Source organism: Sphingomonas sp. P4_D12, assembly GCF_056401895.1.
In genome coordinates this window covers 1-55,576 of record NZ_JBFUIL010000002.1, presented here as the reverse complement: position 1 = coordinate 55,576, position 55,576 = coordinate 1, and the positions used below count along the sequence as shown (strand labels likewise).

Genomic DNA, 55,576 nt, shown 5'->3' with positions numbered 1-55,576 from the left:
CGAATATCATCTCGCCGGGTTCATCGCGGTCTTCGCCGGCGTGACGATCACCGCGATCGCGATCCATCCGCTGCGCGCCGCGACGTTGGTCTTTGCCGCCGCGCTCGCCGGCATGGTGCTGATCCATACCGGGCTCGGCCTGCCCACGGCGATCGCTTTCCTGGCGCTCGCCAGCCTGACGATCTCGACCGTGCGACTGGCCCGCAACGACGTCGAACGCAACCGGCTCGACGAGGCCGAGAGCAGTTCGGGCCGTCTCGCTGCGCAATTGGTGCGCGAGGTCGAAGATCATGGCGACGGCTGGTTCTGGCAGACCGACCGCCACGGCCTGATCACCTATCTGTCGGCCAAGGTCGGGCGCGAATTCGCCCGGCTCGGCGTCGAGCCGATCGCCGGCAGGCTCACCGACATCTTTCGCATGGATACCGAAGCAGGCGACACCGAGCGCACGTTGAGCTTTCACTTGTCCTCCCGCACCAGCTTTTCCGACTATTCGGTGTGCCCCGCCGTCGACGAGGATAGCGAGCGCTGGTGGTCGATTTCCGGCCGGCCGATGATCGACGAGCTCGGCCGGTTCCAGGGCTTTGTCGGATCGGGCCGCGACCTCACCGAAAAACGCCGGTCCGAAGCCGAGATTACGCGCCTCGCGCTGTTCGACGGCCTGACTGGGCTCGCCAATCGCCAGCGCATGCGTGCCTCGCTCGACAAGACGCTGGCGCCGCAATCGGGCCATGCCATCACCTCGCTGTTGCTGCTCGACCTCGATCGCTTCAAGGCAGTCAACGACACGCTTGGCCACCAGATGGGCGACTCCTTGCTGAAACAGGTGGCGCAACGGCTGCAACGGTCGGTCGGCGACGCCGGACTGGTCGGCCGGCTAGGCGGCGACGAATTCCAGGTCGTGGTGCCCGGCGAAGGCAATCGCGACCGCCTGGGGGATTTGGCGAAGGGCGTGATCGCGGCGCTCTCGCAGCCATATTTCATCGATGGATCGTCGATCACGATCGGCTGCTCGGTCGGTATCGCAATCTCACCCGAGGATGGCAGCGACTCCGAAACATTGATCCGCAATGCCGACCTCGCATTGTACGAGGCGAAGGGCGACGGCCGCGGCGTCCACCGCTTCTTCCGCAGCGAGTTGCTCGCGGGCGCCCAATCCAAGAAACAGCTCGAAGACGATCTGCGCCACGCCTTGGTCGGCAACCAATTCTACGTCGCCTATCAGCCGGTCGTATCGACCGAGGGCGAGCAGATCGTCGGCTACGAAGCGCTGATCCGTTGGGACCACCCGACGCGCGGCGCGATCAGCCCAGCCGAATTCATCCCGATCGCCGAGGAATGCGGGATGATCGAGACGATCGGCGAATGGGTGCTCAGGACCGCGTGCCGCGAGGCGGCGGGCTGGCCGAGCCATGTCCGCGTCGCGGTCAATGTCTCCCCGATCCAGTTCGCCAATCCGGCGCTGCCCGCTATCGTCACCTCCGCGCTGGCCAATTCCGGCCTGGCACCGCATCGGCTCGAGCTCGAGATCACCGAGGGCGTGTTCGTCAACGAAAACGCCAGTTCGGAAAAGATGTTCAAGTCGCTGAAAGGGATCGGCGTGCGCCTGGCGCTCGACGATTTCGGCACCGGCTATTCGTCGCTCGGCTATCTCAAGAAAGCGCCGTTCGACAAGATCAAGATCGATCAGAGCTTCGTGCGCGGCGCCGCCGTGCCGGGCAACCGCAATGCAGCGATCATCAAGGCGATCGTGACGCTGGCCAACACGCTCTATATGGAAACCACCGCCGAAGGGGTCGAGCATCAGGATGAGGTCGAGCTGATCCGCGAACTCGGCTGCAGCCACATCCAGGGCTATGTCTATGGCAAGCCCGCGCGCAGCGAGGAAGTCATCCGCCAGCTCCAGGCCGCCGGTGGCCACGCCACCCCGCTCGGCTACAAGGTCAGCCGCAGCCCGCGATCGACGATGCTGCGCTCGGCTATCCTCGACCTCGGCGTCACCAAGGGCGAGGTCCGCATCCGCAACATCTCGTCGACCGGCGCGCTGATCGACGGCATCGAGTTTCCCATCGATCCGTCGGGCGTCGACGTCCAAATCGAATTGCTCGAAGGCCAGATGTTCCCGGCGACCGTCCGCTGGGCCAAGGACGGCCGTGCGGGCCTGGAATTCGCGCAGAATTTCAACCTCGAGCGGCTCAACGCGCCGGTCCCGACGCGCAAGGTCCGCAAAGCGAGCTGAGGGACGCGCGCCGTCGGACCCAGGCGCTACAGCCAGGGCCGCTCGTCGGGCCAGTGCATCGGATAATGGTTCACATAGTGCGCCAGGCGCGGCTGGTCGCTGCGATTGGCGCTGGCGCCGTGGGGGATTTCGTGGCGCCAGATGACGAGATCGCCCGCCCCTGCCGGCACCGTGACCGCTTCGGACGACAGGTCAACGGTGCGGGGATCGGCACCGCTCAGGCTCGCGATCCAGCCATCGGCCAGTCGATGGTGGAAACCCGGCACGACCTGCAATGCGCCCTGATCGGCGGCAGTGTCGGTGAGATAGAGGATCGCCTGGGTTTCGAGCGCGATCGGCGGCGTCAGATTGCCGTCCCAGTGCAGATGCGGCCCGGGAAAGGTGTAGCCGGGCCTGATCGGCGGATTGAAGCTCAGCCGGTCGGTCGACACGATCAGGTCGGCATGGCCATAGAGTTCGGCGAACGCCTTCGCCATGCGCATCGAGCGGCGCGGCACGTCCATCGTCGGATGCTGGAAATGCTGGATCATGATGCCGTTGGTGCGCGGTCCGTACCAGGTCGCGGGATCGGCCGGATCGGCATCGAGGATCGACCAGAGATGATCGGCGATCGCAGCCGCCTGATCGCGGGTAATCGCCTGGCGCAGCACGACGACGCCGTCGCGATCCCATCGCGCCAGATCACCGGCGTCGAACACCGGCGCCATCGCCATCACCGCCGCCTGGCGGGCGCGTTCGTCGGCGGGCGGCTCGTCGCCGTCATACCAGGCGGTGAAGCGCGCCAGCCGCGCCGCGTCGGGCGCTCCCGCGGTCGCCTCTATCCAAGCGACGAATGCCGGCCAGTCGGGCTGGGACTGTCCCAACATCGACATCGTCTGTTCGAGCCCGAGACCGAGTATGTCGAGCAGCGTCCGGATCGGGACGGGACGTGGCTCGGCCGGCGAATCGTGGCGCGTCATCCGCGCCCATAAAGCCAGGAGTCCGCGAATCTGATCAAATGAAGCGATCGGATCAGTCATGACTCGACCCGACCACAACCGGTTGATACGGTCCAGCTATCGACCACAATATTTTTGCGTGTTCCGCGTTCGTTCCCTTGCCTTCGCGGAAGCCCGCGGAAACCCGCGCGTCGCGGCGAATGGACCGGATCGGACCTTCCGTGAGTCGAGTCAAAATAGCGACGAACGGAGTCATGAATTCGTCATTTACGGTATTGCGTCCGACGCCGGATAGGCACAATCTGTTGTAGTTCGGTTCGGGGGCGACCCAAGCACTGGTGGAAATCCAGTCGCGATCTTATATCGCGGCAGGGCCCTGCTCGTGCTTTTTAAACAGGCTGTGGACTATTTTTGTTCTCGCCTGTGGAGCCCGAATGGTAAGGTGGGGGTTCGTTCCCCCGAGTCGATTTGTGCGAGCGGAAAAGCAGGGGCGAGAGATGGATTTCAGAGACACCGAAGGAACGGGCGAAAATATGGCGACCGATGCGATCGAGGCGGCAGCGGCGACGGTGCAGGCGAATGCGGCACCCCGGACGAAGAAGCGCGATTCGAAGTCGATCGCCAAGCCATATCCAGTCGAGGTCGATCATTCGCGCGACGATCTCCTGACCGATTTCGGCAAGGACACGCTCAACGACCGCTATCTGCTGCCGGGTGAATCGTATCAGGACCTGTTCGTCCGCGTGGCGTCGGCTTATGCCGATGACGGCGCGCACGCCCAGCGCCTGTACGACTATATCTCGCGTCTGTGGTTCATGCCGGCGACGCCGGTGCTGTCGAACGGCGGCACCGGCCGCGGTCTTCCGATCTCGTGCTTCCTCAACTCGGTGCCCGACAGCCTCAACGGCATCGTCGACACCTGGAACGAGAATGTCTGGCTCGCCTCGCGCGGCGGCGGCATCGGCACCTATTGGGGCAATGTCCGCGGCATCGGCGAGCCGGTCGGCCTGAACGGCAAGACCAGCGGCATCATTCCGTTCGTCCGCGTGATGGACAGCCTGACGCTCGCGATCAGCCAGGGCTCGCTGCGCCGCGGTTCGGCCGCCTGCTATCTCGACATCTCGCACCCGGAGATCGAGGAGTTCCTCGAGATCCGCAAACCCTCGGGCGACTTCAACCGCAAGGCGCTCAACCTGCACCATGGCGTGCTGATCCCCGACGCTTTCATGGAAGCGGTGCGCGACGGCTCCGAATGGTCGCTCAAGTCGCCCAAGGACGGCTCGGAACGCGGCAAGGTCGATGCCCGCGCTTTGTTCCAGAAGCTGGTCGAGACCCGTCTGGCGACCGGCGAGCCGTACATCATCTTCGCCGATCATGTGAACTCGACGATGCCCAAGCATCATCGCGATCTCGGCCTCAAGGTTTCGACCTCGAACCTGTGCTCGGAAATCACCCTGCCGACCGGCAAGGATCACCTCGGCAAGGATCGCACCGCGGTGTGCTGCCTCAGCTCGCTCAACCTCGAGACCTGGGACCAGTGGAACAAGGACGAGCATTTCATCGAGGACATCATGCGGTTCCTCGACAACGTGCTGCAGGATTTCATCGACCGCGCCGAGCCCGGCATGGAGCGCGCCGCTTATTCGGCGATGCGCGAGCGGTCGGTCGGCCTGGGCGTGATGGGCTTCCACTCGTTCCTCCAGGCGCGCGGCCTGCCGTTCGAAGGCGCGATGGCGAAGTCGTGGAACATGAAGATGTTCAAGCAAATCCGCGCGCAGGTCGACGCCGCGTCGATGGCACTGGCGGTCGAGCGCGGGCCCTGCCCCGACGCCGCCGACATGGGCGTGATGGAGCGGTTCAGCTGCAAGATGGCGATCGCGCCGACCGCTTCCATCTCGATCATCTGCGGCGGCACCAGCGCGTGCATCGAGCCGATCCCGGCCAATATCTACACCCACAAGACCTTGTCGGGATCGTTCTCGGTCAAGAATCCGTATCTCGAGAAGATCTTCATCGAGAAATCGAAGAACAGCGACGCGGTGTGGAACTCGATCCTCGAGCGCGGCGGCTCGGTCCAGCATCTCGATTTCCTCAGCCAGGAGGAAAAGGACTGCTACAAGACCAGCTTCGAGATCGACCAGCGCTGGCTGATCGAGCTCCAGGCGGATCGCACGCCCTATATCGACCAGTCGACCAGCCTCAACCTGTTCATCCCGGCCGATGTCGAGAAGTGGGACTTGTTGATGCTCCACTTCCGCGCCTGGGAACTGGGCGTGAAGTCGCTTTACTACCTCCGCTCGAAATCGGTGCAGCGCGCCGGGTTCGCCGGGGGTGTCGAAGCCGACAACACGATCGAGGCGCCCAAGTTCGAACTGGGCGAGACGACGGACTATGATGAATGCCTGGCGTGCCAGTGAGGTGCGGGCGGCCCGGATTTGCCTGAGCAAATCCGGGACTCGCCGCGGCGGGCAGCGGACCGGCAACGCCGGTCCGTCTGACGGCGCGGCATCCGAGCCGGGGAGGGCCGGCTGAGGAGAAGATGCAAAACGCTAACAGCGCCTTGAACGAAGCCCCGGTCCGCATTGCTGCGGCCGGGGCTCATTCATCCGTCGCGGGCGCATCCGCCCGCGCGCGGCGCTACGTCATGCCCTCAAGCCTGCTCTTCCTCCTCAAACTGAACCGCGACGTCGGCATTGGCGCTCAGCCGCACCGTGTCGCCCTCGATGTCCGCGATCAGGCCCTTGGAGATGTAATGGTGGTGCCCGGCATGGCTGCCCTGCCCTTCTTCGACCTCGGCGCCCGAATCCTTCTTGGTCAGCTTGATGCGGTCGCCTTCGACATGGTCGACGGTGCCGACATGGACGCCGTCGGCGCCGATGACGTCCATATGTTCCTTGATCTGGCTGAGCTCGGTCACGGTCATTCTCCTGTGATGGTTTCGGCAGCAGAACGCACGACCGCGGAGTTGGTCGCATGAACCGCGCGCCGTTGATCATGTATGCGGTGGCCGGTGCCGCCGGCGCGGGCGGGATCGTCGTCCTGACTCGCCGCGCGGCGAGCGAAGGCGCGGTCTATGCCCAGCGTATCGGCGCGACGATGCTACTCGCGCTCGCCGCGATCCTGACCGTGTTCGCCACCGCGATGGCGAGTTGGGGGACGGGCCAATGAGCGGCGCCTATTTCCTCGGCATCGTGACGCTGATTCTCGTCGCCGACGTGCTCATCGCGCTGCGCTTCCTGCGCATGGCCGATCGCGCACAGAGTGAGGTGGGCGCCCCGCCCAAGGTCGGCAGCCTGGATCCCGCTGCCGCGCGCCGCTTCGCGCGCATCATGGTCATCGCCGCGCCACTCGCGTGGCTCTTCTTCGTCGCTTTCTCGTTCGGCCTGTTCGGGTCGACCGGCAACATCATTCCCATCACATTCTAGTCCGGAGTTCGCCCATGTCCCTTCTCAGTGCCCGCAAGACCTACAAGCCCTTCGAATATCCCTGGGCCTATGAATATTGGAAGCGCCAGCAGCAGCTCCACTGGCTGCCCGAAGAGGTGCCGCTGGGCGAGGATTGCCGCGACTGGGCGCAGAAGCTGTCGGACCATGAGCGCAACCTGCTGACCCAGATCTTCCGCTTCTTCACCCAGGCGGATGTCGAGGTGCAGGATTGCTATCACGAGAAATACGGCCGCGTGTTCAAGCCGACCGAGGTCAAGATGATGCTGACCGCGTTCAGCAACATGGAGACGGTGCACATCGCGGCGTACAGCCATTTGCTCGACACGATCGGCATGCCCGAGAGCGAGTACGGCATGTTCCTCGAATATGCCGAGATGAAGGACAAGCACGACTATCTGCAGCAGTTCGGCGTCGACAATGACGAGGATATCGCCCGCACCTTGGCGATGTTCGGCGGCTTTACCGAGGGCGTGCAGCTATTCGCCAGCTTCGCGATGCTGATGAACTTCCCGCGCTTCAACAAGATGAAGGGCATGGGCCAGATCGTATCCTGGTCGGTCCGCGACGAGAGTCTGCATTGCGAAGGCATCATCCGCCTGTTCCACGCTTTCGTGCAGGAGCGCGACTGCCTGACCAAGGCGGTGCGCGACGACATCGGCGATGTGTGCCAGACGACGATCCGGCTGGAGGATGCGTTCATCGACCTGGCGTTCGAGCAGGGCCCGGTCAACGGCATGTCGCCCAAGGAGATCAAGAAGTACATCCGCTACATCGCCGACTGGCGCCTGGGCCAGCTGGGCATGAAGCCGATCTACATGATCGACGAGCATCCCCTGCCCTGGCTGACCCCGATGCTCAACGGCGTCGAGCACGCCAACTTCTTCGAAACCCGCGCGACCGAATATTCGAAGGCGGCGACGCGTGGTCAGTGGAACGACGTGTGGGATTCGTTCGACAAGCGGCAGAAGGCGAAGGCCGGGCCGGCGGCGAACGAGGATGTCGGGAGCGGCGAAGGGGATATGTTCGATAAGGCGGGGATTGCGGCGGAGTGAGGCGCGACGGGCGTGGGAATAGCGCGAGCTAATCCCCGCCTCGAGGCGCGCACGGCCGGCGGCGCTCACGCGCCGACCGACGGCGCGGGCTTTGCCCGCGACGATATTAGACATGAAAACACTCGGTGCGATGCCAAGCCAGATAGCGTGCATGCGGGCGGCTTATCGGTGACTTGGGGAGCCGCGCCTTCCTATTCTCAAAGATGAGCTTCTCCACGCTTTCGAGATCATTGATCTTGCGTGAAAGTCTCCGTCATCGCTAAGCGAAAGGAGTCCGCGATCGAACATCCAGTGTACGGTGCCTGACAACGCTATACCGTTAGTAACTACGTCTGGCCCGCCGGCTTCTACGCTCATGATGTGCGCAGCTTGAGTTTCTGCCCTGCCACCGCCGTTGATCAGCTTCATTCCGGTGAACGCGCACCGAGCATCGTAGGCATTCAACACCCGCATTCGGAATTGCCGGTCTCTCACCGTGCGGCTCACCAATAGAATTACGGTGACAGTTTACTAAATCACCGAAACTCAGCCCGAACCCCCGACCCCGAAATCTAAGTCCCGGAGCCGGGGGCCGATGGGCCAGCCCTACGCTTTCACGCCGTAACCTCGGTCACCACGCCCGCGCCGACGGTCTTGCCGCCTTCTCGGATCGCGAAGCGCACGCCGGGTTCGATGCCGACCGGCATGGCCAGCTCGAACGCGACCTCCGCGCGATCGCCCGGAGAGACCGGGCCGCCATCCGTCGTCTCGACGACGCCGGTGACGTTCGTCACGCCGAAGAAGAATTGCGGGCGGTACCCGCTGGCGAACGGCGTGTGCCGGCCGCCTTCCTCCGCAGAGAGGACGAAGATCTGTGCCTTGCCATGGGTGTGCGCCTTGATCGAGCCCACCGCGCTCAGCACCTGGCCGCGCTCGACATCGTCGCGCTTCAGCCCGCGGAGCAGCAGCCCCACGTTCATGCCGGCACGCGCCTCCACCACATCCTTGTGGAAAGACTGCGTGCCGGTCACGACGACCTCTGCGCCGGCATTGTCGAGCCCGACGATCTCGACCGTGTCGCCCACTTTCACCACGCCGCGCTCGACCCGGCCGGAAACGACCGTGCCGCGGCCCGGAATAGTGTGGACGCCCTCGATCGGCATCAGGAACGGGCTCTCGAAATCCCGGACGGGGTCCGGGATATGCGCATCGAGCGCCGCGACCAGCTCGCCGATCGCCGCGACCGCGGGATCGTCGAGATCGCCACGCGCGACCGCCTCGAGCGCCTGAAGCGCGCTGCCGAACACGAACGGCGTGTCCTCGTAACCCTGACCGGCGAGCAATTCGCCGGTTTCGAGCTCGATCAACGCCTTCATGTCGTCGCGATCCTCGGGCGCGACCGCGTCCATCTTGTTCACGAACACGACCATGTGACGCACGTTCACCTGGCGAGCGAGCAGGATGTGCTCGATCGTCTGCTTGGCGGCGCCCTTGGTGGCGTCAACGAGCAGGATCGCCCCGTCCATCTGCGACGCACCGGTGATCATGTTCTTCACATAATCGGCGTGACCCGGACAATCGATGTGCGCGTAGTGCCGCGTGCCGGACTCATATTCGACATGCGTGGTGTTGATCGTAATGCCGCGAGCCTTCTCCTCGGGGGCCTTGTCGATCTGATCGAACGACAGCGCGACCCCGCCGAGCCGCGCCGCCTGGACCTGCGTGATTGCAGAGGTCAGCGTGGTCTTGCCGTGGTCGACATGTCCGATCGTTCCGACGTTAACGTGCAGTTTGATAGGCATTTTTTGTCTCCTGCCTATTAGTGGCGCCGCCTGAACCCGGATGGCCTGTCCGGACCCAGGCGGCCATTGGCATTGGCGCGCCAATTCTGGGATCGGGGCGGGCGCGAGCAATGCGCCGAACCCCGGAAATGCAACGAGCCCGCCGGGGAGGTCCCGGCGGGCTCGTCTGGGTCGAGCGTCCGGGTCCGTTCGGCGGCGCCCGGGCTGGTTCAAGCCTCGGGCTTCAGGTCGCGAATAGCCATGCGTCACCGCCGCGCAGCGCGGCGCGGTGAGCGGCAATGGCAATCGAGTTCATACGGGTCATCGCCCGGCTCCTTCGCGTGCGGGCTGGGGAAGCGCCCAATGAAAAACCCCGGAGGGAAGGCCTTCCGGGGTCTCGCGACGCGTGGGAGGCCGTTCGCCTCCCAATGAAGAGGCGTGTCAGATCGCGAATACGTACAGCGAAACGCCGCCGGCAAAAGCCGGCGCGATCATCGCTGCTGCATTCCGTTCGACACGCATGACAAATCCTCTTGGGCAGGCGGCGCCACTAGCAGGGGCGATAGATGGTTGCAAGTGTAACGACCGACAAGATGGGCAGGACCTTCCTTGCCGCCACGATCGCAACAGCGCAGACCAATCACAGGAGAGCGCCATGCCCGAAGCCCATATCGACCCCAGCCGCGAGCAGTTCGACGCCTTCAAGGCGCTCCCCCGCGAGGCTCCGATCGCGATGCTCAACCTGGTCCGCTATCGCGAGCGCGCCGCCTATCCCGATGGCCATGCGAGCATGCCGAAGCGCACGCCATCCGCCGCTCCCTCGAAAGAGGTCGTGCAAAACTGCTGCTCGACGGGGTTGGGATGGTTGCATGCCGAACAGAGGTCGTCCCCGGACAGGAAACTCAACGTCGACATCATCGCCAGAACGATCGTCTCCTTCTCCTCTCCCCATCAACCTTTAGGCGCCGGGCAACGCCATTTAGTGTCAAGCGCGGCGAATACGAACACCGGTGCGTCGACGTGGTGGTCCAGCTTGCTCTCTCGCAAATAGGCCTTCACCAGATCGACGACATCCTGAGGAAGGGTGCCGTCAGGGACGCAGATCCTATCATTGTCCTTGCTGGGGTCGACGGCCATCGCACCGGTATGAATGCCGTCCACGGCGCCGATGATGTACGCGGTACAGACCAGTTGGTCGTCGGCCTTTTTGCTCACGCACAGAGTATTGAGCTCGGTCGCCGTGACGAACGTCGCCGACACCATCATCGCCAGACCGATCATTTCTTCTTCCCCCGATGGTGGCGTCGCAACCGACGGCGCCGTGTTGATCATCGATGCTGGCATATCGATGCGCGAAACGTCCGCAAAGCATGCGCCTCCGAAATGGCGCTATCTCCCGGCGGATGGTTTTGAAGGAAGCGCGATGACGGCTCCCGCCTATCGGCTCGCGGTGGTCCGTCGCCAGGCGGCGGTCGCGACCAGCAGGCTGATCCGCTGCGATTCTCGCGAGGCGGTGCGGGCTTCACCTGACGGCGGCTCACGCCAGACCAGGTTCCTCGTCGAGCACCGCGCCCTTGGGATCCGGCGGCCGCGCCGACAGAATCTGAGTTGCGTTCACCAGGATGATGAACGGCCAGATGAAGACCCAAAAATCGCTGGCTTGCTGGGGACGCGGGACAGGCCACCACGGCTGCCCCCAAATGAACATCATCGCCATCGCGACCCTGCCGAGATGGCCAAATCCCGATGGCCCTGGCTTTGTTGCGGCCGTCTTTCCGCCAGTGGCGAGCAAAACAAACACGCCCAAAATCATGAGCAGGACCACGAAATCTTCCATCCGATTCCACGGCATGCCGAGGAACGGCATTGCGATGACGGCATAGGCGCACAGCAATGCGACGAGCGCCAGCCATTGTACTCCACGGAGGTTGCGGAGCCAATCGATCCATCCGGTCATGGCCAGCTCCCCTTTCAACGTCATCCTACCATATGGGCTAAGCCCCGAAAGCCCTTGTCGAATATCGTCTTGGTACATTCCAACCCCAAATCTTGACGAACCCGCCGCCCAACGGCACATCGGCGGCGTTCACCACCCCTGAGGGAAGTATGAAGGAAATTGTCGCCCGCTGACCTGACGGCCCCGGTTTTGCCGGAGGCGCCGTCGTCATGCGCTCGACCCGCCGGGACGTCCCGGTCGGGCGGCGCGGTCGTTTTCTCGACTGACGGGCACATTCCACGTGAACATTTCCAAATACGAACAGCGCGTGCTGCACGCGCTCGCGCAGGGCGGCGCGATTCATCACCGCCGCGACACGCAAGGGCGGATCGTCGAGGCGATCTGCTTCACCCGCGAAGGCCATGTGCTGACGGACGGCTCGCTACCGGTGTTCCGCAAGCTCAAGCGGCGCGGGCTGATCTTCAGCCAGAGCGGGCAGCCGTACCGGATCAGCCGGCTGGGGCTGGCGGCGGTGCGGAGCCAATTGGATAATCGCTGAGCGCCCGGAAATAGCCCCGCTATTTCCGGTACCGGCGGTCAGCGCGGCCGGCCTCGCGTCAGCGAGGTCCGACGGCGCGGCTTTGCCGCGCCGCTACGCTCGGGAGTGGGGACGTGTCCCCATTTCCGCCCGAGGCACGTCGGAGGTGGGACAACAACCGCCCTGCCCTCACCCTTCCGCCGCTCTGCGAGCGGCTCCCTCCCGCATGCGGGAGAGGGAATTTTGCGTGCCGAGTCTATCCTATCGCCGGTGTCGCAACGGCCCTATGTCCCGGCCAAATCGGGGAGGAGGCCCGCTTCATCCTGGGGCAAGCTTGCCTGAGCTAACCAGCCGCGAGCGCGTACCCCGTGCTCGCCTGCCAATTGAGGATTCGATGCGCTTCACTCCCCTGATCGTCCTGACCGCCGTCACCGCCATCGCGATCGCTACCCCGGCCGCCGCCAGGACCGAGAGCTTTCATGCGGCGCTGGACGGCACCGCGATCCCGACGACCACCGGGTCGCCCGCGCATGGACGCGTGACGGTCAAGGTCGATACCAAGTCGCAACGCGTCTCGGTCGAGCTCGACGTGCAGGGGATCACGCTCGACCAGCTCAACGACGCCCTGGTCGCCAAGCCGATCGGCCCGGTCCATTTCCACCAATATCGCACCGCGGACGATGTCGAGGCAGTGCTGCCCGTGCCCTATGGCGCCAATTACCGAGCGACCAAGACCGGGTTCCACGTATCGATGCGCAACTATGCCTATGCCGAGGGCGCGAAGCTGCTCAACGATCAGGATACGTTCGAGGAATTCGTCGACGCGCTGAACGCCGGCAAGATCGTGATCAACATCCACACCGACAAATTCCCGGACGGCGAGATCAGCGGCAAGGTGATGCCGAATTAGGTCGTGAGGTCAAAAACGGGGCCGCGGGGGAATGGCGGAAAGCGAACATCCGCTGGCAACGGCTCTCGGATTAGGAAGCCGGTAAATTATTCATCCCGTACATGGGAACTTCTGAGTTTAAATTTCATATACCGCGCTTCAAAATCGCGAAGTGCGGACGCGACGCGTTGTCGCTCGTTGCCCGCGCGCGCGTCCTCGATTGCCTTCAATTTGGCGGGGCGACAGTCAGACATTGCTCGTCTTACGCTTCGGGGAGGCACGCTATTGTCGCGATCCGTCACGCATTTGATATACGGCCACACAATCCGCCCTACCGGATTGCCGTAATTAAGGCGTAATGTTTCCCAGTCCGACATGGCCAAGCTACTGATCGCCAGAAGTATCAACATTCCCCGATGATAACATTTTGAAGAACGACCGCTACTGGGTCGCTTCCTGCCAAGCGGCTTTTTGAGCCTACCGCCTGCCGCCGCTCCGCACCCCCTATCCCTTGGGCTTGTCGGGCACGCGATACTTGTCGTGGCAGGCCGAGCAGGCGTTGCGGACCACGCCCCATTGCGTCGCGAAGCCGGGCTGATCGCCGGCCTTGGCGAGATCCGCGAGCTTGCCGGCCTCGGTCGCCAATGTGCCCGCCGCCTTTTCGAACCCGGCGCGGTCGCTCCACACGGTCGGCAGCGCCTTGGTCGTGCCGCCGTCGCTGCCCGCAGGAAACAGCCCGGGCAAGGCGCGCGCCCAGGCGGCGATCGCGCCGGCGGCGAAGGCCTGGGTCTTCACGTCGCCCTTGGCGTCGATCACGCCTTTCATCCCGCCAAAGGCCGCACCTTGAAGCTTGAACCCCGCCTGCCGCGCCGCGATCAGCTGGTCCGCATCGGCGCGCCGCGTCGCCGCCGCCGCGGTCAGCACGCTCGCCGCCATCACCAGTATCAATGCCGACATCGTTCTGGTCATCGCGCCTCTCCCTTGGTTGAAGTCGCGCGATGCTATGACCGTGCGAGCGATCGGGCAATCCCGCCGTTAACCGGCTTTGCGGAGCGCGCGTTAACTGTGCCGGGCTATCGTCCGGTGATGATCTCGACCAAAATCTTTCGCAGCCGATGGTCGGCGCTGTTCTGGGCGGCCGGGATCATCTGGACGGCGTACGACGTGGCGAGCGCCAATACGCCGGATCCGGTGACCAACAACAGCGTCGCAGCCGACACCGACGCGACCGGCGTCGACCCAATTGCCGATGGGTATTGTTGCGCAGTGGATGCCGGGACGAGCCCGGCATGACGGCGGTGTTGTGGGTACCGCCTACTTCCCCGCGAACAAGAACGCGACGGCACCGACCAGGCAGAGGAACGCCCCCAGATGCCGCCAGCCGAGCGGCTCACCCAACACGGTCACCATGAACACGCCGAACGCCGCGAGCGCGATCGCTTCCTGGGTCACTTTGAGCTGCCCGCCCGACCAGCCGGCGGCATAGCCGATGCGGTTGGCGGGCACCGCCAGGCAATATTCGAAAAAGGCGATGCCCCAACTGATCGCGATGACGATCCAGAGCGGCTTGGCCATGCCGCCCTTCAAATGCCAGTACCACGCGATCGTCATGAAACAATTGGACAGCGCGAGCAGGGCCACCGTCCACATGCCGGTCGATCTCTTTCGTTAGCGAATGACGGTGCACGCGATGGGCGGCTGACCCGGCGTCGTCAAGGTCGCGGCATCGCCTTTGCCGCGCAACTCGTACGGGCCTTGCTTGTACCAGATTCCGGAGGCCGGCTTCTGCCCGTCGAGCGTCGCCAGCGGCCGGCCGTTGCGCGTAATCGCAGCGGTGTCGCGCTGATTGTCGAACCGCACCGCGAATTTGCTCCCGTCCATGCAGCGATAACGCGCGCTGACCAGCGGGGGCGTGCCGCTCGTATCGGCGGCGCCTGTCCCGCCATCCGCTCCCGGTTTCGCGCCCCTGCCCGGCGCGGGCTTCAGGTCGATCGAATAGATGTGCCATTTGCGCTGCTCGGGCGTCGCTCCGTCGACCTCGGTGCGGCGCAGGACGATCGTGCCGGTCTGGTAATCGGGTCGGCCGTCCTTGAGCCGGGCATAGATTTGCACGGGCACCGAGACATAGCGGCTTCCCGCCGCGCCCTCGATCTCGCCCGGGCCGCCGATATTGGCGTGATATTCCTTGTATTTGGCAAAGCTCGCCGCGAACGCCGTCGGGCTCAATTTGCTGTCGGCACCGTCATTGCCCCACAAGGCGCGGGCCGCCGCATATTTGCCGCCCTCGATGCTGGCGAAATAGATCTGGACGACGTTCGCCGCGCCCTGCGCGCTGTCGGGGGCGAACTTCCCCTCGGAAACCGGCGTCCGGTCATCGGGCAGCCCGCCCGGCTGGCCGGGCTCGGCGGGCGTCAGCGGTGGCTCGTCGCCGGTAGATGGTGCCGTCGCACCGTTGGTCGCGACCTCCGACACGTTGTCCGTCGCATTATAGCTGTTGATGTCGCCGCGCGCGCGTTCGGCGGCATCGTTGATATCGACTTCGCTATTGCCGGTCGTAGTCGGCTGCGAACAAGCGGCAAGGCACAGGAACGGAACAAGCAAGACGGCGCGCAAGATGGAACCCCCGGACAATACGGTGATAGGGGGTGTGAACGTTCCGACGCCCGCGTCGTTCCCGCGTCAGAAGACGCCCTTGAACTGATCGTTGCCGACGAACCCCAGCCGCGTGACGCCCGCGCGCTTCACCGTCGCCAGCACGCGGTCGAACGTCTCGTAGCGCGCGGCGGCATCGGCCCGGATAGTCAGCGTGGCATCCTTGTCCGCCATCGTCGCGACCAGTTGATCGGGCAACGCGCTCTCCGTGGTGGCGGCGCCGTCGAGGCTGAGCGCGCCCGACGCGGCGATCTCGAGCCGATGCATCTTGTCGGGCGACACCGGATGGCCGGGACCGCTCGGCAAGTCGACCGCGACCTTGTGCGTGGCGATCGGCAAGGTGAGGATCATCATGATCAGCAGAACGAGCAAGACGTCGATCAGCGGCGTGATGTTCATCTCGGCGATCGGTTGGGAATGGGCGGTATGGCTGGCCACGAGCGTTCTCCCGTTCAGATACGTGATAACGTATCACAAAGCGGGAGATTGGCAAGCCGGCGTGACTCCCCTCCCTGCTTGCAGGGAGGGGTTGGGGGTGGGTGCGCGCGTCCGCGCGCCCAAAGACTCATTGGCTACTCGCCAAAACAGCGACGAGCGAGGCATCGAACCTCGCCCGTCGCTCAACCCACCCCTTGATCCCCTCCCTTGCAGGGAGGGGAGAACTGAACCTGGATCCGCGGCGGCCTACCACCAATCCCCCCTCAGCAATTCTCGTATTTCCAGTTGAGCTTCTTGCCCTCGCGCGCCTGCTCGACCGTCTGCGCGACCCGCTTGGCCCGCGTTTCGTCGCGCTTGGCGTCGGCTACCCATTCGCAATATTCGCGGCGGCAACTCGGCGCAAAGGCGTTCCAGTTCGCCGTCGCCTGCGCGTCCGCCGCCAGCGCGGTGGCGAGCGTTGGCGGGACCTCGGCCTCGGGCTTGCCGGCACGGGCCGGCCGCTTGGGTTTTTCACCGGCATCGATCTTGGCCAGCGCCTGATCGAGCCGCTCGAGCAGCAGCGTGTCGGGCGGCAGCGTCGCGACATCGGTCAGGCGGCCATATTGCCCCATCGCGTCGCCTTCCTTACCGGTGGCGAGCCCCAGCCGGTCCCAGAAACCGAACGCGGCATGTTGCTTGAACGCCGCCATATTGGCGAGCAATTCGCCCTTATAGGTGAAGAACGGCATGCTCCATTTGATCGTTTCCTCGACCGCGGGCGCATGGCCGTGGATCAGGTCGCGCAGATGCGTGAGGATCGGTTTCGCGAAATCGTTCTTGCTCGCGATATAGGCGTCGACGCGCGGGTCCCTGGACATCGGCTCTCCTTTCGGCTTCCGGTCGGGCCGAAAACCTAGGGCCGTCGCTAGCCGGCGGTCAACGCCGATGACATGGCGTCAGGAATTGGGCGCCAGGAATTGGGCGTCAGGAATTGAGCGTCAGGAATTGAGCGCCTCGTCGTCGGCGTCGGACAAGTCGTCGTCGTCAGAATCGCCGTCGTCGAATCCGTCCTGGACCTCGTCCTCGTCGATATCGTCCTCGTCCATGTCGGCGTCGTCATCTTCTTCACCGACATCGGCGTCGGACATCTCGACATCGTCCTTGTCTGGCTCATCGCCCAGATCGGGGTCGAGGTCGGTCAGAATCGTCCCGTCGGTCGGCCCGTCGCGCGTCGCTTCCAATATTTCGGCGCGCTGGCTTTCGTCATAGCCTTCTTCGTCGAACCCGTCGTCGCCGGGGGTCTGCCCCGATACTTGATAACCGCCCATCTCCATCTCCATGCCTGGCATGATGCGAACGGCGGCGCGGGCTTCGGGTTCCGTCAGGCGCTATACTAAGCGGGGCGAAACAGGCGACCGCGCTCGACGATTGCCGCCAGTACCAATGCTACCACTCCCGCGGCCAGGAAGCCAAGGTGCAGCGGTGTGGTGGTGCCGTCGAACGCCATGCCGATCAGCCCACCGATCGCGGCGCCACCGGTGGTGACCACGAATCCCTGCAGGCTCGACGCCGTCCCCGCGATCTCGCCCATATTCATCATCGCCATCGCCGAGCAGTTCGACGCGGCGAGGCCGAAACACGCCATCGTCACCGCCTGGAGCGCGACGAAGGTCCACAGATTCTCCAGGCCGAGATGGCTGATCACCAGGCTGGTCGACGCCGTCACGATCAGCACGACCATCGCGCCGTGCGAGATGCGCCGCATGCCGAGCCACATGACGATCCGCGAATTGAGCAGATTGCCACAAGCCATCGTCACCGCGCAGGCGGCGAAGATCAGCCCCAGCCGATTGCCCTGGTGGAACACCTTATCGACGATCGGCTGGATCGACGTGATGTAGCCAAACAGCGCGCCCTGCAGCCCGATCACCGCGGCGGCGTAACCCACCGACAGCCGGTCCTGCAGCGTGCGTTTCCAATTGCCTAAAAGCAGCTTCGCCTCAAGCGGCACGCGGCGCTCGACCGGCAGCGTCTCGGGCATGCGGAAAATGAACCATGCCGCCACCACCGCGCTGGCAATCGCGATCATGTTGAAGATCAGCCGCCATGATCCTCCCAGATTCACTATCGACTGGCCGATGCTCGGGGCGATGATCGGGAAGATCATGAAGGTCATCACTGCCAGGCTACTGACCCGCGCCATCGCGCGGCCGGAATAGCAATCGCGGATCAGCGCGATCGTCACCACCCGCGTCGACGCGATCGCTACTCCGGCGCACACGCGCGAAATCAGCAGCAGGTCGAAGCTCTTCGCCATCGCGCAGACCAGATTCATCAGGATGTAGAGCACCATCGAGCCGACCAGCACCGGCCGCCGGCCATAGCGATCGGCGAGCGGACCGTGGACCAACTGCGCTGCGCCGAACCCGCCCGAGAACATCACGATCACCAGCGGCAAATCGTGGGCCGAGACATTCAGGTTTTGACCGATCTCCGGCAGCGCAGGCAACATGGTGTCGATGCCGAGCGCGCCCAGCGCCATCAGCGCCGCGATCAGCGCGACGAACTCCACGAAGTGGATCGGCGACGAGGATTCGGCGCGAGAAGGATCTCCAGGCTGCGGCATCCCGCCCCCATGCCCCAGCCGGGCGAACAAATCAGCCCCGAAAAAATTTTGTCACGCAACCGGAATAGGGTGCCGCCACCGGACCGATCACGGCCATTGCCGGTCGCGGGTACAGGTCCTAAGCCACTGTCCTTCGGGGGCGGAAAACGTGAGGAGAATCGCATGAGCATCTTCGGTACGATCAAGGACGCCATTTTCGGCTCGGCCGCTGCGGCGCCCGCGCCGGCCCCTGCTCCCGCCGAGGCAGCCGCCCCGCCGCCTCCCCCTCCTCCCCCGCCGGCGACGTTGAGCGAGGACCAGATCTATGCGGTGCTCGAAAAGCACGCCGAGGCGCGCGGCGAACCGCTCAACTACAAGGAATCGATCGTCGACCTGATGAAGGCGATCGGCCAGGATTCGAGCCTCGACGCGCGCAAGCAGCTCGCGACCGAGCTCGGCTATACCGGTGATCAGAGCGACACCGCGACGATGAACATCTGGCTCCATCAGAAGACGATGGACAAATTGATGAACGGCTGACGCGTTGGACTTGTTGTGGCGGGCGCCCGAGTGTATTATAGATGTAATGCACTATGGGAGCCCGCCATGCTTCGTTTGACACCTCTCGCCGCCGCCGCGTTGGCGCTCGCCGCCTGTGGCGACCATGACGGCAACAGCACCTCGATCAGCTTCAGCGGCAACAGTTCGGACGGCGCCGTGTCCGGCGGCATCGACAGTTCGGGCAACCTCAAGATCGACACCAACGGCTTCAAGGCCGATCTGAAGCTGCCCAAATTCTCGGTCGACGCGAGCAATTTCGAGATGAACGGGGTGCATCTCTATCCCGGCTCGACGATCAGCTCGATCAACGTCAATGGCGGCGACGACGGCAAGGACAATGGCAAGGATTCCGGCAAGGTCCGCGTCGCCTTCACTAGCCCGGCCAGTGCCGCGACGGTGCGCGACTGGCTCAAGAAACGGCTGGGCAAAGCGGGTTTCACCCTGTCCGCCGATGGTGCCGGCCTGACCGGCAAGACCGACGACGGCAAGCCGTTCGTGCTCAAGCTGAGCGACCAGGGCGCGACCAAGTCGAGCGGCACGATCGATATGGGTGGATGAACGCCAAGGCACGCGTCACCCCAGCGAAAGAGTATCGGATTGAGCATGCCCCGCATGCTCAAGGATCGTCCGGGGGACGATCCGACCCGATGCTGGTCTCATGCCGCAAGCGTACCTAAAGCCTCTTAAGACCCCAGCTTTCGCTGGGGTGACGGGCGGGCGGCAGGGGTGACGGATGAATGGCGAGGGTCTATCATCCCCGCTTTCGAGAATTCCGGACAATAGAAAATGCTAGACACCCCCTCTGCCCAGGTCCCCGCCCTCAGCCTCGCCGACGAAGCGCGCGATCCCGCCGCCTTTGCCGCCGCGTTCGGCGGGTCGTTCGAACGCTTCGGGTTCGCGATCGTCGCCGACCATGGCATCCCGCTGCCGCTAATCCAGCGCGCCTGGCGCCTGACCGAGGAATTCTTCGCGCTGCCCGAGGACGAAAAGCACGGCTATTACGACAAGGCCTGGGGCGGACAGCGCGGCTATACGCCGTTCAAGACCGAGATCGCCAAGGACGCCAAGCACGTCGATCTCAAGGAGTTCTGGCATGTCGGGCGTGACCTGCCCGAGGGTCATCCCGCCGCCGCGACGATGATGCCCAATGTCTGGCCGTCGCGTCCGGGCGATTTCCAGGAAGCGCTGACCGACCTGTGGAATGCCTTCGACCGCGCCGGTCTCCGTCTGCTCTCGGCGATTGCGCGGCATTTGAAATTATCGCCCGATTATTTCGAGACCGTGGTCGACCACGGCAATTCGATCCTGCGCCTGCTCCATTATCCGCCGATCCCGGCCGATGCCGAGGGCGTGSGCGCCGGCGCGCACGAGGACATCAACCTGATCACCTTGCTGCTCGGCGCCGAGGAAGCCGGGCTCGAACTGCTCGACCGCGACGGCAAGTGGCTGGCGATCCGCCCGCCCGAGGGCGCGATGGTGGTCAATGTCGGCGACATGCTGCAGCGGCTGACCAACAACGTCCTGCCGTCGACCACGCACCGCGTCGTCAATCCGCCGCCCGAACGCCGCGGTTTCTCGCGCTATTCGATGCCGTTCTTCCTCCATCCCAATCCGGAATTCCTGATCGAGACGCTGCCGAGCTGCATCAGCGCGGACAATCCGAACCGCTATCCGACGCCGATCACCTCGCACGATTATCTGCACGAACGGCTGGTCGAAATTGGCCTCGTGAAAGCCTGATCGTTTCGTGCTAAAGGCCTGCGCGTCACGGGAGGGAAATATGCGCCGCGCTGTTCTGACGAGCTGTATCCTGACGAGCGGGCTGTTGCTCGCCTCGATCGCTGCGGCGCGCCCTGGTGCGGATCTGTTCGCCGGCGAACGCGACGACGTCGCGCGCGTAGAGCGGACGGCGCCGAACCCGACCGGCCTGCTGCGCTTGTGGTCGACGGTGGGGCGTTGCGTGGTCCAGCGCGACCGTACCACCGCGCTGACCTTTGTCCGCGCGCCGCTCGGCTCCGATCTGTCGCTCGCCGCCGCGCGCCGGCTCGATCCGGTCTTCGCCGGGTGCCTGGCCGGATCGCGCGTACCCGGTCCGTCCAGCGTGGTGCTGCGCCGCGCCGCTTTGGCCAACGCGCTGGGCATCGCCGGAACCCGCATCTAGGGCGCTCACCACTTTTTCGACCGATCCGCTTCGCTGCGAACGCTTGCGGCGAGCGGCACAGTTCCTCTACGCGGGACAGCGATGACTTCGACTTCCCCGCTCCGCGTTGCGCTCGCAGGCCTTGGCACCGTCGGTGCCGGCGTGATCAAACTCCTCGACGTCAATGGCGAGCTCATCGCCCGGCGCGCGGGCCGGCCGATCGAGATCGTCGCGGTGTCCGCCCGGGATCGGGCCAAAGACCGCGGGGTCGATATCGAACGGTTCGACTGGGTCGACGACACCGCGGCGCTGGCGCATCGCGACGACGCCGATGTGGTGGTCGAGCTAATTGGCGGATCGGATGGCCCGGCACTGACGCTGGCGCGCGCCACGCTGGCCGGCGGCAAGGGACTCGTCACCGCCAACAAGGCGATGATGGCGCATCACGGCCTCGAACTCGCCGAAGCGGCCGAAGCAGCCAATGCCCCGCTCAAGTTCGAGGCAGCGGTGGCGGGCGGCGTTCCAGTCATCAAGGGCCTGCGCGAAGGCGCCGCGGCCAATGAGATCAGCCGGGTCTACGGCATCCTCAACGGCACCTGCAATTTCATCCTGACCAAGATGGAAGTCGAAGGGCGCGACTTCGCCGATGTCCTCGCCGAAGCGCAGGCGTTGGGGTTCGCGGAAGCCGATCCGAGCTTTGACATCGACGGCGTCGACGCGTCGCACAAGCTCTCGATCCTTGCCAGCCTGGCGTTCGGCACCCGCCCAGCTTTCGCCGACGTCGCGACCGGCGGGATCCGCCATGTCCTCGCCGCCGATATCGCCGAGGCCGCGACCCTGGGCTACCGCATCCGCCTGGTCGGGATCGCCGAAGCCGGGCCGAAGGGTTTGTTCCAGCGCGTCCATCCGCACCTCGTCCCGCTCAGCCACCCGCTTGCACATGTTTCCGGCGCGCTCAACGCGGTCGTCGCGGAAGGCAATTTCGTCGGCCGATTGCTGTTCCAGGGCGCCGGCGCGGGCGACGGGCCCACCGCATCGGCAGTAGTCGCCGACCTGATCGACATCGCCCGCGACGAATTCGGGCCACCTTATGCGATGCCCGCCGCCCAGCTCACAGCACTGCCTGCCGCCGATAGCGGCGAGCGCCGCGGCCGCGCCTATCTCCGCTTCATGGTCGCCGATCGTGTCGGGGTGCTGGCGGAAATCGCCGCGGCGATGCGCGACGCCGGTGTCTCGATCGAAAGCCTGATGCAACGCGGCGTCAGCGCCGATGGCAGCGTGCTCGTCGCGATCGTCACGCATGAAGGGCCCGAACGCGCGGTGGCCCAGGCGCTCGAAAAGCTGCGCGGGTCGCAAAGCCTGGCCGGCGAGCCGCTCTGGATGCACATCCTCGGCTGATCCCTCGCGGGAACCTTCTCCCTCAGGGCAGCAGCTTCCCCTCGGTCGACGGCGGCGTGTCGTCGAGCGGGATCGCGACGCGGCCGGTCTTGTCGGGCTTTTTCGCGAACGCCTTTTTGGCGAGGTCTGCGGCACCCTTGATCATCGGCACGAGCGGCGGTCCGAATCCGACGACGCAGCTTCGGCTGATCGGACAGGGCGTACCCTGTGCGGCAAGCGCACCGGTGCCGCTCTTATAGGGATTGGACGGCACCGGTCCGTCAGGGGGTATCTCTTCGGGATAGGGCAATGTTTGCGACGGCAGCGGATTGCCGCACACGACGATGTCTTTGCCATCGACGTGACGCACGCACGGCTCGCTGGCGACCGGAACCAGGATCGAGAACCGCTCGGGCGTATCGGCGGTGGGAGTTTGAGGCGGTGCGGCTGCGGGCGCCACGGCAGCCTGCAGCGCCAAAGACAATAATAATCCGGGCATAGAGACCCCTCCTGCGAGCAATGTACCGCTCGAACCCGGCGTCAATGCGGCATGAAACTCGTTCGCAACGTATCGACCGGATCCTGGTCCGATCGCAGCAAGGTCCGACGCTTGCTGAGGCAACGCATCGCACCAATCACGTCGCATTTGCGGCCGTCATCGGCGAGCGCGCGATCCTTGAGCGACTGCGTGTCCTCACTCGACGCTGGCAGTCGATAGCGATCGGCGCATACGCCCACGCATCGCGCCGGCGGCGGCGGTGGCTTCAGCGTGAAATTCAGCTTCAACGGCGGGTTGTGCGCCGTAGCGCCCAACATGACGAACAATAACGGCGTGAGCATCGGACCGACCCCTGTCTCGAGCACCCTGAAACGCCAACACATGAGGCCATAAGACGTTCCGCAGCGCCAGAGGATGCGCCCGGATCGGCCAGTTTTTCACCGCAATTCGGCGCATTTACGGGGCGATCGGTCGCTCGCCCATCAACGACACGCCGGATCGCGTGCTGACCGATACCCCGGCCGCGCCGCAACCGACGAGAAAGGTCGACTTTTCCTGGCAATTATTGGTCCTGGCGAGCATCCGCTCGCGCTCGGCCGGCACGCCTTCATGCCTGGGGTCATTGGGATCGATCACCGTCAACGGCGCGCGATAGCGATCAGCCTCGCGCCGCCCACAAATGACGATATCGTCGGGCTGGTTGTCATGGCAGTCGATCGTCGCGCGCATTGCGGCGCGGTAACGCTCCATCGCCGTATCGAGCTGCGGGGCCGCCTGCATCATCACCAGCCACCACAGCATGATCCGACTCCGCCGATGCTACGTACGACTCCGTAATGACCCGCGATTGCGGCGGTTTCGCGTCAGGCGGCGATGCGCGGCACGCCCAGCCGCGGGATGTCGATCGCCGGACAGCGATCCATCACCACCTTCAGCCCCGCCGCCTCGGCCCGCGCCGCAGCCTCTTCGTTGATGACGCCCAACTGCATCCATACCGCTTTGGCGCCCGAGGCGATCGCTTCGTCGACTGCCTCGCCAGCCGCCTGCGGCCGGCGGAAGATGTCGACGATGTCGATCGGCACGCCGATCTGGGCGAGGTCGTGGAAAACGTACTCGCCATGAACATGCTCGCCGGTGATCTGCGGATTGACCGGGATCACACGATAGCCGTGCCGCTGCAGCATCGCCATCACGCCATAGCTCGGGCGATCGGGCCGGTCCGACGCGCCAACCATCGCGATCGTGCGGGCGTTGGTCAGGAGGTCGCGGATATCCTGGTCAGCGCTGAGCGGCATGTCCGTCTCCCAAATCCATTCGGCTAACGACCGGCGGAAAGCCAGTCGTTCACTTTCCCGGCTATCTCTCCGAACGCTGCGCCTTCTGGCCCGTTCCCGGCAGCCGGCGGTGTGCCCGCGTCTGAGGCGATCCGGATCGCCATCTCGAGCGGCACGCGCCCGAGGAACGGAACACCCATCTCCGCCGCCGCGGCCTCCGCGCCGCCCTGTCCGAACGGATCGGAATATTCGCCGCAATGCGGACAGCGATAGCCCGCCATATTCTCGATCACGCCGATCACCGGCACGCCGGCCTTGCCAAACAGATCGGCGGCGCGGCGCGCATCGATCAGCGCCAGATCCTGCGGCGTCGAGACGATCACCACGCCCGCCGGCTTGTATTTCTGGATCATCGTCAGCTGCACGTCGCCCGTACCTGGCGGCATGTCGACCACAAGGGTGTCGGCGGCGCCCCAATCGCCCTCGATCAATTGCCCCAGCGCACTGGCTGCCATCGGACCGCGCCAGGCAATGGCCTGACCCGGCGCGACCAACTGGCCCATCGACAGGATCGGCACGCCGAATGCGGTCGGCACCGGGATCATGGTCTTCTCACGCGCCTGGGGCTTGATCCCCTCGACCCCCATCAGGGTCGGTTGCGAGGGTCCATAGATATCGGCATCGACCAGCCCGACCTTGCGTCCGGCCCTGGCCAGCGCGATCGCCAGATTGGCGGCGACAGTCGATTTGCCGACTCCGCCCTTGCCGCTGGCCACGGCGATCAGCTTGCGGCCGACACGCTCGCTGGTCATCGCGATGCGCACCTCGCGCGCCTCGGGACCGGCCACGGCAGCGGCATGCACCGCCGCCTCTAGCGCCTCGCGCGCCTCCGATTCCAACCCGGTAACGTCGAGAATCACGCTCGCGCGATCGCCATCCAGCCTCACTGTCGCGCGGTCGCCCGCCACTTCTGCGACGCGTGCCGCCAACCCCATCTTTTCGTCCATGCGCGCCAGATAGGGCCGTAACCGCCGCTTGCCACTGTTTTTCCGCGCAGCGGCACCTATAAAGACGAATATGACGATTGCCTTGCCGTGGCGGCGCCGCCTTTCCGAAACCATGTCCGACAAGCCGAAAAGCCCCTGGGGAGGTGGTGGCGGCGGCGATTCCGATGGCGGGAGCGGCGACGGCAATGGCGGCGGCGACGCCGGCCCGCGCAATCCCTGGGCGCAGGCGCCGGGATCGCGCGCTCGCGGCCCACGCGCGGCCAGCGGCATCGAAGATTTGCTGAAGCGCGCCCGTGGCGGCGGCGGCGGTGGCGGCGGTAATTTCCGCCTTCCCGGCGGCGGCAATGGGCGATCCTTGTGGCTGGCGGGCGTCGGCCTGCTGGTCGTGTTGTGGATCGCGTTCACCAGCTTGCACGTGATCGGGCCGCAGGAGCGCGGCGTGGTGACCTATTTCGGCCGCTATTCGGGCACGATCGGCCCGGGCTATAACTGGACGCTGCCGGCGCCGATCGCCTCGGTCAGGACGATCAACGTCATGGGCATCCAGACCTTCCAATTCCCCGACAGCGACAATGGCGGCGGCGGACCCAATCTGGTGCTGACCCGCGACGGCAATCTGGTCGACCTCAGCTATTCGGTGCAGTGGAACATCATCGACCCGCAGAAATATGTGTTCGAGCTCGACAAGCCCGATGATGCGGTCAAGGCGACCGCGGAAACCGCGGTGCGCGCGGCGATCGCCAATGCGACGCTCGACGAAGTGCTGGGCGCCGGCAAGCTGTCGATCCAGACCCAGGTCGCGCTCACCATGCAACAGATCCTCGACGATTATCAGTCGGGCATCCGTATCGTGAACGTCGCGCTCAACAATGCCGCCGCGCCGGCGCAAGTGAACGACGCGTTCAAGAACGTCACCGCCGCGCAGAACGAGCGGCAATCGAACGTCACCCAGGCGCGCGGCTATGCGCTACAGGTGGTGGCGATCGCCCAGGGCCAGGCCGCGGCGTTCAACAGCGTTTATGAGCAATACAAGGTCGCGCCCGAAGTGACGCGCCGCCGCATGTATTACGAGACGATGGAAGCCATTCTGTCCAAGAACGACAAGACGATCATCGAGCCGCGCAACATCGCGCCGTTCCTGCCAGTGCCTGGGAATATCAGGAAATTGCCCGATGCCCCGCAAGCGGAGGCACGCTGATGACTTGGTTGCGTAACCCGATCACGCTCGGCGTCGTCGCCTTGCTCGCGGTGATCCTGCTCGCCAGCACGGTCGCGATCGTTCCAGAAACCAAGCAGGTCGTCGTCGTCCAGTTCGAAAATCCGATCGGCACGGTCAATCGCTGGAAGCCCGGCGAGGCGCTGGGTCAGACTGGCGCGGGACTGATGGCGCGCATTCCGCTGGTCGATCGCCTGATCTGGATCGACAAGCGCGTGCTCGACCTCGATCTCGACAACCAGCCGGTGCTGTCGACCGACCAGCAACGGCTCGAGGTGGACGCGTTCGCGCGCTTCCGGATCGTCGATCCGCTGCGTTTGGTGCAGTCGATGGGCCTGACCTCGGGCACCGAGGATCGTGTCCGCGCCCAGCTGACGCCGTTGTTCGCCTCGGCTTTGCGCTCCGAACTCGGCAAGGTCGACTTCAACGCGCTGCTGAGTCCCGAACGCGGCCAGTTGATGGACAATATCCAGATCGCGCTGCAGCGTTACGCACGCAATTACGGCGTTCAGATCATCGACGTTCGCATCAAACACGCCGATTATCCGGAAGGATCGCCGCTGCAATCGGCGCTCGACCGGATGAAGAACACGCGCGAACAACAGGCGCAAACGATCCGTTCGGAAGGTCAGCGCGATGCGGCGATCATCCGTGCCCAGGCCGATGCGCAGGCAGCGAAGATCTACGCCGAAGCGTTCAACAAGGATCCTGCTTTCTACGACTTCTATCGGGCGATGCAGTCCTATCGAGTCACGTTCGGGCCCGATTCCAACGGCAAGCTGCCGCCGGGATCGACCAACCTGATCCTGACGCCCGACAATTCGTACCTGAAGGAATTCGAAGGCAACGGGAAATGACGCGCTGAACCGATCGCGACGTGGCGGGTTTGACCAATCACGTTCCTTGCAGTTCGTTCATATTCAATCGCCGTTCAGGCTCCGGTGGGCAAGAACAGTCCAACTGGGGCATATCGAGACGAAGAGGATTAACCCAAGTGCGCTACGCCTACGCCATTACTACCGCCCTGCTGCTGGGGGGCGCCGCGACGACGGTTCTGTCGCCTTCCTATGCGCAGAACGCGCAGAACGAGCCAGGCACCATCGCCGCCGCCGCGCCCAAGGCCGGCGCGCCGATGAGCTTCGCCGACATGGTCGCCAAGCTGCAGCCAGCCGTGGTCAATATCTCCACCAAGCAGAAGGTGCAGGTCTCGTCGGGCGGCAATCCGTTCGGTGACCTGTTCGGGGGCCTGCTCGGCCAGCAGGGCCAGGATGACGGCCAGCCGATCACGCGCGAGGGGCAGAGCCTGGGGTCGGGCTTCATCGTTTCGCCCGACGGCTATATCGTCACCAACGCGCACGTCATCACCGCCGCGGCCAAGGGCAAGATCGAATCGATCACCGTCACCTTGTTCAACCGCAAGGAATATGTGGCGAAAGTGATCGGCAGCGACACCGCCTCCGACCTCGCGGTGCTCAAGGTCGACGCGACCAACCTGCCTTATGTGAAGTTCGGCGATTCGACCAAGGCGCGGGTCGGCGACTGGGTGATCGCGATCGGCGAGCCGTTCGGCCTGGGCGGCACCGTTACCGCCGGCATCGTCTCGGCGCTCAACCGCGTCACTGGCCAGGGCGGCGCCTATGACCGCTTCATCCAGACCGATGCGGCGATCAACAAGGGCAATTCGGGCGGCCCGATGTTCGACCTCAACGGCAACGTGATCGGCATCAACTCGCAAATCTATTCGCCGTCGGAAGGATCGGTCGGCATCGGCTTCGCCATCCCCGCCGCCTCGGCCAAGCCGATCATCGACACGATGATCAAGGGCGGCAAGGTGCAGCGCGGTTATCTCGGCATCGGCCGCCAGCCGATCGACGAGGACATCGCCGGCACGCTCGGCCTGCCCAAGGATCGCGGCGAGCTGGTCAACCGCGTCGAGCCGGGCGGGCCCGGAGAGAAAGCGGGGCTGAAACAGGGCGACGTGATCGTCGCGGTCAATGGCCAGGAAGTGAATCCCGAACAGACGCTTCCTTATCTGGTCGCGAACGTCGCGCCGGGTGGCGCCGCCAAGCTGAGCGTCATCCGCGACGGCAAACCAATGACGGTCACCGCGATCGTCGGCAACCGCCCGAGCGAAGAAGAACTCGCCAATTCGATCACCGGCGGCAATGACGGCGACGATGATGGCGACGGCACGCCCGGCAACGGTGCGCCCGAACTCCATGCCGGCGTCAATCTGCTCGGCGTGCAGGTGACCGCGCTCACCCCGCAGATTGCCAATACGCTCGGCGTCAATCCGGGCCAGGTCAGCGGCGTGGTCGTCACCGGGGTCGACATGTCGAGCGACGCGGCGGCCAAGGGCCTGCAGCGCGGCGACATCATCTCGTCGATCAATCGGGTGCCGGTGCGCACACCAACCGAATTTGACGCGCAGATCCGCGCGGCGAAGACGGCGGGCAAGACGACATTGCTCCTCTACATGACCCGCGCGCGCCAGGGCAGCCAGTATATCGCGATCAAGCTCAAGGGGAGCTGATCGATCGCCTCGAAGCTTGGCAGCCCCGGGGCTTGCCAGTTAAAACTCCCTCGTCCCCAGCCGGGACGAGGGAGTTTTTGCATGGGCGACATGAGCATGATCTTTATCGGCGCGGACGACCACGGCCGGTGACGGTGCGCATCGCCTCGATTCAGGTTGGACGAATCGCGCCGCTCGGTCCCGACCGCGTGGCGAGCGCGTTCATCAAGAGCGCGGTATCGGGCCCGATCAAGGCGGGAGCGCTCGGGCTTGATGGCGACGATCAGGCCGATCTGTCGGTCCATGGCGGCCCCGAGAAGGCGGTCTACGCTTATGCGTCCACGCGCTACCCCGATTGGGCGGTCGCCTTTCCCGACCTCGCGCCGCGCTTCGTCGCCGGTGCGATGGGGGAGAATCTGACCATTGACGGCATGGACGAGAACGATCTCTGCGTCGGCGACGTTCATGCGATCGGCGGAGCGCTGTTGCAGGTCTGCCAGCCACGCCAACCCTGTTTCAAACTCGCGCTGGCGCTCGGCGAGCCAAGGCTAGGCAGGCATATGGTGAGAACCGGGCATTCGGGCTGGTATTATCGCGTCCTGCGCGAAGGATCGATCGCGCCGGGCGACGAGATCGTGCTCGCCGAGCGACCCAATCCCGGCTTCGGGTTTCCGCGGCTGGTGACGATCGTCAATCGCGGCGGCGCGACCGCGCCCGAATTGCAAGACCTCGCGGTGATGCCCGGGCTCGCCAGCAATATCGGCCGCCGCGTACGCGAGGCGTTGGCTGCTGCATGATGCCTCTGCCGATGAATTGGTCTAGCGTGCGATCGAGACTCGAGGACGATAGCGATGAATGACTTCTCCACCGACTGGATCGCCGCCGGCGAGGCAGAACTCGCCGACGTGGTGGCACTGCGACGCGCAATCCATGCCGATCCCGAAATCGGCAACCAATGTCCGCGCACCACTGCCAAGCTGCGCGCCGCGCTCGACGGATTGCCGCTCGAAATCCACGAATCGACCTCGACCACCGGCTTCATCGCCATCCTGCGCGGCGGCGGCGACAATGGCCGCACCGTGTTGCTGCGCGGCGATATGGACGCGCTGCCGATGCCCGAGGAGACCGGGCTCGATTTCGCCAGCCAGGTGCCCAATGCGATGCACGCCTGCGGCCATGACAGCCATTGCTCGATGCTGGTCGGCGCCGCACGCGCCCTCTCCGCGCGCAAGGACAGCCTGCCCGGCACCGTCGTCTTCATGTTCCAGCCGGGCGAGGAAGGCCATCACGGTGCGCGCTTCATGATCGAGGACGGGCTGCTCGACATCGAGCGCCCCGACAGCGCCTTCGCGCTCCACATCTATCCCAACGCCCGCGCCGGTGCGATCCAGACGCGCCCGGGTGCCCTGCTCGCCTCGACCGACGCCCTTAATTTCACCATTCGCGGTGCCGGCGGCCACGCCGCCATGCCGCACGATGCGATGGACCCGATCCCGGTCGCGGCCGAGATCGTGACCGCTTTGTCAGTGTTCATCGCGCGCCAGATTCCGGCGACCGACCCCGCCGTCCTGTCGATCACCAAGATCGAGTCTGGCAGCGCCTACAACATCATCCCCGACGAAGTGCAGATGATCGGCACCTTGCGCACGCTCAGCCAGAAAACGCGCGAAAAAGCGCGCGAAGGCCTGAAGCGGATCGCCGAGAATATCGCCATCGCGCATGGCTGCACCGCCGATGTGCGGATCGACGACGGCTATCCGGTGACGATGTGCGATCCGCGCGCGGTGTCGCTGCTCAAGCAGATTTCCGAGGATCTCGAGCCCGGCCAGTGGCAGCCGATGCCCGCGCCGATCATGGGCGGCGAGGATTTCAGCTATGTCTTGCGCGAAGTGCCTGGCGCGATGGCCTTCATCGGCGTTGCGCTCGAGGGTTCCGAGCCGGCCAAGAATCCGCCGCTTCACAATACCAAGATGACGATCGAGGAATCGGTCATGGCCAAGGGCATCGCGATGCATTGCGCCTATGCCGAACGCTTCCTCGAGAACGGGTTCGATTGACTGCGCCGCGCGAATTGAGCGCGGCCGAATTCGCCGCGTGCTTCGACGAGCCGATGCTCGACGTCACCGACGACGAGGATTCCGATCTCGACATCGACATCTGGCCTTATGTCGATGCGCTCGACCCCAAGTCGCTCGGCGTGGAGAGTTTCGACGATGTCGATCGCGTCTATCAGGACGCGCGCGGCCGCTATGACCAGATCATCATCGAGACCGACCGGCCCGACATCTTCCTGGTCGTGGTGGTCGATATCGAGGCGAGATCGATCCATGGCCATCGCCTGCTCGACCTCAACGTCGAATATGGCCTGATCCCCAAGACCGACTGAAGGTCCGTACTGAGCGATGCTCGTTGCCGATCCCGACCTGATCGCCCGCTGGGCGGATGCCTGGGCGATTTCGCGCGGCGCGGCGATGCCGGTGGCGCGCCACGGCGGTCTCTATATCCATGTCGATCAGCCCGACCAGATCGGCCGCTACATCTTCGCGCAGCTCGACGCCGATGCAATCCGTCCGCTTGCCGCGAGCATCGGCCGTTCGTTGCTTTACCTCAAGATCTGCGCGCCGGCCGACGCTGTCCGCCCGCTATTGCCCCATGACTGGGAGATCGCCACGCCCGGCTATATGATGACCGCACCTTTGTCGGTCATGCTCGACCGGCCGCCAGCCTTTCCCGCGGAATTCAAATTACGCATCACATGCAGCGACTCCATTACGTTTGCGCATATCTTAGGCGCTGCCGGTGAAGAAGCCGCGCGCGGCCGAATCGTAGCGGTCGATGACCTGATCGTATTCGACCGCATCCGCACCGCCGATCACTATCAGCGCCGCGGCCTGGGCAGCGCGATCATGCGCGCGCTGGCGGCCGAGGCACGGCAATCGGGCATTAAAGACGCGATGCTCTGCGCGACGCCGGCCGGCCGCGAGCTCTACACATCGCTCGGCTGGTCGTTGCACAGCGACTACACCACGGCCTCGCTACCGGCGCAGAATCTTCTGTCCTAAAGCCGCAATAATGTGCCACGTTCCGGACAGACAACCGGGGCGATTTTCCGTTCAGCGCGGCGACACACAGTCCAACGCACAACGGTCATGCCGCCCCGGCACCTTGAACACTAAACCGGGTTTTGCGCATGACCACCGCCACCACCCGCCCGATCGCCGAGCTTACCATTCGCGGCGTGATCCTGGGCGGCATCATCACCATCCTGTTCACAGCGGCCAACGTCTATCTCGGGCTGAAGGTCGGGCTGACCTTCGCCACGTCGATCCCCGCGGCGGTGATCTCGATGGCGATCCTGCGGATGCTGCCGGGCAGCAATATCGTCGAGAACAACATCGTCCAGACGATCGCGTCGGCGGCAGGGACTTTATCGGCGATCATCTTCGTGCTGCCCGGGCTGATCCTGGTCGGCTGGTGGCAAGGCTTTCCCTATTGGACGACGGTCGCGGTGTGTGCGACCGGCGGCATCATGGGGGTGATGTTCTCGGTCCCCTTGCGGCGCGCGCTGGTGACCGGGTCCGACCTGCCCTATCCCGAAGGGGTCGCGGCGGCCGAGGTGCTCAAGGTCGGCACCAGCACCGATGGCGGTGAGGAGAACGCCAAGGGGCTGCGGATCATCGTGATCGCTTCGCTGATTTCGGCGGGGTTCCAGTTGCTCGCGACGCTCAAGGTAGTTGCCGCGGACGCCGCCAAGAACTTTCGCATCGGCCCGAGCGTCAGCGGCGTTTCGACCAGTTTCTCGATGGCGTTGATCGGCGTCGGCCATCTGGTCGGGTTGTCGGTCGGCGCGGCGATGTTCTTCGGCATGCTGATCGCCTGGGTCGGGCTGGTGCCGTGGCTCAGCGCGCATGTTCCCGGCGCGACCGACGCTATCGTCACCGACATCTTCCGCAACAAGGTCCGCTTCGTCGGCGCCGGCACGATCGGCGTCGCGGCGATCTGGACCTTGTTCAAGATCCTGGGCCCGATCATCGGCGGCATTCGCTCGGCAATGGCGGCGGCGAGAGCGCGCGGTCAGGGCGAACTGCTCGAATTGACCGAGCGCGACCTGCCGATCTCGATCGTCGGCGGCACGATCCTGCTGATGCTGCCGCTGATCGCCGTCCTGCTGTGGGAGTTCTCCGCCGGCGGCCCGATCCGCGAACATGCGGTTGCCGTGATCGGCGGCACCGTGATCTACATCGCCCTCGTCGCGGTCGTGATCGCATCGGTGTGCGGCTATATGGCCGGCCTGATCGGCGCGTCGAACAGTCCCGTGTCGGGCGTCGGCATCCTTGCCGCGGTCGGCGCGTCGCTGCTCCTGCTCGCCTTTTTCGGGCACCAGACCGATCCGCACCGTGCCAGCGCGCTGATCGCTTATGCCCTGTTCACCACCGGTATCGTCTTTTCGGTGGCGACGATCTCCAACGACAACCTTCAGGACCTAAAGACCGGGCAGCTGGTCGGCGCGACGCCGTGGAAGCAACAGGTCGCCTTGGTGTTCGGAGTGATCTTCGGCTCATTGGTCATCCCGATCGTGCTCGATCTGCTCAAGAACACGTTCGGCTTCGTCGGCATGCCCGGCGCTGGTCCCAACGCGCTGCAGGCCCCCCAGGCATCGCTGATCGCGGCGCTGGCGCAAGGCATTCTCGGCTCGGGCATCGACTGGTGGCTGATCGGGACGGGCGCATTGATCGGTGTGATCGTGATCGCGATCGACGAGACGCTCGGCAAGATGGGCAAGATGCGCTTGCCGCCGCTCGGCGTCGGCATGGGCATCTACCTGCCGATGGCGCTGACCCTGCTGATCCCGGTCGGCGCGCTGATCGGGCATTTCTACGATCGCTGGGCGCAGCGCACCGCCAATCCCGATTTCGCCGAGCGGATGGGCACGCTGGCGGCGACCGGCCTGATCGTCGGCGAAAGCCTGTGGGGCGTCGGCTTCGCGTTCTTCGTCGCGGCGCGCGGCGGCGAGATCCCGGCCGGGATCATGGGCGTGAGCTATGCCCAATGGGCCGAGCTCGCCGCCTTGCTGGTCTTCTTCGGATCGATCGCCTGGCTCTACAGCCGCACGAAAAACATGGTGCGCTGATCGGCGATTTCCCCTCCCGTTAGCGGGAGGGGAAATGGCATCACGTCACACCAGCGTCGCGACCAGCGCCTTGATCGGCACGAAGGCGAACGCGACCGAGCTGTCAGCCACGCCGTACGGCAGGAACAAGCTGTCGCCATGGCGGATCGCGCCGCACGAATAGACGACGTTGGGCACGTACCCCTCGCGGTCCTGATCCTTGGCGGCCAGGATCGGTTCGATAGTGCGCCCGATCACCTTCGACGGATCGTCCTTGTCGAGCAGCACTGCGCCGACCGAATATTTACGCATCGCGCCGACGCCATGGGTCAGCAACAGCCAGCCCTCGTCGAGCTCGATCGGCGGGCCGCAATTGCCGATCTGGACCAGTTCCCACGGATAACGCGGCTCGAGCAGGCGCGCGCCTTCCTCCCAATGCGTCAGCCGATCCGAATCGAGCAGGAAGAGATTCTCGCCATCCTGTCGTCCGATCGCCAGGTACCGACCGCCGACTTTGCGCGGGAACAGAGCTATGCCCTTGTTGCGCGCCGCGGGTCCGGTCATCGGCACCAGGTCGAAGGCGCGGAAGTCGCGGGTGCGCAACAGCTCCGACTGGATCTGCGATCCGTTATAGGCCGTATAGGTGCCGAGCCATTCGACTTCGCCATCGTCGTGGCGGAACTGGACCAGGCGGAGGTCCTCCAGCCCCTTCGATTGCGCGTCGGTGATCGGGAAAATCACCGTGCCCGACAAAGTCGAATCGCGATGACGGTGGACCGTCACCGGTCCGGACGGCACATGCTCCTCGTCGCTGCCATGGACGTCCGCCGCCGTCGCGAAGGGCGGTTCGGGGGCGAGCTTGAGCTGGTTGTCGGAGGTGATGATGCCTTCGCGGAAGGCAACCGACGAAATGTGCCCCTCACCCACCGAGCGCAGCGACATCAGGATGCGCATCGATCCCTTGGGCATGCCGGTCTGGTCGAAATGCGGCACCGCGCTGGGGTTCATCAGCGCCGCCGCGGCGTAGGAATATTCGTGGCAGAAATACGCGCCGATCAGCTGGCGTTTCTCGTCGCCTATGTCGCGCCCGTCGAGCCCGAGCAAATCCTCGATCTCGTCATAGCGCGTCATGAACACGCGGCGCGTCTGCCAGTGACGCGCCTCGAAATCCTTGAGCACGACCTCAAGCTCGTCGCGCGTTTCCTGCGCCGACATCGCCAGAACCGCCCGGACCAACCGATCGGTCCGGCTGGTCCCGCCGCCAACGGGGGACCAGCCGATGTGGAATGGACGAACGACGACTCGCGACGGGTCGGCGTGCAGCCTGAGGCTGTGATGAAATATGTCGAGCAACGGCCATCCCGCTTGCAACCTTGATCCAAGCGGCGCCGCGTGTCGTTGCTACGCGACGGCGCGACCCGTCCCTGCCACGGTTCCGGCTGCCTTTCCAAGTGCGGAAATCGCGCAAGAGGCCAATTGCAGTGCTAAAATCGACTCGGCGCCCTGATTCCGGTTCAAACCGCCCGGCATCAGGCCGTCGAAACAGCCGCCGTCCTGCACCGTCGCCAGCGGCAGGTCGAGGTCGTTCTGCCCCAGATACCAGCGATACGCCCGGTTCGCCTCTTCGACCCAGCGCACGTCGCCGGTCGCCTTGAACGCCGCTGCGCACGCATCGATCGTCGCTTGCGCTTCGAGCGGTTGCTGATCGAACGGCAACGGCCCTTCATAAGGCCGCCCGAAACTCTCGGTGCCGACGGCGCGGAACCGGCCTTCGGGGCTGGTCTGCTGGGCCACGATCCAGTCGAGTGCACGCAAGCCAGTTTCGATCAGGTCCTGGCGCTCGAGTGCCATGCCCGCGCGGATCATCGCTTCGGGCAAGCGAGCGTTGTCGTAGGCAAGAACGATCTCGAACCATTCCCATTCGGGCCGGCGCGTTTCCTGGAGCAGATCGGCCAGATCGGCGGAGAAGCGTTCCAGGATCGTGCGCGACCGCGCATGACCGGGATGCGCGCTCAGCATCGCCGCGGCGCCCAGCATGGCGAATGCCTGCGATCGCGGGCTGCTCAGATCGAACGCGATCCCCGCCGTCTCGTCGAACAGACGCGCCGCCCAATCGCGGTGCTTGGCGAGCGTCGCCCGCTTGGCAGTGACACCCAGCGCCCAGATCGTACGGCCGTTCGAATCTTCCGACCCCGCGTCCTCGCACCAGGTGCGATCGAAGTTCATGAAATTGCGGAAACGCCTTTTGTCGGGGTTCCACGCATATTGAATGAACGCTGCGTAGGTCGTCATCCATTTGTCGCGGCTGTCCTCGTCGAGATCGTCGATCGCGGTCATCAGCATCAGCGCTCGGACGTTGTCGTCGATACAATAGCCGTGGCGAAAGTCCGGCACCGAAAGGACGGCGTGCTGGAACATGCCGGTCGCGTCGCTCATCCGTTCGACGGCGGCGATGCTCGGCTTGAGCGGGGTCAGCGGCTTGGCGCTCCTGATCCGTCGCGGTGCCGCTGCGACGATCGCGTCGATCCCGGCCATGCCGGCCTCGACAAGGCGCGGCCAGATCATCGTACGACCGCGAGCATAAGCGCGCCGCATCAGTTCGGCGCGCGCCGCATCGTCGGCCAGCAGCCGCGAAATCTCGCGTGCAAAGCCCTCGACATCGCCGAAATCGACGATCACGCCATGGCCGTCGGCCAGGATTTCGGTCGCGTGGATATAGGGCGTCGACACCACTGCCTTGCCCACGCCGACCGCGTAGGACAGGGTTCCCGACGTGATCTGCGCGGGGTTGGTATAGGGCGTAACGTAGAGGTCGGTCGCCTGGAGATAGTCGAGCAATTCGTCATGCTCGAGAAAGCCGTCGATGAACCGGACATGGTCGGCGACGCCCTTTTCGGCGGCAAGCGCCTTCAGCCGGTCACGATAGGCCTCGCCTTGCTGCGCGACCAAATTGGGATGCGTGGCGCCCAATACGACGTACAGCGCATCGGGCTTGGCTGCTACCACCTCGGGCATGGCGGAGATCACGCTTTCGATCCCCTTGTTCGGCGCCAGCAGACCGAAGGTCAGCAACACCTTGCGCCCTTCCCAGCCGAAACGCGATTTCATGGTGTCGGGATCGACCAGCGGACGATCAGGCACGCCGTGCGGGATCATCATGATCGTCCGCGGATCGGCGCCATAGACGCGCATCAAAATGTCGCGGCCGATATCGGCCATGACGACGACCCGTGCGGCGCGCTTGAGCAAGCCGTCCATCACCCGACGCTGATCGTCATTAGGGATTTCCAGGATCGTGTGCAGCGTCACGATCACGGGAATGGTCAGCCGGTCGAGCAACGCGAGCAGATGCTCGCCCGCCGGCCCGCCAAAGATGCCATATTCGTGTTGGATCCAAACCGCCTGAGCACCGCTCGCTTCGATCGCGCGCGCGGCGCTCAGATAGGCCAGGCGATCTTCCTGCGCGATCGAGCCGGTGACTTCCGGCGGATAATCGTACCCTTCTGGGCGGTCGTCCATCGCATAGACGTCGACCTTGATGTCGGGGAAGCGGTCCTGGAGCGCCAGATACGTATCGGTAGTATATGTCGCAATGCCGCATTGCCTCGGCAGGAAATTGCCAATCAGCGCGACGTGTTTGGTACGGGGCAGAAGAGGCGAAGTCGCCATTGTGACCCTTTCACAAGTAATTTCCGGGCATTGTTGCCCGACTCACACCTCCCTGAACGGATTGAAAGGAATATGGTTGCGTTCATGTTGCATTGCAACAAAGGATTCGCGTTGACCTGTGTTAAACCCGGGTAGGTCAGCCCCGTCCACGATACGTCGGCACACCTTGATCGGGCAGCCACAGACCATCCGGTACCGGTCCCGATTGCCAGAACACGTCGATCGGGATCCCGCCGCGCGGATACCAATAGCCGCCGATCCGCAGCCATTGCGGCTTCATCTCGGCGGTCAGCCGTTCGCCGATTCCGACCGTGCAATCCTCATGGAACGCGGCATGGTTGCGGAACGAGCTCAGGAACAGTTTGAGCGACTTCGATTCGACGATGGTTTCCGCCGGCACGTAATCGATCACCAGATGCGCGAAATCGGGCTGGCCGGTCACCGGGCAGAGCGAGGTGAATTCGGGCGCGGTGAAGCGGACCAGATAGGGTCGGCCCTGGCGCGGATTGGGGACGTAATCGAGCACCGCCTCTTCGGGCGATGCGGGCAGGCTGCTCGCCTGGCCAAGATGCTTTGGGTTCATGGCGGAGGATATAGGAGGCTGTGCCCGGCGCGTCACCCCGCGCGCCGCGGACGCCGGCGCGAGGTCCGCGCGATAATGAATTCATCCTTTCCTCCACCTCGACGGCGTCACCGGTCCGCGCTAACATCATCACGCCGTCCCTTTCCTCCCCGGGCGAGTTGGTGTTGATCGACAGTAAGAGGAGACGATGATGGACGCGCTGGTGACCACCGAATGGCTGGCCAACGAATTGGGAGCGAACGACCTTCGCGTGGTCGACGCAACCTATTTCGGTTCGGTGCCGGGCAGCCCGGACGGCGATCCCGCGGCCGCGTTCGAAAAGGCGCATATTCCGGGCGCGGCGTTCTTCGATATCGCGGAGATCGCCGATCTCAACAGCCCGCTGCCGACGATGCTGCCCCCGCCCGAGAAATTCGCCAGCCGCATGCAATCGCTCGGGCTCGGCGACGGCAGCCGCATCGTGCTGTACGACAATTCGCATTACCACACCTCGGCACGCGCCTGGTGGATGTTGCGCGTGTTCGGCGCGCACGACGTCGCGATCCTCGACGGCGGCTTCGCCAAATGGCAGGCGGAGGGGCGCCCGGTCGAAAGCGGCAAACCGCAGCATCGCCACCGCCACTTCACCGTCTGGGCCGATGACAGCCAGGTCCGAACGCTCGATCAGATGAAGGCCAATGTCGACAGCGGCGCGGAGCAGGTGCTCGACGCGCGCTCAGATCCGCGTTTCACCGGCGAGGAACCCGATCCGCGCCCGGCGACCCATGCCGGCCACATCCCGGGCTCGAAGAACCTGCCATACAAACAACTGCTCAACGATGACGGCACGTGGAAGACCGGCGACGCGCTCAAGGCGGAGTTCGAGCGCGCCGGGGTCGACCTGTCGAAGCCGCTGGTCACGACCTGCGGTTCGGGCATCACCGCTGCGGTGTTGCTGTTCGGCGCCCACCTGCTCGGCAATGACGGTGCGCTGTACGACGGCAGTTGGTCCGAATGGGGAGCAGATATGTCGACCCCCAAGGCGATGGGTGCCGCCTAGGATCGGCACTCGATTCTTGTCCGCGCGTGCTTCCCGGCCTAGCACGGGCGGATGGCCGGTAATGAGAACGACAAGCCCCCTACCCGCGTGGTGACCGCAGGGCGGCGCAGGGAATGGACGCAGGGGATCGTCAATCCGCCAGTGTGGCGCGCATCGACGATCCTCTACGATTCGGTCGAGCATCTGCGCGAGACCGGGCGCGGCGATACGCGTCATCGACTCTATTACGGCAGGCGCGGGACGCCGACGCAATGGGCGCTGGCGGACGCGCTGACCGAACTCGAGCCCGGCGCCGAGGATACCTTCCTCTATTGCTCGGGCGTTGCCGCCGTCACGGCCGCGTTGCTGTCGGTGCTCGACCCGGGCGACGAATTGCTGCTGGTCGATTCGGCTTATGACCCGACGACCAATTTCGCCGCCGGCTTCCTCAAGCGGATGGGCATCACGACGCGGCATTACGATCCGCTGATCGGTGCCGGCATCGCCGAACTGTTCACCGACAAGACCAAGGCGATCCTGCTCGAAAGCCCGGGCAGCCTGACCTTCGAGGTGCAGGATATCCCGGCGATCGTCGTCGCGGCCAAGGCACGGGGCATCGTCACGATCCTCGACAATACCTGGGCGACTCCCTTGCTCTTTCCGGCGATCGAAAAGGGGATCGACCTGACGGTGCTCGCTTGCACCAAATATGTCGTCGGCCATTCCGACGTGATGCTGGGATCGGTGACCGCGGCGCCAGGCTATTTCGCCAAGCTGCGCAATCTGAGCTATCAATTGGGCCAGGTCGCCAGCCCCGACGATTGCTGGCTGGGATCGCGCGGGCTGCGCACCATGGCCGTGCGGTTGAAGCAGCACGAGGCGGGCGCGATCGAGATCGCGCGCTGGCTGGCGCAGCGGCCGGAGGTTGCCACCGTACTCCACCCCGCCTTGCCGAGCTGCCCGGGACACGAATTCTTCATCCGCGACTTCAAGGGATCGTCCGGGCTGTTCGCCTTCGCGCTCAAAGGAGGCACCGAAGCCAGCCGCGCGGCTTTCATCGACGCGCTGCGATTGTTCGGCATCGGCTTCAGCTGGGGTGGCTTCGAAAGCCTGGCGGTCACCGCCGATCCCCGCCGTGCCCTTGGCGTGCCCGATCATGGCGGGGCGCTGGTCCGCCTCCATATCGGGATCGAGGACCCAGCCGACCTGATCGCCGACCTCGATCAGGCGTTCGCGGCGTTCCGCGCGGCGCAGGAATGAACGACGCGATCGCCTGGTTGAGCGCGCAGGGACTGGCGGTCCCGCGCGGCAGCGAGGCGACCGAATTGGCGATCGTCTTCGGTTTGATCGTCGCGGCGCTCGCGCTCGGCGTATTTGCGGGTCGCTGGCTCGGCCCGCCGATCGAGGCGCTGTGGCGACGCCAACTCGGCCATCATGCCGAGGGGATCGGCCCGCGCGTGCCCTCGGTAGTCCGGCATGGTGCCGCGGCACTGCTGCTCTCGATCCTGCAAGCGGCTGGACAATGGCCGCCGCTCGCGGCCGGGCTGATCGGCTTTTTCCTGGGCGCCGCGGTGGCGCGGATGGCGGCGCAAATCCTGCGCGGCCTCAACCTCGCGCGCTGGATGGCGTGGAGCGTCGCGCTCGTCCTGTTCGTCGCGATCTTCAGCCATTCGATCGGCGGGCTTGCACCGGTCAACAATACACTCGATTCCATCGGCTTCGATCTCGGCTCTTGGCGCTTTTCGTTGCTGCGGGTGATCATCGTACTGGTGACCGTGATCTGCCTGCTCGCGGCGATCCGCCTGGTCAACCGGCTGGTCGGTCACGCTATCGTCAGCACCAGCAGCTTCGACCCGACGCAGAAATTGCTCGCGCAAAAGCTGGCCGGGATCGCAACGATCACGCTCGCCTTCTTCATCGGCATCGACTTGCTCGACATCAGCCTGACCAGCCTGACGGTGTTCTCCGGCGCGCTCGGCCTGGCTGTGGGGTTCGGCCTCCAGAAAACGGTCGGCAACCTGATCGCCGGCATCATCCTGTTGCTCGATCGCTCGATCAAGCCGGGCGACGTCATCGTCGTCGCCGACAAGGATGTCGGCTGGGTCAACAAGATCGGCGTGCGCGCGGTCAGCATCATCACGCGCGACGGCAAGGAGCATTTGATCCCGAACGAGGATCTGATGACCAAGCCGGTCGAGAATTGGTCCTATACCGACCGTAACGTGCGCGTCCGCATCCCGGTGACGGTCGCCTATGATTGCGATCTGCCGCTCGCGCAGGAACTGATGCTGCGCGCGACGGCGGAAAGTCCGCGCGTGCTCGATATGCCCAAGTCCAACGTCTGGCTGACCAAATTCGGCGAAATCGGCATCGAGCATGATATACTGGTCTGGATCAATGATCCCGAAAGCGGCGTTGGCAGTATCCGCTCCGACGTGCTGAACCGGCTCTGGCTGCTGTTCCGCGACCATGGCATCGTCATCCCCTATCCACGCCGCGACGTTCATCTTGTCGGCACAGCTGCGCCCGACTGATCTCCTGAAGTGTTGCATCGGCGCAACATCGTTACGCTCATAGGGGTTATTGAGGTCGAATAGTGTTGTGCACCGCAGCGAAAATCGGCACTCTGCCTGCGTGTACCCGGCTCAACGGCCCGATCGGCATTCGCCGATACAGAGGCTGGACCGGTACCGCAGGCGGGACGAACGCACTTTTCGCTTCGAAAGGAAGATAATGCGCTTGTCTCACATCAGCCTTGGCGCGCTGGCGCTCGCCATTGCGACTCCCGCCTTGGCGGACCCCTTGCCCGCTACGACGCCGGCGCCCGATGCAGCGGCTGTGCCCGCGGCATCCACGTCGGCGGATAACGGCACCCCTGCCGCGGTTGCGACCGTCGACGATCCGGCACCGGCGCCCGCCGCTCCTGCCGCGGGCGATGGCCCGACCGCGCCGCCGCCGGCCTTCACCATCAACGGCTCGGTGACCTTGATCTCGGATTACCGCTTCCGCGGCATTTCGCAGACCAACCTGCAGCCCGCGATCCAGGGATCGCTCACGGTCACCCATTCGTCGGGCTTCTACGCCTCGGTCTGGAGCTCGTCGACATCGGGCTATGTCACCTTCTCGGGCACCGGCAGCCAGGAAATCGACGCGATCGCCGGGTTCAAGAAGACCTATAGCGGCGTCACGTTCGACGCCGGCGTGCTCTATTACATCTATCCGCGCTCGCGCCCCGCCGGCGACAACAGCAAGGGCGATTTCTTCGAGCCTTATGCCGATATCGCCTATACCTATGGGCCGGTGACCGGCAAGGTCACGGTCAATTACGCACCCAAGCAAAAAGCGCTGGCACTCGACCAGGGCCAGACCGGCTTGTTCAAGAATAACGACAACGTCTATCTCGCCGGCGACCTGTCGGCGTCGATCCCGAAGACTCCGCTCGGGCTGACGGCGCATCTCGGCCACACCTGGGGACCGAGCTGGCTGTCGCTGGGCAAGGAATATACCGACTACGGGTTCGGCGCGACGCTGACCTACAAGCAATTGGTATTCGGCGTCAGCTATGTCGACACCGACGGCGTGTTCACGCTGGCCAATGGCAAGAACGCCGCGCGTAGCGGCGTGGTCGTATCGCTCGGGGCTTCGTTCTGACAGGTGCAACCGGGGGAGCCTTTGCTCCCCCGGTTTCGCTGGCGCTTGGTCGGCGGCACGATCGGCATGGCCGATTTTTGCTAATGTAATATTGTAACGTCGCGCGGTTGGGCCTAGATGGGCGCTCGATGCACTCCGCGATTCGCCTTTCCTGGTTGGCCCGTTTCCCCCAGCTCGATCGCTATGCGATGGGTCTGTCGGGGCTGTGCGCGGTGCATTGCTTCGCCAGCGCGGTGCTCGTGGCGCTCGCCTCGACCGCTGGCGGCATGCTGCTCAACCCCGCTTTCCACGAAATCGGACTGACCGTCGCGATCATCCTGGGCGCGTTGGCGCTGGGGCGTGGCATCTTCGAACATGGCTATATGGCGCCCGCGGTCACCGGATCGCTGGGGCTGGGCATGATGGCCGGCGCGATGCAGCTTCCCCATGGCAATGGCGGCGAGACTTTGTGGACGCTGATCGGCGTCGCGATCCTGGCACTCGGCCACGATCTCAACCGGCGCGCAGCGCACTAGGCCCTGGGCGGCCCGGTCCGCTTGGGCCATTGCTCTCTCCCATCACAATCCCTAAATTCCCGGCATGGGCGCACATCATCATCACGACCATCATGAGGCGTCTGGCGTCGAATTGACCAAGGTCGCGCAGGCGACGCTGGAGAAATCCGGCGAGCAATGGACGACGATGCGCGCGAGCATCTTTGATGCGCTCGCCAAGTTCGACAAGCCGGCCAGCGCCTATGACATCGCCGACGCGGTGTCGAAAACGGAGGGGCGCCGCGTCGCGGCCAACAGCGTCTATCGCATCCTCGACCTGTTCGTCGGCGCCAATCTGGCGCGCCGGGTCGAAAGCTCGAATGCCTATATCGCCAACGCGCATCCCGACTGCCTGCACGATTGCATCTTCCTGGTCTGCGACAGCTGCGGACAGACCACGCATATCGACGACGACAAGATCGCCAACAATGTCCGCCACGCGGCCGAAGCAGCGGGTTTCTCGCCGGTGCGCCCGGTGATCGAAGTGCGGGGTAAGTGTTCGGACTGCGAGGACGCGGGACCCGCAATTTCCTGAAGGAAGATCGATGATCGATGGTCACGGGAACGTTGGCGGTAATTGTGGGATCAATGGCCACATCACGTGCCCAGAACCTGTTGCGACGGCCGGTTCCGCATATGTAGCGACCGCTTCGGCACCGGTTTTGGGTCAGGTGGGCAATGTTGAAATTACGATGCCCGTCAGCAAAAAACTGGCCGAACGATTGAAGAAGTAACGGCCTGACATCTGCTGCCGTCCTCAGGCCAGCACCTTCCCCATCCGCACCCCCGGCACCGGCACGTCGCGATCCGCCATGCTGTCGACGCGCTCGATCGTCTCATAGCCGCATGCGCGATAGAGCGGCTCTCCCGCCAACGTGCCCATCAGTTCGGCCCGCGTGAACCCAGCCGTCCGCGCGGCTGCCTCGTTCGCCGCGAGCACCATCCGGCCGATGCCGCGCCGGGTGAACCCGGGGTCGGTGTACATTGCCCGGATGCGCGCCGCGTCCTTGGCGGGATCTAGCACCGCCGCATCGCGCGCCACCGCCCCGGCATCGCCACCGTATAAAGTCGCGCGATAGCTCCAGCCGCCGCAGCCGACGATGCGGCCGTCGCCATCCTCGACCACGACATAGGTGCCGTCGGCGATCAACTGGGTATCGAGCCCCATACTCAACCGGCTCGCCGCGACCTGCTCGGGCGTCAGGTAGTCGCTTTGCAATTCGCCGATCGCGCGATCCATCAGCGCCGAGATTGCGGGAATGTCGGCCTCTGTCGCGATCCTCGTCTTGAGCGCGTCCGTCATTTACCGTCGAGCATCGATACAGTGGCGGTGGCGGGCGGCTCCTTGGCCATCGACGCGGCCACACGCTCGGCGCCTTCCATCACGCGCAGCACATTGCCTCCGGCCAGCTTGGCGATCATCTCGTCGCTCCAGCCGCGGCGCATCAATTCGGCGAGCAACGCCGGATAGGTGGCGACGCTGTCGAGTCCGTCGGGCAAGCTTTCCACGCCGTCGAAATCCGATCCGATCCCGACATGGTCGATGCCCGCGACCTTGACGACATGATCGATATGGTCGGCGACCATCGCCAGCGTCACCGCCGGACGCGGATGTGCCTTGTCCCATTCCGCTAGCGCCGCCTTCGCGCGATCGGGCTGGCCGATATAGAGCCCGCCATAAGGCGGCGCATTATAGCTCGCCTTTTCGCCGTTGCGCGCCGCTTCCCATTGCCGCCGGGCCTCGGAGACATAGCTCGGCGCGTAATTGACCATGATCACGCCGCCATTCTGGGCGAGCAGTTTCAGCACCTTATCAGAGACGTCACGTGGATGGTCATCGAGCGCCCGCGCCGAGGAATGCGAGAAGATCACCGGCGCCTTCGACACGCGCAGCGCATCGATCATCGTGTCCTCGCTGACATGGCTGAGATCGACCAGCATGCCGAGCCGGTTGAGCTCGTGGACCACCGCCTCGCCGAACTTGGTCAGCCCGTCATGCTGGGGATTGTCGGTCGCCGAATCCGCCCATTCGATCGTCTTGACGTGAGTCAGGGTCAGGTAGGAAGCGCCTAGCGCACGATAGGCGCGCAGCACCGAGAAACTGCCGTCAATCTGACCGCCACCCTCGACCCCTAGCATCGACGCAATGCGGCCCGAGGCGTGGATGCGCCGCACGTCCGCCGCCGTCACCGCGGGGGCAAAGACATTGGGATAGCGCTGAAAGATGCTCTTCATTAGCCCGATCTGATCGAGCGTCGCCTTGACCTGCTCGGGCCCGGACAGATTGGCCGAAACGTAAACCGACCAGAATTGCCCGCCGACATGCCCCGCGCGCAGCCGAGTGATGTCGGTATTGTACTTGGCCGGGTCGAGCCGCGTCAGGTCCATCGTCCAGCGCGCATCGCCCGCTTTGTCGACCAGCGTCTCCGCCCAGTCGTTATGCCCGTCGATCAACGGCGTCTTGGCCAGGACATTGGCGACGCGGGTTTCGTACGAAGCGGGACCGGCGCTGATCATCAGCGGGGCAGCGAGCAGCAGAGCTAAAGCATGGCGCATGGGGCGCGAGCCTAGCCGGGATTGCGGGCAGCTCAAGTCCTACCGGGAGTTATGGGATAGGACAGGGAAGGAATATCTTTGCGCTCAGCCCTCTCGCTCGTTGAGGGGCCGTCAGACATTTGTCCCTCTCCCGCGTGCGGGAGAGGGAGGGGCCCGCCGCGTAGCGGTGGGAGGGTGAGGGTCTTCTTTCTTCTTCTTGAACTCCTCCGCTTGGAAGAAGAAAGAAGACCCTCACCCAACCCTCTCCCGCGAGCGGGAGAGGGCTACATCGGTTTGCGGTCGGTATCGCCCAACCAATGGGGTTTTACGCCGCCACTGGTTCCTCCACTGGCAAAACCTCATCGGGCTGCGGCGTCATCGTGCGGCACACCACCTCGAACGCCCCGTCCTCGATCCTGATCTCGTTGAACGACGGCGGAGTCGAGCGCGTGCGTTCGGACAGGGTACCGGCGCCGATCATCCGCACCACAGCGTCGCCGACGCGATGTTCGACGTCGAACGCGTCGTGGACATGCCCTGTCAGCACCGCGTCTGCCCCTGCCCTCACCAGCGCCTCCAAAGCCTCGGCGCCACGATGCGTTTGCTTCGACAGGCGCTTGTGCGGCTCGATCAGCGGATGATGGCATGCGATGAAGACCAGTTTGTCCTTGGGTACAGCGTCCACCAGCGCCAGCGCCTGATCGAGCGCATGCCGGCTGACACGACCCGACGCCCAGTTGAGCCGGAATTGCGCGCGTGCGGTGGTTTTGAGCGGCACGATCGCGATGCCCGGCAATTCGACCGGCCTTTCGATCATGCGCTCGATCTCGCGAATCCGACGATAAGGCGTGAAGATCCGGGCCAGCAGGTTGAAATAGGGCAGGTCGTGGTTGCCGACCTCGACAGTGACGGGCCGGTCGAGCGATCGCAGCCAGGCCAGGCCCGCATCGAATTCGCGACGCCGTGCGCGCATCGTCAAGTCGCCGGTCATCACTACCGCGTCGGGCTGTTCGGCCGCGACCAGCGCGTCGAACCAGGCCATCGCTGCTTTGTCCTCGCGTCCGAAATGGACGTCGCTGACATGGAACAGTCGGATCATGCGTGCTCTTTCACGGTGGTGATGAACTGTTGCCTGCTACGCCCGACCGTGATGGTCGTTCCCGGATCGAGCATCTGCGGCTCGCCGTCGAACAAGGCTAGTACCGGGCGGCGCTCGGCGATGCGCACTTGCTGGGCGCGAATTTCGGTCACCGACTGGGCCGCGAGCCAATCTCCGGTCACCCAATTCCAGCCGAGATCGGCGATCGCGCCGGCATCGCGCGCATTGACCGCGGCGATTTGCAGATGATCATCTTGCGCCCGGATATAGGCGCCCTGGACGCGGGGCGGGAAGCCAGGTGCGCCGGTCAAATGCACGCCATGCCCGAACGTCCGCCGCCAGGCCTTGCGGATCGCCGGCCAAATCTGGCCCAGGCTGCCCTCGCGCACATGTTCGCGGGCGCGATACCAGCTTGCCGCCGGCCCGACGATCATCCCGACCAGCGCGCGATGCTTTCCCGCCTCGACATAAGCGAGCGCGACGCGCTGTTCCTGCTCGTGCGCCGCTTCCAGGATCGCCGCCGGATCGGCGTTGCCGTGCAATATCTTGGCGAGCATGTTCATCGTGCCGCCGGGCAGAATGAGGATACCGCCATCCCAGGCCGCCAGCGCGCACGACGCCGCGTTGATCGTCCCGTCTCCGGCGAACAGGACCACGGTGTCCGCCCCGACACGATCGAGATCTGCGACCGTCGGCATCGCCTGATCGGGGAAATCGGTGCGCCCGACGAAGCTCAGCCCACGTTCGGCGCAGGCCGCTTCGATCGCCTGGGCCTTTTTTGCGTCGGATGAGCCAGAATGCGGATTGGTGATGAACCAGAGTCGTTCCATGCCCGACACACAACGCCCCGGCGGCGCGAAGTTTCAGTCGGGTAGATCCATCGTCACCCGCAGGCCGTTGGCATCGCTCGCGGTGGTCAATGTGCCGCCCGCCTGTTTGGCGAACGCTTCGATCAATCTTTGGCCCAGTCCGCCATCCCTGCTCTTCGCGCGCGATCCAGACGGAAGCCCGACACCGTCATCGGCTACGGTCAGCCGCCATCCCGCGGGGAGATGCTTCCAGGACACGCTGATCGTTCCGGTCTCACGGTCCGGAAAAGCATGTTTGGCGGCGTTGGTGACGAGCTCGTTGACGACCAGGCCAATCGATACCGCATGGTCGCGCGGGATATGGGCGGCGTCGGCATCGCAGGTCAGCGTGATGCCGCCGCGCAACAGCAATGCGTCCGACAGCGTGTTGCAGAGATCCCTGAGATATTCGCTGAGATTGACCTCGCTGGCCTGGCCATCGCGATAAAGATGGCGGTGCGCGCGCGCGATGCTATCGACGCGCATCAATGCAGATCCCAAGGCCTCACTCGCGGCCGGATCTCTGACGCGGCGGCGCTGGATATCGAGGATGCTGGCGACGATCTGGAAATTGTTCTTCACGCGATGCTCGAATTCGCTGAGCATCAAGTCGCGGTCGGCGATTTCGCGATCGCGCTCGGCCGTCGCGCGATGCACCGCCCGGCGAAAGGTCTCGGCCAGCGAGACGGTCAGTCCGGCGGAAATGACGATAGCGAACAAAGTCCAATAAGGGCCGCTTTGGGAGGTCGCCGGCGCCGGCAGATAGATAAAGAAAAACGCATAGCTGACGGAAATGACGGCGGTCAGCAGCCCCGACTGCCACCGCGCGAACAGCGTGGCGAGCATGATCGCGGGGAAGACCAGCGCGAACACTGCCGCACCGGGTGCCAGGACATTGATTCCGAGGCGAATCAGACCCGCCGCGCCGACGCACAACAACGCCACGCCGCACTGGGTCGCCCAGCGCGGTACCGCCGGGTACAACCGGTCCGGCAGATCGAGTTCGCCAATCCTGGCCATATATGGACTGGGCATCGTTACGCCCCTCGAAGTCAAGCCGATGCGGCCAGATAATGATCCTTATCGGTTTAGAAAGGCAGCTTCTTGCCCGATCGTCCAGCCAAATCAGTGATGTAGTGCCAAGCCACGCGCCCCGACCGACCGCCGCGACGGGTCGACCAGCCGACCGCTTCGTCGGGATCGAACGACAAGCCGAACCGGTTGGCATAGGCATGGACGATCGCCAAATAACCCGCCTGGTCGACGACATGGAATCCAAGGCTAAGCCCGAATCGGTCGGCAAGCGCGAGATGATCGTCGACGCTGTCGCGCGGATTGATCGCGCTTTCCTGTTCGGCGATGTCGCGCGGTACCAGATGGCGGCGATTGGCGGTTACTACCAACCGCGCATTGGCTGGCCGCGCCTCCGCTCCGCCCTGGAGCAGCGAACGCAGCGCACGGGCATCCCCGCCGGCGTCGAAGCCGAGATCGTCGAGGAACAGCACGAACGCGCGCGGCAGGCCGTCGATCCGGTCGAACAGCGCCCGCAGGCCGTCCATCGCGGCGACCTCGATCAAGGCAAGCTTGCGACCCTCGGCCTGGACCGCCGACACTGCGCTCTTGACCAACGCCGACTTGCCCGTCCCGCGCGCGCCCCACAACAATACGTCCTGCGCGGCAAAGCCGTCCGCCAATCGGCCGAAATCTTCGACCAGAGCGGCCTTCTGCGCATCGATCCCCAAGAGGAGGTCGAGCGGCAGCGGATCGAACTTGCGCGCGGCGGCCAGGCGCCCGTCGCGCCAGATATAGGCCGGATGCGCGAGCGGATCGGCATCGGCCGGGACGGCCGGCGCAATGCGTTCGAGCGCGGCGGCGATACGGTCGAGCGGGTCGGTCATGACGGCCGGGTTACACGGCTCGGCGCGTTCAGCCCAGCGTCTTGAGCAATGCCTGGGCCGGCGCGCGATCGGTGAAGCCGGGATCGGCGAGCAACGCCGCTATGGCAGCCTTCGCTTGGGCATTGCGGCCGCTATCGGCATAGGCCTGGGCCAAATGCCAGCGAATGCCGCTCTGCTTGGGGGCGAGCGACGCAGCTTTCTCGAACAGGTCGATCGCCTTGGCATTCTCGCCTGCCGCGTAGAGCGCCCAGCCATAAGCATCGGTCGCCGCCGGGCTCATCGGCGCGATGTCGTAAGCCGCCGCGCCATAGGAGACGGCATCGTCAACATTGTCCGCCCCGACATTGGCATAGGCGAGTTCGGACAGCAGGCCTGAATCGCGCGAGCCGACGCGGGCGCGCAAATCCTCCAGCGTCTCGACTGCCCCGTCCCAGTCGCCCGATGCGATTTGCCAATGCGCGGCAAGGCGCAAAGCAGGCACGCTTTCGGGGTGTTGGGTCAGGAACAGCGCCAGCACGCCGGTCGCCTCGGGCCGACGCCCCGCCTGATCGAGCGCATCGACCGTTCGCAACATGGTCGGCTCGTCGAACTTGATATCGGCGGCCTTGCGATAGGCATCGGCCGCCTCGCCATATCGGCCCATCGTCATCAACGTGTCGCCGACCAGCAGATGCGCCGCCGGCGCGCCCGGCGTCGCTGCCTGTAGCGCGCGCGCCCGCGCCAAGGCGGTATCGCCCTGCCCGGCATCGATCAGCCCGCGGACCACGGTGACCGCGAGCACCGGGTTGGTCGGATCCTTGTCGGCCGCGCCGGTCAGCACCGCGAGGCTGTCGTCGGTGCCGAACGGCGTCGCCCCGGCGCGCACCGGCCAGGCCGAACGGTCGAGGAATTTGGCGGCCCAGTCGCGCTCACCGGTCGCCTCGAACGCGCGCCCGACCAGGCCCAATGTATAGCTGTCGGCATCGCCGCGCATCGCCACCGGGCGCAGCACGTCGAGCGCGCCCTTGGCATCCCCCGACCGCAGCAGCGCCGCGCCGAGCAGACGGCGCGCGGTGATATTCATCGGCTGTCGCCCAACCAGCTCGCGCCACGCCCCGATTGCCTGTTCATAGGCGCCGGCCTGGTAAGCGAGCGTGCCGTTAAGCAGCAACGCGCCAGGCAGATCGTCGATTCGTCCGCCGGTCCGCTCCATCATGCTTCGCGCGAGATCGTAATTCTCCGCGCGCGCTGCGAGCACCGCCTGGAGATAGAATGCCTGCGGGCTCGCTGGCCGTGCGGCGAGTGCGCGCCGCGTGGCGCCGAGCATATCTGTGTACCGACCGAGATCGCCCAAGGTCGCGGCATATTCGATCAGCGCCGGATGGTAATAAGCATCGCGCTGCAGCGCCGCCTCGAACCACGGCAAGGCGGCGTTCAGGCCATATTGCTCGCGCACTAATTCGCCGCGCAAGGTCAACGCCTCGAGATTGTTGGGGTCGAGCTCGACCGCTTTTTGCGCGTTACCCGAAGCGCCGGCGATGTCACCAGCGCTATAGCGGATGCGCGCGAGATCGGACCAGGCGTAGGAATTGCCGGGATTGCCGTCGAGCAATTCGCCGAGCAGCGCCTGCGCCTCGGCCGCTTTGCCCTGCGCCGCCAACGCGCGCGCGGTGACGCGCGTGGCATAGGCGCCGAACCTGGGATCCGCCTTGGCCGCCTCGGCCAACGCGCGCTTGGCGTCGCCCTGCAACAACCAGGCTTCGGCCAGCAATTGATGCCCGCGGCTCATGTCGAACCCTGCTGCGGCGGCGCGGCCGAGTTCGGATTCGGCGCCTACGCCATCGCCCAGCGCAAGGAAGGTCTTCGCCAACACCGCATGCGCGGCGCCCCATTGCGGGTCTTGCTTGACCGCCGCCTGGGCATGCGCCCGCGCGGCGTTGAAATTGCCGTCCTGGAGCAGCGCCAGACTATACCCCAATTCGGTGCGCGCGCCGGTCGCGTCGGCCTGCGCCGGTGCGGTCAACGTCGCCGTGACACCGATGATAGCGGCGATCGCGGTCGCGCCGATCAGCGCGCTTTTGACGATGGTCTTCATGGTCCCGGTCCTAGGCATGGAGGTCGTAATTCTTGAGCAAATCGTAGAGCGTCGGGCGGCTGATCCCGAGCAGCTTGGCGGTGTTCGAGATATTGCCCTCGGCGCGTGCCAGCGCATGGCGGATTGCCTTGCGGTCGGCGCTCTCGCGCACCGCCTTCAGGTTGATCGGATCGGGTGTGTCGCGCTCTGCAAGATCAAGATCGATCGCGGTCACGCTTTTGCCGTCGGCCATGATCACCGCGCGCTTCATGCGGTTTTCGAGTTCGCGCACATTGCCCGGCCAGCCCCAGGCATCGATCGCACTCAGCGCATCGGGCGACAGGCCGGTGACCGGCCGGTTCATGGTCTTGGCGTAATGGTGCAGGAAATGCTTGGCGAGCAGCACGGGATCGCCGGTGCGCTCGGCCAGACTGGGGATGCGCACGACGATCTCGGCCAGGCGATAATAGAGATCTTCGCGGAACGTCCCGCCGGCAACCATCGCATCGACGTCCTGGTGCGTCGCGCAGACGATCCTGGTGTCGACCGCAATCGGTTTGCGTCCGCCGACCCGCTCGATCACCCGTTCCTGCAGGAAGCGCAGCAACTTGACCTGGAGCGGCAGCGGCACGTCGCCGATTTCGTCGAGGAACAAGGTCCCGCCATCGGCGAGTTCGATCTTGCCTTCGGTCGTCTTGACCGCGCCGGTGAACGCGCCCTTTTCGTGGCCGAACAATTCGCTCTCGAGCAACGTCTCGGGGATCGCCGCACAATTGATCGCGACGAACTGGCCCCTGCGCCCCGATTTCTCGTGCAGGCCGCGCGCCAGCACTTCCTTGCCGGTACCGCTCGCCCCGAGCAGCATCACTGACACGTCGGCATTGGCGACGCGCTCGATCATGCTGGTGACCTTGAGCATTTCGGGCGCGGCGGTGATCAGCCCGCCCAACGCCTCGCGTGACGTGGTGGCGAGACGCCGATTCTCTTCCTCGAGCGCGTGGACATGGAAGGCGCGCGCGACGATCAGGCCCAATGCGTCGATGTCGATCGGTTTCTGATAGAAATCCCACGCGCCCTCGGCGATCGCACGCAACGCGCTTTCGCGCGCGCCGTGACCGGAAGCGACGATGACCTTGGTATCGGGCTTCAACCGCAGGATCTCGGCAAGCGTCGCGAACCCTTCGCTAACCCCGTCAGGATCGGGCGGCAGGCCCAGATCGAGCGTCACCACCGCCGGTTCTTCGGCACGCACCGTGTCGATCGCCTCGCGGCGGTCGCCCGCCACGATCACTTCGTAATCGTCATAGGCCCAACGCAATTGGCGCTGCAGCCCGGCATCATCCTCGACGATCAGCAATTTCGGTCGTGGGCCTGTGTTCATGCCGCCCGCTCCATCTTGACTGGCGCGAGCGCCTCTCGAAGCGCGATGGTGAAGCGCGTGCCCTCGCCTTCGCGGCTGACCACGTCGAGCTTGCCGCCCATCGCCTGAATGACCTGGCGCGCCTCGAACGCGCCGATCCCGAACCCGCCACTCTTGGTCGAGGTGAACGGCCGGAACAGCCGGTCGCGGATGAAGCTCGCGCTCATCCCCGGACCGGAATCGATCACCTCGATCGTCGCACGCCCGACCACCACGCCAACCGGTTCACCCGGCGCGCTTGCCTCGATCGCGTTCTGGATCAGATGCCCCAGCGCCTGTTCGAGCCGCGCAGGATCGGCGACCGCGACGGCATCGCGCTTGCCCGTGACCGCGATCGGATGGCTGCCGCCGCGCCGCCGCATGACGCGCTCGACGATCGGCATCAGCTCGACCGCCACCGGGTCCTCGACCCGCGCCGAATTGTGCTGCGACAGACGTGCCAACAGGTCGTTCATCCGCCCGACCGAATCCTTCAACGTGGCGATCATGTCGGCGCGGAAATCGGGATTATCGGCATGGCGTTCGGCGTTGCGCGCGACCAGGGTCAACTGGCTCACCAGATTCTTCACGTCGTGCATGATGAAGGCGAAACGGCGATTGAACTCGTCGAAGCGGCGAGCGTCGGCCAGCGCTTCGTGCGCGCGCGCCTCAGCCAGATAGCTAGCGACTTGGCGCCCGGCGATGCGCAACAGGTCGAAATCCTCCCAGTCGAGCGAGCGGTCGATCGGCGGCCGCGCCAGCAGGATCGCGCCGATCAGCTGGTTGAGGTGGACCAGCGGCACGATTGCCCAGGCGCTCGGCTCGTCGAGCATCCATTGCGGCACCGCAGCGAGCTCGTCTGGCGGCGCCTCACCCGCGCGCACCGCGTCGAGTTCGATGATCCGGCTGTTCCCGGCCATCGCCTGCGCGAGCGTCTCGCCGGCGATGGCGACGGGCACGGCACCGAGCCAGTTCCATGTCGCGCCCAGACCGAACATCCCGTCGTCCGCCACCAGCAGCAGTCCCGCGGCGGAATCGGTGACGTCGGCGACCGCCTTGACGATCCGTTCCTCGAGCGGCGCCGCACCCTCACCGGGGGCGCCCAGCGTATCGGTGAAACGCGACCATTCGGCGCGATAATCATAGCGATGGTTGAACAGATGCTTGGCGACCATCACCCGCAGCCAAGCCTTGATCGTCGGCGACGACAGCAAGGTCAGCAAGGCGGCGGCCGAGCCGAACACGAAGGCGGTCTGCGCCAGCCGCGCATAGCTGCCACCGAAATTGTCGATCGCGCTGATCGCCAGCACCGTGACGACGGCATAGGCCATCAGCGCGACCAGCGAGAGCGACTGCCACGTCACCGTTCGCGACAATTTGAGCGTCCAGTCGCCGTTACGATGGACCGCGATCGCCAGCAGAGGCACGATTGCGATCATGACCAGACCGCGTGCGGCGATCAGTTCCTGCGAACCGTCGCCGCTGAGATAGGCCGTCGTGTACATTACGAGATCGGTCGTCCACATAATCGCGAGCGCCGCCACCGCGAGCCGGATACCACCACGGGCTCCGGGTGCTGCGACCGAATAGAGATGGTGCACCAGCACCAGCGCGCCGAGCGCGACCATCATCCGCAACAGGATGCGCACCGCCGCGAAACCCTTGACCAGGTCGGCGGGCACCGACGCCTGGATCACACTCAGCACGATTCCGGCGAGCGCGACCAGCACGACCACGCCATAGATCATCGTCACCGCGCGATCGCGGCCTGCAGAATCGTCGCGCCGCAGCAAGGCCATCATGAAGGCGAGCCAGGCGATGTTGCGCAGGCTTTCCGCCACGCGCGCCGTCAAATCGGGGTTGCCGATCCCCGCGACCGCCAGCGCCCACAATGCGGTGATACCCAATGCCGCAACGAACGCGGTGCGCGGCACGCTGACCGCGCCGTCGCGCAATTGCGACAGCGCCAGCACCGCGAACAGCAAGGCGGCGAGCGCGTGGCCCCAAAGGATGACTGTCCCCGCCATTATTTGGGACCCAGCTTCGCTGTGCCCGCGCCGCACCGGCCCGCTCCCCCACCCGGCCTCCCATAGAGTACCGTAGAGGGGAGGCCGGGTGGGGG

58 protein-coding genes (1 of these 58 cut by a window edge) are annotated in these 55,576 nt (G+C 64.9%); 28 read left to right on the top strand and 30 right to left on the bottom strand.

The window, feature by feature from the left end; genetic code table 11:
- Positions 1-2,239, top strand: partial view of a putative bifunctional diguanylate cyclase/phosphodiesterase gene (locus AC1DSD_RS02900; RefSeq protein ID WP_478028356.1) — the 3' portion only. The gene continues 377 nt to the left of window position 1, outside the view; 2,239 of the gene's 2,616 nt are visible here — the last part of the coding sequence; its start codon lies beyond the left edge, outside the window; it ends in the stop codon at positions 2,237-2,239.
- A gap of 26 nt (positions 2,240-2,265) precedes the next feature.
- Here AC1DSD_RS02900 and AC1DSD_RS02895 read toward each other — a convergent pair whose 3' ends face one another.
- Positions 2,266-3,258: a phytanoyl-CoA dioxygenase family protein gene (locus AC1DSD_RS02895; protein ID WP_478028354.1), complete on the bottom strand. Its 993-nt coding sequence runs from the start codon at positions 3,256-3,258 to the stop codon at positions 2,266-2,268.
- Between the two features lie 416 nt (positions 3,259-3,674).
- Here AC1DSD_RS02895 and AC1DSD_RS02890 point away from each other — a divergent pair, with 416 nt between their 5' ends.
- Entirely contained in the window at positions 3,675-5,594 is a 1,920-nt protein-coding gene (locus AC1DSD_RS02890; RefSeq protein WP_478028353.1) for a ribonucleoside-diphosphate reductase subunit alpha, read from the top strand.
- A 233-nt stretch (positions 5,595-5,827) separates the two neighbouring features.
- On the opposite strand, the gene AC1DSD_RS02885 is transcribed toward AC1DSD_RS02890, so the two are convergent.
- A complete protein-coding gene (locus AC1DSD_RS02885; protein ID WP_478028351.1) occupies positions 5,828-6,094 on the bottom strand; it encodes a DUF2171 domain-containing protein in 267 nt (88 codons plus the stop codon).
- Between the two features lie 56 nt (positions 6,095-6,150).
- On the opposite strand from AC1DSD_RS02885, the gene AC1DSD_RS02880 reads away from it, so the two are divergent.
- From AC1DSD_RS02880 to AC1DSD_RS02870, 3 genes are read left to right on the top strand one after another with little or no spacing between them, the layout of a single operon-like run.
- Positions 6,151-6,345, top strand: coding sequence for a hypothetical protein (locus AC1DSD_RS02880; protein ID WP_478028350.1), 195 nt, complete (start codon positions 6,151-6,153; stop codon positions 6,343-6,345).
- Complete coding sequence (locus tag AC1DSD_RS02875; RefSeq protein WP_478028348.1) at positions 6,342-6,602, top strand: hypothetical protein; 261 nt, start codon at positions 6,342-6,344, stop codon at positions 6,600-6,602. Before AC1DSD_RS02880 ends, AC1DSD_RS02875 begins: the two co-directional genes overlap by 4 nt.
- Positions 6,603-6,616: 14 nt before the next feature.
- The gene (locus AC1DSD_RS02870; protein WP_478028346.1) at positions 6,617-7,675 is read left to right on the top strand and encodes a ribonucleotide-diphosphate reductase subunit beta; all 1,059 of its coding nucleotides are present in this window, start codon (positions 6,617-6,619) and stop codon (positions 7,673-7,675) included.
- 162 nt (positions 7,676-7,837) lie between these two features.
- Here the strand turns inward: AC1DSD_RS02870 and AC1DSD_RS02865 are convergent, their stop codons facing one another.
- The 4 genes from AC1DSD_RS02865 to AC1DSD_RS02850 all read right to left on the bottom strand — a co-directional run bounded on the left by AC1DSD_RS02865 (position 7,838) and on the right by AC1DSD_RS02850 (position 11,392).
- A complete protein-coding gene (locus AC1DSD_RS02865) occupies positions 7,838-8,083 on the bottom strand; it encodes an HNH endonuclease (protein ID WP_478028344.1) in 246 nt (81 codons plus the stop codon).
- Positions 8,084-8,268: 185 nt separating this feature from the next.
- Complete coding sequence (gene tuf, locus AC1DSD_RS02860) at positions 8,269-9,456, bottom strand: elongation factor Tu (protein WP_478028342.1); 1,188 nt, start codon at positions 9,454-9,456, stop codon at positions 8,269-8,271.
- A 930-nt stretch (positions 9,457-10,386) separates the two neighbouring features.
- A complete protein-coding gene (locus AC1DSD_RS02855; RefSeq protein ID WP_478028340.1) occupies positions 10,387-10,767 on the bottom strand; it encodes a Rap1a/Tai family immunity protein in 381 nt (126 codons plus the stop codon).
- A 205-nt stretch (positions 10,768-10,972) separates the two neighbouring features.
- A complete protein-coding gene (locus AC1DSD_RS02850; RefSeq protein WP_478028339.1) occupies positions 10,973-11,392 on the bottom strand; it encodes a hypothetical protein in 420 nt (139 codons plus the stop codon).
- A 280-nt stretch (positions 11,393-11,672) separates the two neighbouring features.
- Between AC1DSD_RS02850 and AC1DSD_RS02845 the strand changes: the two genes are divergently transcribed.
- Positions 11,673-11,930, top strand: a complete 258-nt coding sequence (locus AC1DSD_RS02845; RefSeq protein ID WP_478028337.1) for a YjhX family toxin — start codon at positions 11,673-11,675, stop codon at positions 11,928-11,930.
- Positions 11,931-12,303: 373 nt separating this feature from the next.
- A complete protein-coding gene (locus AC1DSD_RS02840; RefSeq protein WP_478028336.1) occupies positions 12,304-12,819 on the top strand; it encodes a CHRD domain-containing protein in 516 nt (171 codons plus the stop codon).
- Positions 12,820-13,302: 483 nt separating this feature from the next.
- Here AC1DSD_RS02840 and AC1DSD_RS02835 read toward each other — a convergent pair whose 3' ends face one another.
- A complete protein-coding gene (locus AC1DSD_RS02835) occupies positions 13,303-13,767 on the bottom strand; it encodes a c-type cytochrome (protein WP_478028334.1) in 465 nt (154 codons plus the stop codon).
- A 96-nt stretch (positions 13,768-13,863) separates the two neighbouring features.
- Between AC1DSD_RS02835 and AC1DSD_RS02830 the strand changes: the two genes are divergently transcribed.
- Complete coding sequence (locus tag AC1DSD_RS02830) at positions 13,864-14,091, top strand: hypothetical protein (protein WP_478028333.1); 228 nt, start codon at positions 13,864-13,866, stop codon at positions 14,089-14,091.
- Between the two features lie 21 nt (positions 14,092-14,112).
- Here the strand turns inward: AC1DSD_RS02830 and AC1DSD_RS02825 are convergent, their stop codons facing one another.
- The 6 genes from AC1DSD_RS02825 to AC1DSD_RS02800 all read right to left on the bottom strand — a co-directional run bounded on the left by AC1DSD_RS02825 (position 14,113) and on the right by AC1DSD_RS02800 (position 18,493).
- Positions 14,113-14,448: a DMT family protein gene (locus AC1DSD_RS02825; protein ID WP_066816687.1), complete on the bottom strand. Its 336-nt coding sequence runs from the start codon at positions 14,446-14,448 to the stop codon at positions 14,113-14,115.
- An 18-nt stretch (positions 14,449-14,466) separates the two neighbouring features.
- Positions 14,467-15,411: an MliC family protein gene (locus AC1DSD_RS02820; RefSeq protein WP_478028332.1), complete on the bottom strand. Its 945-nt coding sequence runs from the start codon at positions 15,409-15,411 to the stop codon at positions 14,467-14,469.
- A gap of 66 nt (positions 15,412-15,477) precedes the next feature.
- Positions 15,478-15,849, bottom strand: a complete 372-nt coding sequence (locus tag AC1DSD_RS02815) for an ExbD/TolR family protein (protein WP_478029010.1) — start codon at positions 15,847-15,849, stop codon at positions 15,478-15,480.
- 302 nt (positions 15,850-16,151) lie between these two features.
- A complete protein-coding gene (locus tag AC1DSD_RS02810) occupies positions 16,152-16,745 on the bottom strand; it encodes a YdeI/OmpD-associated family protein (RefSeq protein WP_478028330.1) in 594 nt (197 codons plus the stop codon).
- 120 nt (positions 16,746-16,865) lie between these two features.
- Positions 16,866-17,195 (bottom strand): DNA primase, encoded by a 330-nt coding sequence (locus AC1DSD_RS02805; protein ID WP_478028329.1) that lies wholly within the window; start codon positions 17,193-17,195, stop codon positions 16,866-16,868.
- Between the two features lie 65 nt (positions 17,196-17,260).
- Positions 17,261-18,493, bottom strand: a complete 1,233-nt coding sequence (locus AC1DSD_RS02800; RefSeq protein WP_478028328.1) for a multidrug effflux MFS transporter — start codon at positions 18,491-18,493, stop codon at positions 17,261-17,263.
- 162 nt (positions 18,494-18,655) lie between these two features.
- On the opposite strand from AC1DSD_RS02800, the gene AC1DSD_RS02795 reads away from it, so the two are divergent.
- The 5 genes from AC1DSD_RS02795 (at position 18,656) to AC1DSD_RS02775 (ending at position 22,571) form a co-directional block, all read left to right on the top strand.
- Entirely contained in the window at positions 18,656-19,012 is a 357-nt protein-coding gene (locus AC1DSD_RS02795) for a DUF3597 domain-containing protein (RefSeq protein WP_478028326.1), read from the top strand.
- Positions 19,013-19,078: 66 nt separating this feature from the next.
- Positions 19,079-19,591: an RNA-binding protein gene (locus tag AC1DSD_RS02790; RefSeq protein ID WP_478028325.1), complete on the top strand. Its 513-nt coding sequence runs from the start codon at positions 19,079-19,081 to the stop codon at positions 19,589-19,591.
- 228 nt (positions 19,592-19,819) lie between these two features.
- Positions 19,820-20,773: an isopenicillin N synthase family dioxygenase gene (locus tag AC1DSD_RS02785; RefSeq protein ID WP_478028323.1), complete on the top strand. Its 954-nt coding sequence runs from the start codon at positions 19,820-19,822 to the stop codon at positions 20,771-20,773.
- Between the two features lie 40 nt (positions 20,774-20,813).
- On the top strand, positions 20,814-21,194 hold the full coding sequence (locus AC1DSD_RS02780; protein ID WP_478028321.1) for a hypothetical protein: 381 nt from the start codon (positions 20,814-20,816) through the stop codon (positions 21,192-21,194).
- An 81-nt stretch (positions 21,195-21,275) separates the two neighbouring features.
- The gene (locus AC1DSD_RS02775; protein ID WP_478028320.1) at positions 21,276-22,571 is read left to right on the top strand and encodes a homoserine dehydrogenase; all 1,296 of its coding nucleotides are present in this window, start codon (positions 21,276-21,278) and stop codon (positions 22,569-22,571) included.
- A 22-nt stretch (positions 22,572-22,593) separates the two neighbouring features.
- On the opposite strand, the gene AC1DSD_RS02770 is transcribed toward AC1DSD_RS02775, so the two are convergent.
- The 5 genes from AC1DSD_RS02770 to AC1DSD_RS02750 form a co-directional block, all read right to left on the bottom strand.
- On the bottom strand, positions 22,594-23,049 hold the full coding sequence (locus tag AC1DSD_RS02770) for a hypothetical protein (RefSeq protein WP_478028318.1): 456 nt from the start codon (positions 23,047-23,049) through the stop codon (positions 22,594-22,596).
- A 41-nt stretch (positions 23,050-23,090) separates the two neighbouring features.
- A complete protein-coding gene (locus AC1DSD_RS02765; protein WP_478028316.1) occupies positions 23,091-23,414 on the bottom strand; it encodes a hypothetical protein in 324 nt (107 codons plus the stop codon).
- Between the two features lie 91 nt (positions 23,415-23,505).
- Positions 23,506-23,850 (bottom strand): hypothetical protein, encoded by a 345-nt coding sequence (locus AC1DSD_RS02760; protein WP_478028315.1) that lies wholly within the window; start codon positions 23,848-23,850, stop codon positions 23,506-23,508.
- A 62-nt stretch (positions 23,851-23,912) separates the two neighbouring features.
- A complete protein-coding gene (locus AC1DSD_RS02755) occupies positions 23,913-24,344 on the bottom strand; it encodes a CoA-binding protein (protein ID WP_478028313.1) in 432 nt (143 codons plus the stop codon).
- A gap of 23 nt (positions 24,345-24,367) precedes the next feature.
- Positions 24,368-25,318 (bottom strand): Mrp/NBP35 family ATP-binding protein, encoded by a 951-nt coding sequence (locus tag AC1DSD_RS02750; RefSeq protein WP_478028311.1) that lies wholly within the window; start codon positions 25,316-25,318, stop codon positions 24,368-24,370.
- Positions 25,319-25,400: 82 nt separating this feature from the next.
- On the opposite strand from AC1DSD_RS02750, the gene hflK reads away from it, so the two are divergent.
- The 8 genes from hflK (at position 25,401) to AC1DSD_RS02710 (ending at position 34,189) form a co-directional block, all read left to right on the top strand.
- Positions 25,401-26,528, top strand: a complete 1,128-nt coding sequence (gene hflK, locus AC1DSD_RS02745) for a protease modulator HflK (protein WP_478028309.1) — start codon at positions 25,401-25,403, stop codon at positions 26,526-26,528.
- Complete coding sequence (gene hflC, locus AC1DSD_RS02740) at positions 26,528-27,403, top strand: protease modulator HflC (RefSeq protein ID WP_478028308.1); 876 nt, start codon at positions 26,528-26,530, stop codon at positions 27,401-27,403. Before hflK ends, hflC begins: the two co-directional genes overlap by 1 nt.
- 137 nt (positions 27,404-27,540) lie before the next feature.
- Positions 27,541-29,079, top strand: coding sequence for a Do family serine endopeptidase (locus tag AC1DSD_RS02735; protein WP_478028306.1), 1,539 nt, complete (start codon positions 27,541-27,543; stop codon positions 29,077-29,079).
- A 128-nt stretch (positions 29,080-29,207) separates the two neighbouring features.
- Entirely contained in the window at positions 29,208-29,855 is a 648-nt protein-coding gene (locus tag AC1DSD_RS02730; RefSeq protein WP_478028304.1) for an MOSC domain-containing protein, read from the top strand.
- Positions 29,856-29,909: 54 nt separating this feature from the next.
- Positions 29,910-31,115, top strand: coding sequence for a M20 metallopeptidase family protein (locus tag AC1DSD_RS02725; protein ID WP_478028303.1), 1,206 nt, complete (start codon positions 29,910-29,912; stop codon positions 31,113-31,115).
- Entirely contained in the window at positions 31,112-31,444 is a 333-nt protein-coding gene (locus tag AC1DSD_RS02720) for a hypothetical protein (protein ID WP_478028302.1), read from the top strand. Before AC1DSD_RS02725 ends, AC1DSD_RS02720 begins: the two co-directional genes overlap by 4 nt.
- 16 nt (positions 31,445-31,460) lie before the next feature.
- Positions 31,461-32,120: a GNAT family N-acetyltransferase gene (locus tag AC1DSD_RS02715; protein WP_478028300.1), complete on the top strand. Its 660-nt coding sequence runs from the start codon at positions 31,461-31,463 to the stop codon at positions 32,118-32,120.
- A 128-nt stretch (positions 32,121-32,248) separates the two neighbouring features.
- Entirely contained in the window at positions 32,249-34,189 is a 1,941-nt protein-coding gene (locus AC1DSD_RS02710) for an OPT family oligopeptide transporter (protein ID WP_478028298.1), read from the top strand.
- Positions 34,190-34,234: 45 nt separating this feature from the next.
- Here the strand turns inward: AC1DSD_RS02710 and AC1DSD_RS02705 are convergent, their stop codons facing one another.
- From AC1DSD_RS02705 to queF, 3 genes are all read right to left on the bottom strand, one after another.
- A complete protein-coding gene (locus tag AC1DSD_RS02705; protein WP_478028296.1) occupies positions 34,235-35,521 on the bottom strand; it encodes a glycoside hydrolase family 130 protein in 1,287 nt (428 codons plus the stop codon).
- A 48-nt stretch (positions 35,522-35,569) separates the two neighbouring features.
- On the bottom strand, positions 35,570-37,837 hold the full coding sequence (locus AC1DSD_RS02700; RefSeq protein WP_478028294.1) for a glycosyltransferase family 4 protein: 2,268 nt from the start codon (positions 37,835-37,837) through the stop codon (positions 35,570-35,572).
- Positions 37,838-37,973: 136 nt separating this feature from the next.
- Complete coding sequence (gene queF / locus AC1DSD_RS02695; protein WP_478028292.1) at positions 37,974-38,420, bottom strand: preQ(1) synthase; 447 nt, start codon at positions 38,418-38,420, stop codon at positions 37,974-37,976.
- 190 nt (positions 38,421-38,610) lie between these two features.
- Here queF and sseA point away from each other — a divergent pair, with 190 nt between their 5' ends.
- The 7 genes from sseA to AC1DSD_RS02660 all read left to right on the top strand — a co-directional run bounded on the left by sseA (position 38,611) and on the right by AC1DSD_RS02660 (position 44,356).
- On the top strand, positions 38,611-39,459 hold the full coding sequence (gene sseA / locus AC1DSD_RS02690) for a 3-mercaptopyruvate sulfurtransferase (protein WP_478029008.1): 849 nt from the start codon (positions 38,611-38,613) through the stop codon (positions 39,457-39,459).
- 51 nt (positions 39,460-39,510) lie between these two features.
- Positions 39,511-40,698: a cystathionine beta-lyase gene (gene metC, locus AC1DSD_RS02685; RefSeq protein WP_478028291.1), complete on the top strand. Its 1,188-nt coding sequence runs from the start codon at positions 39,511-39,513 to the stop codon at positions 40,696-40,698.
- Positions 40,695-41,972, top strand: a complete 1,278-nt coding sequence (locus AC1DSD_RS02680; protein ID WP_478028290.1) for a mechanosensitive ion channel family protein — start codon at positions 40,695-40,697, stop codon at positions 41,970-41,972. The genes metC and AC1DSD_RS02680 overlap by 4 nt, the downstream gene beginning before the upstream one ends.
- A 199-nt stretch (positions 41,973-42,171) precedes the next feature.
- Positions 42,172-43,089 (top strand): TorF family putative porin, encoded by a 918-nt coding sequence (locus AC1DSD_RS02675; protein ID WP_478028288.1) that lies wholly within the window; start codon positions 42,172-42,174, stop codon positions 43,087-43,089.
- Positions 43,090-43,217: 128 nt separating this feature from the next.
- Positions 43,218-43,604 carry a MerC domain-containing protein gene (locus tag AC1DSD_RS02670; protein ID WP_478028287.1) on the top strand — a complete coding sequence of 129 codons (387 nt, stop codon included), beginning with the start codon at positions 43,218-43,220 and terminating at the stop codon, positions 43,602-43,604.
- Positions 43,605-43,668: 64 nt separating this feature from the next.
- The gene (locus AC1DSD_RS02665) at positions 43,669-44,157 is read left to right on the top strand and encodes a Fur family transcriptional regulator (protein ID WP_478028286.1); all 489 of its coding nucleotides are present in this window, start codon (positions 43,669-43,671) and stop codon (positions 44,155-44,157) included.
- A 10-nt stretch (positions 44,158-44,167) separates the two neighbouring features.
- Positions 44,168-44,356 (top strand): hypothetical protein, encoded by a 189-nt coding sequence (locus AC1DSD_RS02660; protein WP_478028284.1) that lies wholly within the window; start codon positions 44,168-44,170, stop codon positions 44,354-44,356.
- A 23-nt stretch (positions 44,357-44,379) separates the two neighbouring features.
- Here AC1DSD_RS02660 and AC1DSD_RS02655 read toward each other — a convergent pair whose 3' ends face one another.
- The 9 genes from AC1DSD_RS02655 to prsK all read right to left on the bottom strand — a co-directional run bounded on the left by AC1DSD_RS02655 (position 44,380) and on the right by prsK (position 55,481).
- Entirely contained in the window at positions 44,380-44,925 is a 546-nt protein-coding gene (locus AC1DSD_RS02655) for a GNAT family N-acetyltransferase (RefSeq protein WP_478028282.1), read from the bottom strand.
- Positions 44,922-46,178, bottom strand: coding sequence for a dipeptidase (locus AC1DSD_RS02650; RefSeq protein ID WP_478028280.1), 1,257 nt, complete (start codon positions 46,176-46,178; stop codon positions 44,922-44,924). The genes AC1DSD_RS02655 and AC1DSD_RS02650 overlap by 4 nt, the downstream gene beginning before the upstream one ends.
- A gap of 304 nt (positions 46,179-46,482) precedes the next feature.
- Positions 46,483-47,256, bottom strand: a complete 774-nt coding sequence (locus AC1DSD_RS02645; RefSeq protein ID WP_478028278.1) for a metallophosphoesterase family protein — start codon at positions 47,254-47,256, stop codon at positions 46,483-46,485.
- The gene (locus AC1DSD_RS02640; RefSeq protein ID WP_478028277.1) at positions 47,253-48,086 is read right to left on the bottom strand and encodes a diacylglycerol/lipid kinase family protein; all 834 of its coding nucleotides are present in this window, start codon (positions 48,084-48,086) and stop codon (positions 47,253-47,255) included. Before AC1DSD_RS02640 ends, AC1DSD_RS02645 begins: the two co-directional genes overlap by 4 nt.
- 33 nt (positions 48,087-48,119) lie before the next feature.
- Positions 48,120-49,139, bottom strand: a complete 1,020-nt coding sequence (locus AC1DSD_RS02635; RefSeq protein WP_478028275.1) for a sensor histidine kinase — start codon at positions 49,137-49,139, stop codon at positions 48,120-48,122.
- A gap of 53 nt (positions 49,140-49,192) precedes the next feature.
- Complete coding sequence (locus AC1DSD_RS02630; protein ID WP_478028273.1) at positions 49,193-50,002, bottom strand: DUF815 domain-containing protein; 810 nt, start codon at positions 50,000-50,002, stop codon at positions 49,193-49,195.
- 28 nt (positions 50,003-50,030) lie between these two features.
- Positions 50,031-52,076 (bottom strand): tetratricopeptide repeat protein, encoded by a 2,046-nt coding sequence (locus AC1DSD_RS02625; protein ID WP_478028271.1) that lies wholly within the window; start codon positions 52,074-52,076, stop codon positions 50,031-50,033.
- Positions 52,077-52,086: 10 nt separating this feature from the next.
- On the bottom strand, positions 52,087-53,436 hold the full coding sequence (gene prsR, locus AC1DSD_RS02620; protein WP_478028270.1) for a PEP-CTERM-box response regulator transcription factor: 1,350 nt from the start codon (positions 53,434-53,436) through the stop codon (positions 52,087-52,089).
- Positions 53,433-55,481, bottom strand: coding sequence for an XrtA/PEP-CTERM system histidine kinase PrsK (prsK, locus tag AC1DSD_RS02615; RefSeq protein WP_478028268.1), 2,049 nt, complete (start codon positions 55,479-55,481; stop codon positions 53,433-53,435). Before prsK ends, prsR begins: the two co-directional genes overlap by 4 nt.
- Positions 55,482-55,576 lie beyond the last annotated feature (95 nt).

Bases quoted from the DNA above. Each gene is read 5' to 3' on its own strand.
- AC1DSD_RS02895 (WP_478028354.1), bottom strand. From the start codon at position 3,258: ATGACTGATCCGATCGCTTCATTTGATCAGATTCGCGGACTCCTGGCT.
- AC1DSD_RS02890 (WP_478028353.1), top strand. From the start codon at position 3,675: ATGGATTTCAGAGACACCGAAGGAACGGGCGAAAATATGGCGACCGAT.
- AC1DSD_RS02880 (WP_478028350.1), top strand. From the start codon at position 6,151: ATGAACCGCGCGCCGTTGATCATGTATGCGGTGGCCGGTGCCGCCGGC.
- AC1DSD_RS02875 (WP_478028348.1), top strand. From the start codon at position 6,342: ATGAGCGGCGCCTATTTCCTCGGCATCGTGACGCTGATTCTCGTCGCC.
- AC1DSD_RS02870 (WP_478028346.1), top strand. From the start codon at position 6,617: ATGTCCCTTCTCAGTGCCCGCAAGACCTACAAGCCCTTCGAATATCCC.
- AC1DSD_RS02865 (WP_478028344.1), bottom strand. From the start codon at position 8,083: ATGAAGCTGATCAACGGCGGTGGCAGGGCAGAAACTCAAGCTGCGCAC.
- tuf (WP_478028342.1), bottom strand. From the start codon at position 9,456: ATGCCTATCAAACTGCACGTTAACGTCGGAACGATCGGACATGTCGAC.
- AC1DSD_RS02855 (WP_478028340.1), bottom strand. From the start codon at position 10,767: ATGATCAACACGGCGCCGTCGGTTGCGACGCCACCATCGGGGGAAGAA.
- AC1DSD_RS02850 (WP_478028339.1), bottom strand. From the start codon at position 11,392: ATGACCGGATGGATCGATTGGCTCCGCAACCTCCGTGGAGTACAATGG.
- AC1DSD_RS02840 (WP_478028336.1), top strand. From the start codon at position 12,304: ATGCGCTTCACTCCCCTGATCGTCCTGACCGCCGTCACCGCCATCGCG.
- AC1DSD_RS02835 (WP_478028334.1), bottom strand. From the start codon at position 13,767: ATGACCAGAACGATGTCGGCATTGATACTGGTGATGGCGGCGAGCGTG.
- AC1DSD_RS02825 (WP_066816687.1), bottom strand. From the start codon at position 14,448: ATGTGGACGGTGGCCCTGCTCGCGCTGTCCAATTGTTTCATGACGATC.
- AC1DSD_RS02815 (WP_478029010.1), bottom strand. From the start codon at position 15,849: ATGAACATCACGCCGCTGATCGACGTCTTGCTCGTTCTGCTGATCATG.
- AC1DSD_RS02810 (WP_478028330.1), bottom strand. From the start codon at position 16,745: ATGTCCAGGGACCCGCGCGTCGACGCCTATATCGCGAGCAAGAACGAT.
- AC1DSD_RS02805 (WP_478028329.1), bottom strand. From the start codon at position 17,195: ATGGGCGGTTATCAAGTATCGGGGCAGACCCCCGGCGACGACGGGTTC.
- AC1DSD_RS02800 (WP_478028328.1), bottom strand. From the start codon at position 18,493: ATGCCGCAGCCTGGAGATCCTTCTCGCGCCGAATCCTCGTCGCCGATC.
- AC1DSD_RS02795 (WP_478028326.1), top strand. From the start codon at position 18,656: ATGAGCATCTTCGGTACGATCAAGGACGCCATTTTCGGCTCGGCCGCT.
- AC1DSD_RS02790 (WP_478028325.1), top strand. From the start codon at position 19,079: ATGCTTCGTTTGACACCTCTCGCCGCCGCCGCGTTGGCGCTCGCCGCC.
- AC1DSD_RS02780 (WP_478028321.1), top strand. From the start codon at position 20,814: ATGCGCCGCGCTGTTCTGACGAGCTGTATCCTGACGAGCGGGCTGTTG.
- AC1DSD_RS02775 (WP_478028320.1), top strand. From the start codon at position 21,276: ATGACTTCGACTTCCCCGCTCCGCGTTGCGCTCGCAGGCCTTGGCACC.
- AC1DSD_RS02770 (WP_478028318.1), bottom strand. From the start codon at position 23,049: ATGCCCGGATTATTATTGTCTTTGGCGCTGCAGGCTGCCGTGGCGCCC.
- AC1DSD_RS02760 (WP_478028315.1), bottom strand. From the start codon at position 23,850: ATGCTGTGGTGGCTGGTGATGATGCAGGCGGCCCCGCAGCTCGATACG.
- AC1DSD_RS02755 (WP_478028313.1), bottom strand. From the start codon at position 24,344: ATGCCGCTCAGCGCTGACCAGGATATCCGCGACCTCCTGACCAACGCC.
- AC1DSD_RS02750 (WP_478028311.1), bottom strand. From the start codon at position 25,318: ATGGGGTTGGCGGCACGCGTCGCAGAAGTGGCGGGCGACCGCGCGACA.
- hflK (WP_478028309.1), top strand. From the start codon at position 25,401: ATGACGATTGCCTTGCCGTGGCGGCGCCGCCTTTCCGAAACCATGTCC.
- hflC (WP_478028308.1), top strand. From the start codon at position 26,528: ATGACTTGGTTGCGTAACCCGATCACGCTCGGCGTCGTCGCCTTGCTC.
- AC1DSD_RS02725 (WP_478028303.1), top strand. From the start codon at position 29,910: ATGAATGACTTCTCCACCGACTGGATCGCCGCCGGCGAGGCAGAACTC.
- AC1DSD_RS02715 (WP_478028300.1), top strand. From the start codon at position 31,461: ATGCTCGTTGCCGATCCCGACCTGATCGCCCGCTGGGCGGATGCCTGG.
- AC1DSD_RS02710 (WP_478028298.1), top strand. From the start codon at position 32,249: ATGACCACCGCCACCACCCGCCCGATCGCCGAGCTTACCATTCGCGGC.
- AC1DSD_RS02700 (WP_478028294.1), bottom strand. From the start codon at position 37,837: ATGGCGACTTCGCCTCTTCTGCCCCGTACCAAACACGTCGCGCTGATT.
- queF (WP_478028292.1), bottom strand. From the start codon at position 38,420: ATGAACCCAAAGCATCTTGGCCAGGCGAGCAGCCTGCCCGCATCGCCC.
- sseA (WP_478029008.1), top strand. From the start codon at position 38,611: ATGGACGCGCTGGTGACCACCGAATGGCTGGCCAACGAATTGGGAGCG.
- metC (WP_478028291.1), top strand. From the start codon at position 39,511: ATGGCCGGTAATGAGAACGACAAGCCCCCTACCCGCGTGGTGACCGCA.
- AC1DSD_RS02680 (WP_478028290.1), top strand. From the start codon at position 40,695: ATGAACGACGCGATCGCCTGGTTGAGCGCGCAGGGACTGGCGGTCCCG.
- AC1DSD_RS02675 (WP_478028288.1), top strand. From the start codon at position 42,172: ATGCGCTTGTCTCACATCAGCCTTGGCGCGCTGGCGCTCGCCATTGCG.
- AC1DSD_RS02670 (WP_478028287.1), top strand. From the start codon at position 43,218: ATGCACTCCGCGATTCGCCTTTCCTGGTTGGCCCGTTTCCCCCAGCTC.
- AC1DSD_RS02665 (WP_478028286.1), top strand. From the start codon at position 43,669: ATGGGCGCACATCATCATCACGACCATCATGAGGCGTCTGGCGTCGAA.
- AC1DSD_RS02660 (WP_478028284.1), top strand. From the start codon at position 44,168: ATGATCGATGGTCACGGGAACGTTGGCGGTAATTGTGGGATCAATGGC.
- AC1DSD_RS02655 (WP_478028282.1), bottom strand. From the start codon at position 44,925: ATGACGGACGCGCTCAAGACGAGGATCGCGACAGAGGCCGACATTCCC.
- AC1DSD_RS02650 (WP_478028280.1), bottom strand. From the start codon at position 46,178: ATGCGCCATGCTTTAGCTCTGCTGCTCGCTGCCCCGCTGATGATCAGC.
- AC1DSD_RS02645 (WP_478028278.1), bottom strand. From the start codon at position 47,256: ATGATCCGACTGTTCCATGTCAGCGACGTCCATTTCGGACGCGAGGAC.
- AC1DSD_RS02640 (WP_478028277.1), bottom strand. From the start codon at position 48,086: ATGGAACGACTCTGGTTCATCACCAATCCGCATTCTGGCTCATCCGAC.
- AC1DSD_RS02635 (WP_478028275.1), bottom strand. From the start codon at position 49,139: ATGCCCAGTCCATATATGGCCAGGATTGGCGAACTCGATCTGCCGGAC.
- AC1DSD_RS02630 (WP_478028273.1), bottom strand. From the start codon at position 50,002: ATGACCGACCCGCTCGACCGTATCGCCGCCGCGCTCGAACGCATTGCG.
- AC1DSD_RS02625 (WP_478028271.1), bottom strand. From the start codon at position 52,076: ATGAAGACCATCGTCAAAAGCGCGCTGATCGGCGCGACCGCGATCGCC.
- prsR (WP_478028270.1), bottom strand. From the start codon at position 53,436: ATGAACACAGGCCCACGACCGAAATTGCTGATCGTCGAGGATGATGCC.
- prsK (WP_478028268.1), bottom strand. From the start codon at position 55,481: ATGGCGGGGACAGTCATCCTTTGGGGCCACGCGCTCGCCGCCTTGCTG.